The organism is Psychroflexus tropicus DSM 15496, assembly GCF_000378765.1.
Lineage (GTDB): Bacteria > Bacteroidota > Bacteroidia > Flavobacteriales > Flavobacteriaceae > Psychroflexus > Psychroflexus tropicus.
Genome location: NZ_KB905343.1, coordinates 4,914 through 62,584 on the forward strand (window position 1 = coordinate 4,914; position 57,671 = coordinate 62,584).

54 protein-coding genes, 1 tRNA gene and 1 pseudogene (1 of these 56 only partly in view) are annotated in these 57,671 nt (G+C 37.7%); 35 read left to right on the plus strand and 21 right to left on the minus strand.

Annotated elements, in window-relative coordinates:
• The first annotated feature begins 231 nt into the window (after positions 1–231).
• Positions 232–1,923 carry a lysine--tRNA ligase gene (gene lysS / locus F598_RS0104680; protein WP_019037866.1) on the plus strand — a complete coding sequence of 564 codons (1,692 nt, stop codon included), beginning with the start codon at positions 232–234 and terminating at the stop codon, positions 1,921–1,923.
• Between the two features lie 91 nt (positions 1,924–2,014).
• Here the strand turns inward: lysS and F598_RS0104685 are convergent, their stop codons facing one another.
• Both F598_RS0104685 and F598_RS0104690 read right to left on the minus strand, forming a co-directional pair.
• A complete protein-coding gene (locus F598_RS0104685) occupies positions 2,015–2,632 on the minus strand; it encodes a polysaccharide deacetylase family protein (protein WP_019037867.1) in 618 nt (205 codons plus the stop codon).
• A gap of 6 nt (positions 2,633–2,638) precedes the next feature.
• Positions 2,639–5,956, minus strand: a complete 3,318-nt coding sequence (locus F598_RS0104690; protein WP_019037868.1) for a glycosyltransferase family 117 protein — start codon at positions 5,954–5,956, stop codon at positions 2,639–2,641.
• 162 nt (positions 5,957–6,118) lie between these two features.
• Here F598_RS0104690 and F598_RS0104695 point away from each other — a divergent pair.
• Positions 6,119–6,191, plus strand: a tRNA-Gln gene (locus F598_RS0104695).
• 521 nt (positions 6,192–6,712) lie between these two features.
• On the opposite strand, the gene infB is transcribed toward F598_RS0104695, so the two are convergent.
• From infB to rimP, 3 genes are read right to left on the minus strand one after another with little or no spacing between them, the layout of a single operon-like run.
• Positions 6,713–9,487, minus strand: a complete 2,775-nt coding sequence (infB, locus tag F598_RS0104705) for a translation initiation factor IF-2 (protein ID WP_019037870.1) — start codon at positions 9,485–9,487, stop codon at positions 6,713–6,715.
• A gap of 55 nt (positions 9,488–9,542) precedes the next feature.
• On the minus strand, positions 9,543–10,778 hold the full coding sequence (gene nusA / locus F598_RS0104710) for a transcription termination factor NusA (protein WP_019037871.1): 1,236 nt from the start codon (positions 10,776–10,778) through the stop codon (positions 9,543–9,545).
• A gap of 7 nt (positions 10,779–10,785) precedes the next feature.
• Positions 10,786–11,259 carry a ribosome assembly cofactor RimP gene (rimP, locus tag F598_RS0104715; protein WP_019037872.1) on the minus strand — a complete coding sequence of 158 codons (474 nt, stop codon included), beginning with the start codon at positions 11,257–11,259 and terminating at the stop codon, positions 10,786–10,788.
• A gap of 138 nt (positions 11,260–11,397) precedes the next feature.
• Between rimP and F598_RS0104720 the strand changes: the two genes are divergently transcribed.
• Positions 11,398–12,234 carry a universal stress protein gene (locus tag F598_RS0104720; RefSeq protein WP_019037873.1) on the plus strand — a complete coding sequence of 279 codons (837 nt, stop codon included), beginning with the start codon at positions 11,398–11,400 and terminating at the stop codon, positions 12,232–12,234.
• Between the two features lie 9 nt (positions 12,235–12,243).
• On the opposite strand, the gene F598_RS0104725 is transcribed toward F598_RS0104720, so the two are convergent.
• The 5 genes from F598_RS0104725 to F598_RS0104745 form a co-directional block, all read right to left on the minus strand.
• The gene (locus F598_RS0104725) at positions 12,244–13,698 is read right to left on the minus strand and encodes a hypothetical protein (RefSeq protein ID WP_026302519.1); all 1,455 of its coding nucleotides are present in this window, start codon (positions 13,696–13,698) and stop codon (positions 12,244–12,246) included.
• Between the two features lie 46 nt (positions 13,699–13,744).
• Positions 13,745–14,539 (minus strand): universal stress protein, encoded by a 795-nt coding sequence (locus F598_RS0104730; RefSeq protein WP_019037875.1) that lies wholly within the window; start codon positions 14,537–14,539, stop codon positions 13,745–13,747.
• 82 nt (positions 14,540–14,621) lie between these two features.
• Entirely contained in the window at positions 14,622–15,659 is a 1,038-nt protein-coding gene (locus F598_RS0104735) for a response regulator (RefSeq protein ID WP_019037876.1), read from the minus strand.
• The gene (locus F598_RS0104740) at positions 15,652–16,908 is read right to left on the minus strand and encodes a PAS domain-containing sensor histidine kinase (protein WP_019037877.1); all 1,257 of its coding nucleotides are present in this window, start codon (positions 16,906–16,908) and stop codon (positions 15,652–15,654) included. Before F598_RS0104740 ends, F598_RS0104735 begins: the two co-directional genes overlap by 8 nt.
• A gap of 15 nt (positions 16,909–16,923) precedes the next feature.
• Positions 16,924–17,463 (minus strand): hypothetical protein, encoded by a 540-nt coding sequence (locus tag F598_RS0104745; RefSeq protein ID WP_026302520.1) that lies wholly within the window; start codon positions 17,461–17,463, stop codon positions 16,924–16,926.
• A gap of 76 nt (positions 17,464–17,539) precedes the next feature.
• Between F598_RS0104745 and era the strand changes: the two genes are divergently transcribed.
• Complete coding sequence (gene era / locus F598_RS0104750) at positions 17,540–18,454, plus strand: GTPase Era (protein WP_019037879.1); 915 nt, start codon at positions 17,540–17,542, stop codon at positions 18,452–18,454.
• Here era and F598_RS0104755 read toward each other — a convergent pair.
• Both F598_RS0104755 and F598_RS0104760 read right to left on the minus strand, forming a co-directional pair.
• Positions 18,451–18,960 (minus strand): hypothetical protein, encoded by a 510-nt coding sequence (locus tag F598_RS0104755; RefSeq protein ID WP_019037880.1) that lies wholly within the window; start codon positions 18,958–18,960, stop codon positions 18,451–18,453. The two genes, era and F598_RS0104755, sit on opposite strands and share 4 nt — an antisense overlap.
• 34 nt (positions 18,961–18,994) lie before the next feature.
• A complete protein-coding gene (locus tag F598_RS0104760; protein ID WP_019037881.1) occupies positions 18,995–19,726 on the minus strand; it encodes an SIMPL domain-containing protein in 732 nt (243 codons plus the stop codon).
• 141 nt (positions 19,727–19,867) lie between these two features.
• On the opposite strand from F598_RS0104760, the gene der reads away from it, so the two are divergent.
• Positions 19,868–21,172 carry a ribosome biogenesis GTPase Der gene (gene der, locus F598_RS0104765; protein ID WP_019037882.1) on the plus strand — a complete coding sequence of 435 codons (1,305 nt, stop codon included), beginning with the start codon at positions 19,868–19,870 and terminating at the stop codon, positions 21,170–21,172.
• Between the two features lie 207 nt (positions 21,173–21,379).
• Here the strand turns inward: der and F598_RS0104770 are convergent, their stop codons facing one another.
• From F598_RS0104770 to F598_RS0104790, 5 genes are read right to left on the minus strand one after another with little or no spacing between them, the layout of a single operon-like run.
• Complete coding sequence (locus F598_RS0104770) at positions 21,380–22,183, minus strand: TPM domain-containing protein (RefSeq protein ID WP_019037883.1); 804 nt, start codon at positions 22,181–22,183, stop codon at positions 21,380–21,382.
• A gap of 3 nt (positions 22,184–22,186) precedes the next feature.
• Positions 22,187–22,621: a TPM domain-containing protein gene (locus F598_RS0104775; protein WP_019037884.1), complete on the minus strand. Its 435-nt coding sequence runs from the start codon at positions 22,619–22,621 to the stop codon at positions 22,187–22,189.
• Positions 22,622–22,633: 12 nt separating this feature from the next.
• Positions 22,634–23,233 (minus strand): LemA family protein, encoded by a 600-nt coding sequence (locus F598_RS0104780; protein ID WP_019037885.1) that lies wholly within the window; start codon positions 23,231–23,233, stop codon positions 22,634–22,636.
• Positions 23,234–23,245: 12 nt separating this feature from the next.
• A complete protein-coding gene (locus F598_RS0104785; protein ID WP_019037886.1) occupies positions 23,246–23,575 on the minus strand; it encodes a MerR family transcriptional regulator in 330 nt (109 codons plus the stop codon).
• A complete protein-coding gene (locus F598_RS0104790; protein WP_019037887.1) occupies positions 23,575–24,549 on the minus strand; it encodes a M23 family metallopeptidase in 975 nt (324 codons plus the stop codon). Before F598_RS0104790 ends, F598_RS0104785 begins: the two co-directional genes overlap by 1 nt.
• A 109-nt stretch (positions 24,550–24,658) precedes the next feature.
• Between F598_RS0104790 and alaS the strand changes: the two genes are divergently transcribed.
• From alaS to F598_RS0104940, 28 genes and pseudogenes are all read left to right on the plus strand, one after another.
• Positions 24,659–27,289 (plus strand): alanine--tRNA ligase, encoded by a 2,631-nt coding sequence (alaS, locus tag F598_RS0104795; protein ID WP_019037888.1) that lies wholly within the window; start codon positions 24,659–24,661, stop codon positions 27,287–27,289.
• A gap of 1 nt (position 27,290) precedes the next feature.
• Positions 27,291–28,247: a GSCFA domain-containing protein gene (locus F598_RS0104800; RefSeq protein WP_019037889.1), complete on the plus strand. Its 957-nt coding sequence runs from the start codon at positions 27,291–27,293 to the stop codon at positions 28,245–28,247.
• Positions 28,244–28,807, plus strand: a complete 564-nt coding sequence (locus F598_RS0104805; RefSeq protein WP_019037890.1) for a TetR/AcrR family transcriptional regulator — start codon at positions 28,244–28,246, stop codon at positions 28,805–28,807. Before F598_RS0104800 ends, F598_RS0104805 begins: the two co-directional genes overlap by 4 nt.
• A gap of 40 nt (positions 28,808–28,847) precedes the next feature.
• Entirely contained in the window at positions 28,848–31,286 is a 2,439-nt protein-coding gene (locus tag F598_RS0104810) for a T9SS type A sorting domain-containing protein (RefSeq protein ID WP_019037891.1), read from the plus strand.
• A gap of 84 nt (positions 31,287–31,370) precedes the next feature.
• The gene (locus F598_RS0104815) at positions 31,371–31,937 is read left to right on the plus strand and encodes a sugar transferase (protein WP_019037892.1); all 567 of its coding nucleotides are present in this window, start codon (positions 31,371–31,373) and stop codon (positions 31,935–31,937) included.
• 9 nt (positions 31,938–31,946) lie between these two features.
• Positions 31,947–33,095, plus strand: coding sequence for a DegT/DnrJ/EryC1/StrS family aminotransferase (locus F598_RS0104820; RefSeq protein WP_019037893.1), 1,149 nt, complete (start codon positions 31,947–31,949; stop codon positions 33,093–33,095).
• 4 nt (positions 33,096–33,099) lie between these two features.
• Complete coding sequence (locus tag F598_RS0104825) at positions 33,100–33,660, plus strand: nitroreductase family protein (RefSeq protein ID WP_019037894.1); 561 nt, start codon at positions 33,100–33,102, stop codon at positions 33,658–33,660.
• A gap of 94 nt (positions 33,661–33,754) precedes the next feature.
• Positions 33,755–34,828 (plus strand): 2Fe-2S iron-sulfur cluster-binding protein, encoded by a 1,074-nt coding sequence (locus F598_RS0104830; RefSeq protein WP_019037895.1) that lies wholly within the window; start codon positions 33,755–33,757, stop codon positions 34,826–34,828.
• 40 nt (positions 34,829–34,868) lie between these two features.
• A complete protein-coding gene (gene paaA, locus F598_RS0104835) occupies positions 34,869–35,831 on the plus strand; it encodes a 1,2-phenylacetyl-CoA epoxidase subunit PaaA (RefSeq protein ID WP_211209322.1) in 963 nt (320 codons plus the stop codon).
• Between the two features lie 59 nt (positions 35,832–35,890).
• Positions 35,891–36,190: a four helix bundle protein gene (locus tag F598_RS14760; protein ID WP_019037897.1), complete on the plus strand. Its 300-nt coding sequence runs from the start codon at positions 35,891–35,893 to the stop codon at positions 36,188–36,190.
• 102 nt (positions 36,191–36,292) lie between these two features.
• Complete coding sequence (gene paaB / locus F598_RS0104845) at positions 36,293–36,583, plus strand: 1,2-phenylacetyl-CoA epoxidase subunit PaaB (RefSeq protein ID WP_019037898.1); 291 nt, start codon at positions 36,293–36,295, stop codon at positions 36,581–36,583.
• Between the two features lie 38 nt (positions 36,584–36,621).
• Positions 36,622–37,377, plus strand: coding sequence for a 1,2-phenylacetyl-CoA epoxidase subunit PaaC (gene paaC / locus F598_RS0104850; RefSeq protein WP_019037899.1), 756 nt, complete (start codon positions 36,622–36,624; stop codon positions 37,375–37,377).
• Positions 37,378–37,461: 84 nt separating this feature from the next.
• Positions 37,462–37,962 (plus strand): 1,2-phenylacetyl-CoA epoxidase subunit PaaD, encoded by a 501-nt coding sequence (gene paaD, locus F598_RS0104855; protein WP_019037900.1) that lies wholly within the window; start codon positions 37,462–37,464, stop codon positions 37,960–37,962.
• 251 nt (positions 37,963–38,213) lie between these two features.
• Positions 38,214–38,996: an enoyl-CoA hydratase-related protein gene (locus F598_RS0104865; RefSeq protein WP_019037902.1), complete on the plus strand. Its 783-nt coding sequence runs from the start codon at positions 38,214–38,216 to the stop codon at positions 38,994–38,996.
• A 56-nt stretch (positions 38,997–39,052) separates the two neighbouring features.
• Positions 39,053–39,418: pseudogene (locus tag F598_RS15585) on the plus strand (four helix bundle protein).
• Positions 39,419–39,691: 273 nt separating this feature from the next.
• The gene (locus F598_RS0104880) at positions 39,692–40,864 is read left to right on the plus strand and encodes a 3-hydroxyacyl-CoA dehydrogenase NAD-binding domain-containing protein (protein ID WP_019037905.1); all 1,173 of its coding nucleotides are present in this window, start codon (positions 39,692–39,694) and stop codon (positions 40,862–40,864) included.
• A 52-nt stretch (positions 40,865–40,916) separates the two neighbouring features.
• Entirely contained in the window at positions 40,917–41,303 is a 387-nt protein-coding gene (locus F598_RS0104885) for a four helix bundle protein (RefSeq protein WP_019037906.1), read from the plus strand.
• The gene (locus tag F598_RS0104890; protein WP_019037907.1) at positions 41,293–41,739 is read left to right on the plus strand and encodes a PaaI family thioesterase; all 447 of its coding nucleotides are present in this window, start codon (positions 41,293–41,295) and stop codon (positions 41,737–41,739) included. Before F598_RS0104885 ends, F598_RS0104890 begins: the two co-directional genes overlap by 11 nt.
• A gap of 192 nt (positions 41,740–41,931) precedes the next feature.
• Positions 41,932–43,140: a 3-oxoadipyl-CoA thiolase gene (gene pcaF / locus F598_RS0104895; protein ID WP_019037908.1), complete on the plus strand. Its 1,209-nt coding sequence runs from the start codon at positions 41,932–41,934 to the stop codon at positions 43,138–43,140.
• Between the two features lie 58 nt (positions 43,141–43,198).
• Positions 43,199–43,444 carry a ribbon-helix-helix domain-containing protein gene (locus tag F598_RS0104900; RefSeq protein WP_019037909.1) on the plus strand — a complete coding sequence of 82 codons (246 nt, stop codon included), beginning with the start codon at positions 43,199–43,201 and terminating at the stop codon, positions 43,442–43,444.
• Positions 43,441–43,773, plus strand: coding sequence for a type II toxin-antitoxin system PemK/MazF family toxin (locus F598_RS0104905; RefSeq protein ID WP_019037910.1), 333 nt, complete (start codon positions 43,441–43,443; stop codon positions 43,771–43,773). The genes F598_RS0104900 and F598_RS0104905 overlap by 4 nt, the downstream gene beginning before the upstream one ends.
• A 16-nt stretch (positions 43,774–43,789) precedes the next feature.
• The gene (gene paaZ, locus F598_RS0104910) at positions 43,790–46,300 is read left to right on the plus strand and encodes a phenylacetic acid degradation bifunctional protein PaaZ (protein WP_019037911.1); all 2,511 of its coding nucleotides are present in this window, start codon (positions 43,790–43,792) and stop codon (positions 46,298–46,300) included.
• Between the two features lie 88 nt (positions 46,301–46,388).
• Complete coding sequence (locus F598_RS0104915) at positions 46,389–47,141, plus strand: enoyl-CoA hydratase/isomerase family protein (RefSeq protein WP_019037912.1); 753 nt, start codon at positions 46,389–46,391, stop codon at positions 47,139–47,141.
• 27 nt (positions 47,142–47,168) lie between these two features.
• On the plus strand, positions 47,169–47,522 hold the full coding sequence (locus F598_RS0104920; protein WP_019037913.1) for a GIY-YIG nuclease family protein: 354 nt from the start codon (positions 47,169–47,171) through the stop codon (positions 47,520–47,522).
• A 43-nt stretch (positions 47,523–47,565) separates the two neighbouring features.
• Positions 47,566–48,165: an acyltransferase gene (locus F598_RS0104925; protein ID WP_019037914.1), complete on the plus strand. Its 600-nt coding sequence runs from the start codon at positions 47,566–47,568 to the stop codon at positions 48,163–48,165.
• A 43-nt stretch (positions 48,166–48,208) separates the two neighbouring features.
• Positions 48,209–49,534, plus strand: a complete 1,326-nt coding sequence (locus F598_RS0104930; protein WP_019037915.1) for a dihydrolipoamide acetyltransferase family protein — start codon at positions 48,209–48,211, stop codon at positions 49,532–49,534.
• Between the two features lie 138 nt (positions 49,535–49,672).
• Positions 49,673–50,050 carry a GxxExxY protein gene (locus F598_RS0104935; protein ID WP_019037916.1) on the plus strand — a complete coding sequence of 126 codons (378 nt, stop codon included), beginning with the start codon at positions 49,673–49,675 and terminating at the stop codon, positions 50,048–50,050.
• 67 nt (positions 50,051–50,117) lie between these two features.
• Entirely contained in the window at positions 50,118–52,172 is a 2,055-nt protein-coding gene (locus F598_RS0104940; protein ID WP_019037917.1) for an alpha-ketoacid dehydrogenase subunit alpha/beta, read from the plus strand.
• 282 nt (positions 52,173–52,454) lie between these two features.
• Here F598_RS0104940 and F598_RS0104945 read toward each other — a convergent pair whose 3' ends face one another.
• Together F598_RS0104945 and F598_RS0104950 are read right to left on the minus strand one after the other, a co-directional pair.
• Positions 52,455–53,267, minus strand: coding sequence for a sterol desaturase family protein (locus F598_RS0104945; protein ID WP_019037918.1), 813 nt, complete (start codon positions 53,265–53,267; stop codon positions 52,455–52,457).
• A 107-nt stretch (positions 53,268–53,374) separates the two neighbouring features.
• Positions 53,375–54,040, minus strand: a complete 666-nt coding sequence (locus tag F598_RS0104950) for a ferredoxin reductase domain-containing protein (protein ID WP_019037919.1) — start codon at positions 54,038–54,040, stop codon at positions 53,375–53,377.
• A gap of 147 nt (positions 54,041–54,187) precedes the next feature.
• Between F598_RS0104950 and F598_RS0104955 the strand changes: the two genes are divergently transcribed.
• Entirely contained in the window at positions 54,188–55,036 is an 849-nt protein-coding gene (locus F598_RS0104955; protein ID WP_019037920.1) for a mechanosensitive ion channel family protein, read from the plus strand.
• On the opposite strand, the gene F598_RS0104960 is transcribed toward F598_RS0104955, so the two are convergent.
• Positions 55,033–56,217: a pyridoxal phosphate-dependent aminotransferase gene (locus F598_RS0104960; protein WP_019037921.1), complete on the minus strand. Its 1,185-nt coding sequence runs from the start codon at positions 56,215–56,217 to the stop codon at positions 55,033–55,035. The two genes, F598_RS0104955 and F598_RS0104960, sit on opposite strands and share 4 nt — an antisense overlap.
• A 10-nt stretch (positions 56,218–56,227) precedes the next feature.
• Complete coding sequence (locus tag F598_RS0104965; RefSeq protein ID WP_019037922.1) at positions 56,228–57,322, minus strand: fatty acid desaturase family protein; 1,095 nt, start codon at positions 57,320–57,322, stop codon at positions 56,228–56,230.
• A 186-nt stretch (positions 57,323–57,508) separates the two neighbouring features.
• On the opposite strand from F598_RS0104965, the gene rsmG reads away from it, so the two are divergent.
• Positions 57,509–57,671: the start of a 16S rRNA (guanine(527)-N(7))-methyltransferase RsmG gene (gene rsmG / locus F598_RS0104970; protein ID WP_019037923.1), read on the plus strand. Its footprint extends 467 nt past the window's final position; 163 of the gene's 630 nt are visible here — the first part of the coding sequence; it begins with the start codon at positions 57,509–57,511; its stop codon lies beyond the right edge, outside the window.

Below are 57,671 nucleotides of genomic sequence, written 5' to 3' on the forward strand. Positions count from 1 at the left end.
ACAGCCAAATCTTCTCACCAAAGACATAAAATCAGGTCAGTTGTAAACATAAAGCTAAGTATCTCAAACATTAAGTCAACTTAAATGAAAACCTAACTGCCTGATGCAGTCAGGCAGATTAGAAGAAAAAACAGACCAGAACATTTCTTAAAATTTACGAGCTTAAATCTTAGGATTATAAAAGAAATTGTTGGATTGTCTTTATCTTTGCGGCTTTAAAATTATAGACTCATGCAATTATCAGAACAGGAACGCGTTAGGCGAGATAAACTGGCTACCCTCAGGGAAATGGGGATTAATCCCTATCCCGCTGCTCAATTTGATTATTCTCATACCTCCAAACAGGTGAAGGAGAACTTCAAAGAGGGGGAGAAGGTCGTGGTTGCTGGTCGTCTGGTCTCCCGAAGAATTCAAGGGAAAGCGTCTTTTGCGGAGTTGCAGGACGGCGAAGGTCGTATTCAGGTGTATTTCAACAGAGATGAAATCTGTACTGGAGAGGATAAAACCCTATACAACGAAGTCTATAAAAAATTGCTAGATATCGGTGATTTTATTGGGATGGAAGGGGAGTTGTTTACTACTATGGTGGGCGAGAAAACTATCAAAGTATTAGATTTTCAACTCTTGAGCAAGTCATTAAAACCATTGCCGCTGCCTAAAAAAGACAGAGAGGGGAATGAGTATGACGGCTTTCATGATGCGGAGCAGCGCTACAGACAGCGTTACGCTGATTTAGCGGTGAACCCAGAGGTGAAGGAAATCTTCAAAAAACGTTCGGCTTTGTTTACAGCTATGCGAGATTTCTTCAACGCGCAAGGCTATATGGAGGTGGAGACGCCCATTTTGCAATCCATCCCAGGTGGGGCAGCGGCCCGTCCATTTATCACCCACCACAATGCTTTGGATATTCCGTTGTATTTGAGAATTGCGAATGAATTGTACCTGAAACGTCTGATTGTTGGTGGGTTTGATGGCGTATATGAGTTTTCTAAAAACTTTAGAAACGAAGGTATGGACAGAACCCACAATCCAGAGTTTACAGCAATGGAAATCTATGTGTCTTACAAAGACTACAACTGGATGATGGAGTTTACCGAGAACTTATTGGAGCATTGTGCGATGCAGGTGAACGGTACAACCAAAGCTAAATTTAAGGAGCATCACGTCGATTTTAAAGCGCCTTATAAGCGAGTGACGATGACCGATGCTATTATAGAATTCACCGGTTTCGATATTACAGGTAAGTCAGAAGAGGAGCTGAGGAAAGCAGCTTTGGACATGGGCTTGGAAGTGGATGAAACCATGGGCAAAGGCAAGCTGATTGACGAGATTTTTGGAGAAAAATGCGAAGGCAACTATATAGAGCCCACATTTATAACCGACTATCCTAAAGAGATGAGCCCGTTATGTAAAGAACACCGGGATAATCCAGACTTGACCGAGCGTTTCGAACTGATGGTCTGTGGTAAAGAAATCGCCAATGCGTATTCAGAATTAAATGACCCCATAGATCAGCGTGAGCGTTTTGAAGAGCAGCTTAAATTGGCTAAGAAAGGCGATGATGAGGCGACTGAGTTTATCGATTACGATTTCTTAAGAGCTCTGGAATACGGGATGCCGCCCACCTCTGGTTTGGGTATAGGCATGGATAGATTAATCATGTTTTTAACCGATAATCCATCGATACAGGAAGTATTGTTCTTCCCACAAATGCGACCTGAAAAGAAAAAAGTAGAACTCACCGAAGAAGAAAAAGTGGTGTTGGAGTTATTGAAAAAAGAATCTCCTCAGGTTTTGGATACTATTAAAGCAAACTCAGAATTGAGCAATAAAAAGTGGGATAAAGCCATTAAAGGCCTAAGAAGTAAAGACCAAGCCACAGTCGACAAAACCGATGAAGGTTTGTTTGTGAAGTTGGTATAAGCATAATTTAGCTTTGTGGTCTTGGTGTCTCCGTGGTAAAGTTTGTATCACGGAGGCACGGAGAACACTGAGAGTTTAACCGAATAATTTTCTATAGCTCAATCTTTTTAAACTCATAATCTTTATACGTTTCCAGCGTTTTCTCCAAAGCAAATTTCATGTTAGTCTCCGCTTTTAAACTGTCATGAAATACGACAATGCTTCCTGGTTGCGCCTGACTTTTAATTCTTTGGTAACATTGTTCTTTAGACAAACCAGCCTTATAATCTTTACTGATGATGCTCCACATTATGATCTCCTGATTCTGCTCTAAGATCGCTTTGGCCTGAGCTGAGGTGCACTTTCCGTAGGGAGGCCTAAAAAGATTGGATTCCGTATACTTAGATTTTATAACCTCCTGACAGCGCTTCACGTCTTTTATGTAGCTCTTGGTTGAAGATTTCCAGCCATTACTGTGATGAAATGTGTGGTTACCTATGGCATGGCCCTCTGCAATGATTTGTTTAAACAACTCAGGGTGCTTTCTGATGTTATCTCCTATGCAGAAAAAAGTGGCTTTGGCTTTATGATTTCTTAAGGTTTCCAGGACCCAGGGAGTGACTTCCGGAATTGGACCATCATCAAAAGTGAGGAACAGTTCTTTTTTTTCAGTGGAAATGTTCCACACCCTTTTTGGAAAGATCCACTTTATAAATGCATTGGAGTTCAATTTGGTTTAAGGATTAGGAATTTGATCGGGTGAGAGTAAATCTTCTACCGTGTCTTTTTCAGTTTTTTGTAGTTCTTCTTCTCCAAGCTCGTCCAACAACTCCTGGTCAACACGATCGGCATCCGAATCCTGATAGAAATGGCTGAATTTCTCCAGATAAGTATTGAATTCTGATGCCTTTTCTTTCACCAATTCGTTATCCTGATGTATGATCAAAATATCGACCAGACTTCTGTATTTTTCGATTTCGGTAAAAATTTCATCAGCATTGTCGATTTGCTCTTCATAGGACATACCAGCATAATAGGTAAGCCATTCCTGATAATTGGTAGCCAGTTGATTCCAAATGGTTCTGGCTTTTTCATCTTTACCAATTTGATAATATCCAGTGACAAATGGTTCTACTAATTGATAATACTTGTAATGTTTCACTGGGATATGTTTCATACCTAAATCAAGCACATCTTCAGCCTTTTTAAACTTATTGGATTTAATCAGCTTATCAGCCAACCGAGCCAAATTGCTTCTGTAAGTGATGGCATTCTTTCTGGTTTCAGGATCATGATAAATATCATCGCTCCCGCTATTGCCCCATTCCCAGTTCATCACGATATCATACATTTTATCTTCATTTATTCGACCCATATCGAAAGGATTCTTAGGGTCAACAGGAGTTTTAATGGGCACCAGTTTATAAGTGACGCCTTCTAGCTGTAAGTAATCTTTCATCCAGAGGTAATCCTCATCTCTAAAGCTACCACCTGTGAAGTAAATTGGTCGTTCCCAATCGTTATTCGCCAGCAGGTCTAACATCATCAGATTAGGTTTATACACCAGATTGTCTTCTAGGGTGATGTAGATGTTGTCTTCGATGAGATCTGCAAGTTCAGCTTCTAGAATACCGTTGTTTAAAACTTTTTGCTTATCAACCGGAACTTTTAAGTTTTTTGTTGGAAAGGTATTGACGACCTGACCGCTTTGAAGTTCAGCTTTGGTGGTCTCGTTATCACTTTTTATATACTGGATGAATTTACCTATTTCTAGAGTATCAGATATTCTTGGATCTTTCTGAAACCATACAGCATCATTCGTTCCATACTTATAATCGTCGTGAACCAGAGTCGTTTTAATAGGTTCACTTTCGTAAGCCTTACGTCTCATCTGGTCGATGTACCAGTCGGTGGCAAATAAACTCGTGTTGATGGTTCTTACATCGGTTCTATAGCCTTCAATTTCCTGCGCGTACCAAAGCGCAAAAGTGTCATTATCACCAATAGTGAACAGGATAGCGTTTTCGTCTACCGAGTCTAGATACTTTTTGGCCATAGCTAGCGTCGTGTACTTGCCAGATCGGTCATGATCGTCCCAGTTTTCTGAGGCCATTAGTGTTGGAACTGCTAGTAAGCAGGCTATACCAACCACAGGCGCAACAATTTTAGGACTTAAGTAGGCCTTTAGGTAATGAAATAAGGCATAAACACCCAGCCCAATCCAAATGGCAAAAACATAAAAAGAGCCTACCAAAGCATAATCACGTTCTCTGGGTTCGAATGGTCGTTCGTTGAGGTATATCTTTAAGGCGATACCTGTGAATAAGAAAAACACGGTAAGCACCCAAAAGCGCTTTACATCTTTAGAAGCATGAAAAAATAAACCAATGAGGCCTAAAATGAGAGGTAGAAAATAATAAGTGTTTCTTGCTTTATTTTCAGCTAAATCTGACGGTAGAATGTCCTGAGAGCCCAATCGATTTTCGTCTACGAAATCAATTCCACTCAACCAATTGCCTTCAAAGGTTCCGTATTTACCCTGCTCATCGTTTTGGCGACCAACGAAATTCCACATAAAGTACCTCCAATACATATAGCCCATCTGAAACTCAAACAGATAATTGATATTGGAAGCGGTTGAGGGTTTTTGTATGTCCAGGTATTGGTTAAATCGCTTTAGGAAGCTAATGTAGCCGTCTGAAGAGACTTCACCCTGACTATAATCGGATCTAAAGGTATTCACGATAGAGACCAGTTCCTGTTCGCCTCGGTATTCGGGTTTGATAGAAAATTCAAGAGGTCCTGTAAACATCATGTAGTTGGAGGCGTGTTGCGTACTCCACATTCTGGGCAGAAATGTTTTATGTTTAGCGTCAGAATTCTGTTTCGCGTTTTTATAATCGTTGATGATCACGTATTCCCCTTTTTCTTCATCCTTTTCGTAGATAGGATCTTCATCCAGGTAAGGATTATCTGGGTCTAAACCAGCAAATAGCTCGGTAAACTGAGGGCCATAAAACAAATGAGTTTCTGGGTATTGATCCCTATTATAGTAGGCCAGCAGTTGCTGCGCACTACTAGGGTTATTTTCATTGATGACCGTGCCTGCATTGGCTCGAATAGGTAGCATGATCCAACTGGAAAAACCGATAAAGACGAAAAGAACACAAAGCAAAACCGTGTTGATGTGGATATAATTTTTCTTTCGCGTATAACGCAGTCCAAAGTAAAAGATAGCAATTGCAACCAGACCTGCTATGATGGTTCCAGAATTGAATGGCAAGCCAATACTGTTGACAAAAAACACTTCCATTTTCGCAAAAAAGGTAAGCGAGTAGGGGAGTAACAGTTTGAATATAAAGAGTAGAATACCAACTACAATAAGATTGGCTGCAATAAAATTTTTAACGGTAATGGTCTTATAGTTTTTGAAATAATAGAGGAAGCCAATAGCTGGTATTGTTAGCAATCCCATAAAATGCACGCCAAAGGAGAGTCCAACAATAAGAGAAATAAGAATCAACCTGCGATTACCTCTAGGTTTGTGCATATCTCGTTCCCAGAGCAGTCCTACATAAAACATGGCAGCCATAATACAAGCAGCCATAGCATAAACCTCTGCTTCTACAGCACTAAACCAAAAACTATCGGTAAAGGTGAAGGTGAGTGCCCCTACCAAGCTGCTGGCGAGTATAGCCATGTCTGAAGCTTTGGATTTCACTTCTATAGTCTTCGTTAGTTTTTTGAGCAATAAGGTGATAGACCAAAACATAAATAAAATGGCGAAAGCACTGGATACGCCAGACATCAAATTCACCATAAAAGCAATCTGACTTTCATCGGAAGCAAACATAGAGAAAAAAGCACCAAAGATTTGATAAAAAGGAGCGCCAGGGGGGTGGCCTACCTGAAGTTTTGCAGAGGTAGCGATATACTCTCCTGCATCCCAAAAACTCGCTGTTGGCTCAGCTGTGAGATAGTATGTGATGAAGGCTACTAAAAAGGCAAACCAGCCTATTAGTTTATTCCAAAGAGAAAAGACGTGCTTAGACATTAAAAAAATTTTGAACGAAAATAAACAATTATCAAATCTTACAAACGATCAGTTTTGATTAATATTGGAGCGTTTTTTCCAAAGAAGAATTTTATAAAATAATTTTTTAAAAAGGGTTTGCTCATATAAAAGTTAGTTTTATATTTGCACTCCAATAATTATTGGCCTATGGTGTAACTGGCAACACGTCTGGTTTTGGTCCAGAAGAGTCTAGGTTCGAGCCCTAGTAGGCCAACTTTATTCTAATCCGATTTCTTAATTGAAATCGGATTTTTTTATTTTTATTATAGTGTTTTATGGGCGAGAACCTGCCCGTCCGTTTAGGTGTGGTTTATCCTGAGTCTCGAAAATTGTCGGGATCGAAGTGAGCCCTATCTGCCAAACCGTTTTCATAGTTTGGGTAAGCTATTTAATTTAATGGGTTTTGATCGAAATTAACTTTTAGAGATGATATCATCTTTCATTTAGTGTCATGAAAATGTACAACTCAGTTATTCATTCTGACTTTATAGGAGATTTTGAATTTAAAGATTTGAGGAAATATGATATCACAAATAAAAAGCTGACCTACAAGATCAGCTTTTTTTGTGTTTGACTATTCAAACTTAGGATGAAAAGCATAATAGATAATATTTTTATGCCATTTGTCAAAATTACTTCAAATCCTTCGCTCAGTCAATACCTGCTATTAGGTACTAAAACAAAAAAAAGCTCCATAAAAATTATGGAGCTTATAGTGTTGGTATTGATCAAGTCTTATTTTAACTTTTTCTTGACTTCTACTTCCTGGAATGCTTCTAAGATGTCACCTTCCTTGATATCATTGTAGTTTTTCAACTGCATACCGCAGTCATAACCTTTCGAAACTTCTTTCACATCGTCTTTAAATCGTTTTAAAGAGGTTAGTGCCCCTGTGTGAATTACAATTCCGTCTCGAATCAATCGAATTCCTGAATTCCTGTAGATTTTACCTGTCAATACCATACAACCAGCAATGGTTCCAATTTTAGAAATCTTGAAGGTTTCACGTATTTCTGCAGTACCAGTGATTTCTTCCTTCAGCTCAGGAGATAACATGCCTTCCATCGCGTCTTTGATATCGTTAATCGCATCGTAGATAATGGAGTACATTCTGATATCGATTTCTTCATTATCTGCTAATGTTCTAGCATTTCCAGCTGGACGGACATTAAATCCGATGATAACAGCTTCGGATGCTGAGGCAAGTAGCACATCACTTTCTGTAATTGCTCCAACACCCCTGTGTATGATATTTACCTGAATTTCTTCGGTAGATAATTTTTGTAAACTGTCGGTTAAGGCTTCTACAGAACCATCCACATCCGCTTTAAGAATAATATTGAGTTCTTTAAAGTCTCCTAAGGCAATACGTCTTCCAATTTCATCAAGTGTAATGTGTTTCTGTGTTCTCACACTTTGTTCACGCTGCAACTGATTTCTTTTGGAGGCAATATCTTTAGCTTCACGCTCATCCTGCATGACCTGGAAGGTGTCACCTGCCTGTGGTGCTCCGTCTAAACCTAAGATAGATACCGGAGTAGAAGGACCAGCTTCTTTAATTTTATTGCCACGCTCATCCTGCATAGCTTTTATCTTACCACTGGTTGTTCCGGCTAAGACGTAATCACCAATCTTTAAAGTACCTGTTTGTACTAAAATTGTAGAGACATAACCACGGCCTTTATCTAAGTAGGCTTCTACAACGCTACCTTTAGCCAATCGATCTGGATTAGCCTGTAGATCCAATAATTCTGCTTCCAGCAGTACTTTTTCTAGCAATTCTGGTACACCTGTACCATTTTTGGCTGAGATTTCCTGAGATTGAACTTTACCACCCCAATCTTCAACTAGAAGATTCATATTGGCTAAGGATTCTTTGATTTTATCCACATTGGCAGTAGGTAAATCTACTTTATTGATAGCGAATACAATCGGAACCCCTGCAGCCTGAGCATGAGAAATTGCTTCTTTAGTTTGTGGCATTACATCGTCATCTGCAGCGATAACAATAATGGCAATGTCAGTCACCTGAGCTCCTCTGGCTCTCATCGCCGTAAAGGCTTCGTGACCAGGAGTATCCAGGAATGAGATAGTTTCACCTGTTCCTATCTTAACACTATAAGCACCAATGTGCTGAGTAATTCCTCCAGATTCCCCGGCTATAACGTTCTCCTCTCTAATATGGTCAAGTAAAGAGGTTTTACCATGATCGACGTGTCCCATAACGGTTACGATAGGCGCACGTGGTTTAAGATCTTCAGGATTATCCTGAATCTCTTCTTTTTCATCTTCGACCTCTGCACTTACGAATTCCACATCATAACCAAATTCTTCTGCAACAACACTTAAGGTTTCTGCATCTAGTCTTTGGTTCATAGTAACCATCATGCCAAGAGACATACAGGCTGAGATAATTTTGGTCACAGGTACATCCATCATTGTAGCGACTTCACTTACACTAACGAATTCCGTAACCTTTAAAGTTTTACTTTCTCTTTCTTGCTGATCAAGATCTTCCTGAGAACGTTGTTTATGTTGATCTCTTTTATCTCTTCTGTACTTGGCACCTTTCTTACCTGAAGATCGACCTTGAAGTTTTTCTAAGGTCTCTCTCACTTGTTTTTGTACTTCTTCTGGAGTTGGCTCTTCTTTTTGAACCGGCTTGGCACCTCGTCTTGAAGACTTTTGACCTCCGCGTTTTGCGCCAGACTTATTGCCTCCAGAGGAAGTGTTGGTCTTGGAAATACGCTTACGCTTACGTCTACGAGAAGCGGCTTCTTTTTCCTTTTCTTTCTCTTTTTCCTTTTTGGTAGGTGTTTTTTTGAATTGATTTAAATCAATTTTTTCACCGGTGAAGTTAGGTCCAGAGAGCTTGGTATATTGTGTCTCATGCTTAACTTCTTCTTCAGTTTTTTCGTCCTCTTCTTTTTCTTTTGGCTTGCTTTCTGTTGCCTTGGAAGTTTCTTTTGAAGTAGGAGTAGCTGGTTTTGAAGACTTTTCAGGTTGCTCGGATGCTTTTTTGCTTTCTTTTTTCTTCTTTTTCTTGTCATCCTCAAGCTCAATCTTCCCAACTTGTTTTAAGCCAGAAATCTTGGACTTTGTCCTAACAGTTTCTTCTTGTTGTTCTGCAGCTTTCTGTGATTCTTCAGCCTTTTTCTCCTTTTCCTGAGCTTTAGCTTTTTCTGCTTCAGCTTTCTTTTTATTTTCCTCGGCTTCGCGTTCTTTTCTGGCCTCCTCTTCTTTTTTCTTTTCAAGCTCCTGCTCCCTAGCAAGACGCAACTCTTCCTTCTCTTTCTTGCGCTCTTCACTTACTTCTTTAGAAGCTACTTTTTTACTTTTATCAGTTTCAAATTTATCTGATAAAACCTCGTAAACTTCAGAAGAAATCTTAGTGGTAGGTCTTGCTTCAATCTCGTAGCCTTGAGAATTTAAATATTCCACGGCACGATCCAGCGAAATATTAAATTCTCTCAGTACTTTATTTAATCTTGTTTGTTTTGATTCAGCCATAAATTGCCTTAAATATTACCTCTTATATATTGTTACAAAGATGAGTTTAATTAATCTATTCTTCAAACTCTTCTTTTAAAATTTTAATCACGTTCAAAATTGTTTCTTCTTCAAGATCAGTCCTTCTTACGAGATCATTTACTTCTAATTCTAAAATGCTTTTTGCTGTATCTAGTCCTATTCGACTAAATTCTTTGATCACCCAATCTTCAATCTCATCTGTAAATTCGGTTAATTCTACATCCTCCTCTTCAATACCGTCTCTGAAGACTTCTATACTGAACCCAGTGAGTTGACCCGCTAGTCTGATGTTATGTCCACCACGACCAATGGCTTTAGAAACTTCCTCTGGTTTGAGTGTGACTTCAGCATATTTCTTTTCTTCGTCCAGCTTTATATTAACTATTTTGGCAGGACTTAGAGCTCTTTGGATATAGAGTTGTGGATTGTTGGTATAATTGATTACATCAATATTTTCATTACCAAGTTCTCTTACAATGCCGTGGATTCTTGAACCTTTCATCCCTACACAGGCACCTACAGGATCAATTCTGTCGTCGTAAGTGTCTACAGCTACCTTAGCTTTTTCACCTGGAATTCTTACAGCGTTTTTGACTGTAATTAAGCCGTCAAAAACTTCTGGGATTTCCTGTTCAAACAGTTTCTCAAGGAAGACCGGTGAGGTTCTGGACAGAATGATCATTGGCTTATTGCCTTTCAATTCCACTTTATCAATCACTCCTCTTACGCTATCTCCTTTTCTATAGAAATCAGCAGGAATTTGATGTTCTTTTGGTATGATGAGCTCATTTCCATCGTCATCAAGAAGTATAACAACGTTATGTCTTACGTGATGAACTTCAGCTGTATAGATTTCACCTATTAAATCTTGAAAATACTTAAAGGTGTTAGTACTATCATGCTCATGAATTTTGGAAATCAGATTTTGTCTTAGGGCCAAGATAGCTCTTCGACCTAACTGAAAAAGTTTTACTTCTTCAGACACGTCTTCACCAACTTCAAAGTCAGGCTCAATCTTTCTAGCATCTGTCAATGAGATTTCTGCATTATCATCCTCAACTTCTCCGTCATTAACAACTATTCTATTTCTCCAAATTTCTAAATCTCCTTTATCAGGATTGATAATAATATCAAAATTGTCATCTTGACCAAACTTCTTTTTTAAAGCATTTCTGAAAACGTCTTCCAGGATTGCCATTAAGGTTACTCGATCAATTAATTTGTCATCTTTAAATTCTGAAAACGAGTTGATCAAATCGATATTTTCCATAATATCTTTATTTGTTAAAATTGATTATAACTTGAGCTTTCTTGATATCCTTGAAAGCTATTTTCTCTTCTTTGTGTACTTTATGCTTACCTTTTCCCACCGGTTTAGGCTCTCTGGTAGACCATTTTAAATGAATCTGTTCATCATCTGCAGCTACCAAATCTGCTTCTATGTCTTGATCTTCTGTTTTGACCGATAACTTTCTACCTACATTTTTTTTGTACTGTCGAGGAAAAGCTAAAGGCTCGGTAGCACCACAGGAGGCTACTTCCAACGAAAAATCTTCAATCTCTCTATCCAGATTGTGTTCTATTGCTCTGCTAATATTCACACAATCTGAAATAGATAAATCCCGATCGCCATCAATTATCACCTTGATGCTATTATCTCCGGAAATTTGTAAATCGATAAGAAATAGACTTTCATCTTCTTGAAGACCCTGTTCTACCAAAGTCATAATTTGCTCTCTTACTAAAGCCATCCTATACTTATAAAAAGAGGGGACTAAATTGTCCCCTCATATTCAAAACTTTGCAAATATAATAATAATTTACCAGTTATAAAAGGTAGTGATTTTTAAAAGTTTGAAGTAATTTTAAGTAACTTTTAATTAGATCTCATGAAAAGAATCCTAGTCCCTACAGATTTTTCTCAACGTGCTAATAATGCCTTAAAAGTAGCTGCACAAATAGCAAAAAAATACGATAGTGAAATTTATTTGCTTCATCTTCTAGAGCTCCCTCTGCAACTCATCGATCCTCATAATGAAGGTGTTGGAGAAGACTTGCCAGAATCACTGTTCTTTATGAAACTGGCTCACAAAAAATTTACAGAAACCTTCGATAAGATGAGTTACTATCTGGAAGGCATCAATGTCCACGAAACTGTAGAGTTTAACGAAGCCTTTGATGGGATCATGGATATTACTAAAAAATATAACTGTGATTTGGTTATCATGGGTTCCAATGGGGCTGAAGGTCTTGAAGAGATTTTCATAGGTTCTAACACAGAAAAAGTAGTCCGCTTTTCAAAAGTACCTGTGCTAGTGATTAAAGAAGAAATCCCTATTTTCAAAATTGATTCTTTTGTTTTCGTTTCCAACTTATCACTCCCTAATCGGAAAGCATTTAAGGCTGCACTAAATTTCTCAAAAGCCTTCGATGTCGAATTACAATTGATTTATATAAATACCCCTCATAAATTTAAAACCACTATTCAACTTGATAAGATGTTCGATGAGTTTACAAAAGGTATTCAATTTTCAGCGTCACAATTTCACGTCTATGATGATAGGACTGTAGAAAGGGGGATCCGTCATGCATCATCAAAGTTGAATGCAGATTTAATTGGTATTGGCACTCACGGCAGAAAAGGAATTTCTCACTTTATGAGTGGAAGTCTTGCAGAGGATATAGTCAATCACGTCGAAAAGCCTGTAGTGACTTTCAGGATTTAAAATATATAACTAAAGCAGAGCTCTTCTTAGGCCTTTAGAATGGAAGGTCCAAATGTAATTCCAAAAAGATTTTGAGCGGTCTCTTTCTATATGCTTTAGTTCAAAACTATGATTCACGTTATTATTTTGAACTAGAGCATTGCTTAACAAACTTGCAAAATTATTTTTTGATCCATCTTTTTCAAGCACATTGAGTTTAAGTTTTTTGTAGGCCATTGTGAAGGATCCATTAAGCTCAGTATTATTACCTTGAAATGAAGCTTCTATTTTGTCAATAGTTCCATCGAGCTCCATCTGCATTGCAGGTGCAAAAAAACCATTGATAGATCGGTCTTCAACTTTAGTGATTAAAGTATTTACTTCAAAATTATCGCTATCTGCTAGCAATTTCAGCTTAAAATGAATGTCGGATTGGTCAGTAAATTTCGCTTTAAAATTAGCGAAAATCATGGAATCCTTGCGTTTTGTAATATTATGAAGATTTGTGATTTGACCATGTATAGCGTTAAAGGTAATTTTCCCTGGCTTATGATTTTTTTGCAATAATTCTTGATAGGTGAGATTTAATTTTGAAATAGAAATGGAATCAATTTCTAGAAGGAAATCAAGATCTCTTAAGGCTCTACTGTAAAGAGGTTTTACAGAGGTGTCGTCCCTAATCGTTTTATCTCTGAATATGCTAAAGTCTGAATTTTCAATCTGAATATGCTTTGAAAGAATGTGTTTTAAGCTGTCTTTGGATTGAAAACTAAACTTGTTAATTTTTATAGCTTTGGCTTTAAAGTTCATTAAATCTTTTTCTTTGCTAATGTGATTTACGTATTCAGATGTTGTGTATTTAGGGTTTATTTCAAAATCTGAAAATGCTAAGCTTTCACCCTTAAATGAAAAAGCTTCAGATTTCATGATATGCAAGTCATCAAGATCGTAAAACAAGGTTGAAGCCCTTATGTCTAGACTTTTATTGTTGAGCCATTTATAGTTTTGATCTAAAGGCCAAGTGAGATCTTCAGCGTTTATGTTTGCTTTAGATGCTTTAAATAGTACTTTATCATTCTTTCTGAGAATAAGATCTATGTTGCTCAGTTCAATTTTTTTAATAGAAGTGATATCAAACTCAGCTTTTTTAGCTGTAGAGTTTTTAGATGAAGATAAATCTACATCAATTGAGAGGTTTTCTGCAGTAACTACATCTATTTTTATGTCTTTTTGAAATAGATAATGAATAAGATCTACATTCAAGTCTATCTGATTAATGTTGATTTTCTTACCTTCTGTTTTATATTCAAAGTCCCTTACATTCAGATTGCCAATAAGGCTATTCACCTTAAGGCTGCTGTAAGCTATTGAATTTTCCTCTTCTAGCAGGCTTTCTATTTTGTTAGCGATTATAAAATTTGAAATAAAGTAACCAGCGATGAGGATGAAAATTATGGCAATAACGTAGCGATACAAAGATTTCATAAGCATAAGATTGGTTTATGAAATTAAAGAAAAATTCTAAATAAAGCTAAGCTAAAGCTAGTTTTGAGTCGTGTAAGAAAAGTATAGGGGCTTCAGGGTAACAATTGCTATCTGTAGAAACGCTGAAAAGATCTTTAAAAATGCTTAAGTTTTTGGCAACCACTAATATAAAATCAAAACCGTTTATACATTGAAACTCGTTATCAGGATGACTTTCACTTACACTCTTAAAGTCCAGGGAATGAACCAGGCTATAAATTTGATCTTTTGAAGAAATCGTATTGGCAATAGTGCTTTCTTTCTTTTTGGAGAGGAGTGAGAGATCGATTTGATTAATGAAATCCATCGAGTTCAAGCTGTTGAAGATACTCTGGTCAAGCGTGATGGAATAATCGGTTGGAAGTAAAGCAGTCTTGGGAAGCTGGAGTTGGGCTTGTTCTGGAATCAGGATAACAGAGCATTTTACTTTCGTTATGATTTCCAGTGTTTTTCTGTCAAAAAATAAATTATGACTTACGCTGCTTTTCTTAGAGTTACCAAGCATTATAAGGTCGATCTTTTCTTCCTTAATAAAACTTCTAATGCTTTCGATGTAAGCGCCTTCTATGAATTTTGTATTTACTTTAGACTTTTTTGGTATCGCAGCTTGTAAAGATTTTTGTTCTTTATTTAGCTTTTGGCTAAAAATCACTCCACATTTTCCACTGCAGCTTTCTCCTTTACAAGGTGCTTTTATATGCAAAATGGTGAAATTGATAGGTTGATCCTGAAAAAGCATAGCTGCGTAATCTTGCATATGCAAAGCAGCTTGAGAAAAATCTGAAAGCAAAACAACATTCATACTACATAATCTATATGCTGCAAATGTAGTTTGAGTTCGATCTTGAAAATATGACAAAAATCAGCAGAGCTTTTCTTTCTGCTTAAAGAATATTCTCTAAAGCTTCAAAGTCATTAATTTTAATATTTCTTCCCTCAACTTCAATAATGCCCTCTTTCTTGAATGTAGATAAAGTTCGGATGAGGCTTTCTGAGGCTATCCCGGCTACAGCAGCCAGATCTGCCCTTGAAATTCGAATCTGACTCAGTTTGTTTTTCTTAAGCCTTTCGGAAAAGAGTAATATGCTCTGAGCAGTCTTTCTCTTTACCGAGCTATAAGCCATGTCCATGAGTTGGTCTTTTGTATCGCTTAAATGTTCTCCCAGCTGATCTATGAATTCAAACATGATTTGAGGATTCTCATAGAACAATTGTTTTACTTTATCTTTAGTTACTTCATAGACCATTGTGTCTTCCATAGCTGAAGCATATTCGGTAAGCGTATGATCTTTAGTAAAACTTAGGTTACCAAAAACATCATTTACTTTATGAATGGCCGTGATGAGTTCTTTACCGTTCTCATCTAGTTTGTAAGTTTTGACTACTCCTTTTTCGATAAGGTAAATTGAACTAGAGTTCTGCCCACTTTTAAATATATAGTCCTCCTTAGCAAATGTTTTCAGAGTTTCTTTTCTGAAAATTTGTTTCAGCGCTTCAAAGGATTCGAGACTTGAGTGATTGGCAGGTCTGTGATTTAGAGTACTTAAAATATCAGCCTTTGCCAACCTGCTCTCTATAGCATCGATTAATTCTTCCTCTTCGAAAGGTTTTGTGAGGTAATCATCCGCACCAAGATTCATACCCTTTCTCACATCCTTATGGTCTGTCTTAGCCGATAAAAATATAAATGGTATCCTCGCTAAAGATTCAGTGTTCGATAATTTGTCCAGTACCTGATACCCATCCATTTCTGGCATCATAATATCACATACAATAATATCCGGGAGGAAAACAGGGGCTTTTTGGATGCCTATCTTTCCGTTAGAAGCGGTTTCCACCTCATAATCTGATAGCTCCAGCAATTCTGCTGTATTTTCTCTTACGGTTTTATCATCTTCTATTAACAGTACTTTCTTACTCATAACTAATGGGGATTTCTATAAAAAAGGTAGTGCCTTCATTGTGTTTGGATTGAAAACTAATCGATCCGTTCAGATTCTCCAAATGAACTTTAGCAATGTTGAGCCCAATACCCGTACCTTGATTGGTCAGTGCATTTTCTGCCCTGAAATAGCGTTCAAAAATATGCTTTTGATCCTTTTCGGGAATACCGATGCCCTCATCTTTAATGCTGAATTTAAGAATTTTTCCATCAATAAGTTCAGCATCAAAATAAATGGTTGAGCCTTCGGAGGAGTATTTGATCGCATTGCTCAATAAATTGGAGAGTATAAGTTCCAGTATCTGTTTGTCTTGGTTTAGAATGGTTTCCGGTAGATCTTTTGGATAGATGATATCCTGTCCATCCTTAAGTGTAACATTAGCATTGTAAATCACCTCATTTACTAAAGTAACCAAGCTAAACTCTTCAAACTTGTAGGTGACTTTTCCAGACTCCAGGCGCTCTATAGATAAAAAATCATTCAAGATGCCTGTGAGATAGTGAACCTTATTTTTAATCGTATTTAAATGCCTTTCGCGCTTATCCTGCTGCTCGCTTTTTGTGTATTTTTTGGCTAAAGTGGAAGAGGTAAGAATGCCGCTTAGAGGGGTTTTGAATTCGTGAGAGACCAGCGACAAAAATTTTGTTTTCAGTTCGTTCAGTTCAATTTCTTTTTTTAAAGCCTTCTTAGTCTTAGCTTCAGCCTGTTTCCTTTTTTTGATCTCACTTTCCAGTTTCGAATTAAGGTTTTTTAATTCACTAATGGTTAATCTCAATTCTTCTGTACGTAAGTCGATTTTTCGTTCTAGACCTCTATTGAGTTTCTCAATTTCCAGACTTTGATTTTGTCGTTCAGTAATATCGGTTACCAAGGACATGACATAGCGTTGTCCCTCAAACTGAAATGGATTTAGTCCAGCTTCTACAGGGAAAATCTCTCCGTTTTTTTTGAGTCCGTGAAGAACTCTGCCCTGTCCCATCCTCCGTTTTTCAGCTTTATCTATAAACTTATCGACGTGTTTATTATGGTTAGACCTGTAATTTTTTGGAATGAGTACATCCAAATGCTTAGCAACTAGTTCATCTTTTGTATATCCAAACATGGCTTCTGCTGCAGAGTTAACCTCAACAATATGCTGGCTTCCATCTACAACAATAATACCTTCTGAAATTCCTTCAAAAAGTAGACTGAAAATCTTAGAATTTTTTTGAAAATCTGTTTGGCTCAAAGGTCTTTCAGTGTTTTAAAATCTATATCCTACATTAAGTCCGGCCCTCAGGATAAAATCGAAGTTGCGTTCAGAATTAAATTCGCTAAAAAGATTACGGCCACCTCCTGCGAACACTTCTAAGACTACACCGCCATTTGAGACAAGTTTATAACCAGCAGCTATACCTAAGGCCAGATCCGTTATATCTTTATCTCTTCTTTGTACTGGGTTAGATCCTTCAATATTAATTCTATCTTCTACATTATTTAAGTTGGCAAAGGCCTCTCCAAAAAATCCGTCAGCGCGTTTATCTCCAAAGTAAAATCTGTAATAACCAGTAAGGTTGTAATTGATATTCCACTCAATGTAATCGTCAAAAGGTACCATAAGGTTGACACCAACACCAGACTCTTCACTCAGAAGGTATTCATAAGTGACGTCAAAGTTGCCTAGAATCAAGTAGCCAAGATTGATCTTTGGTTCATGAAATTCTGTATAAGAAAATCCAGAATCGGATTGAGCAAAGGTGTTGATTGAACAAAATAATATGGTCGCAATAAGTAATCTCTTCATAAAAACTATTTTAAGCAAATATATAATATCATGCGAAGTTAAAGGGCATGTCTTAAGGCTGAATTGCTTATTTTTGTTGAAATCAAAATTAGACATTATCGAAACTAAAACACATAAAGCAGGATTTGTCAATATCATTGGAAATCCAAACGTCGGTAAATCGACTTTGATGAATGCCTTTGTAGGCGAAAAGCTCTCTATTATCACCAATAAGGCACAAACAACACGGCATAGAATTCTCGGTATTGTGAGCGGGGAGGACTTTCAAATGGTATTTAGCGACACTCCAGGTATTTTGAAGCCAGCTTACGGACTTCAGAGTTCAATGATGGATTTTGTAAAATCTGCCTTTCAGGATGCAGATGTGATACTTTATCTTGTTGAATTGGGTGAAACAGCGCTTAAGGATGAAGCATTCTTTAAGAAACTTCAACATGCTGAGGTTCCAGTCTTGCTTCTGCTGAATAAAATTGATAAAGGAAATGAAGAGCTGTTGCTAGAGCAGCAAGCGCATTGGAAAGAACAATTGCCTAATGCTGAAATCTTTGCAATATCAGCACTCGAAAATTTTGGAGTGGCAGAAGTGTTTGATCGCATCTTGGAATTATTGCCAGAATCTCCAGCCTTCTATCCTAAAGATCAGCTCACCGATAAACCTGAGCGATTCTTCGTGAACGAAAAGATTCGCGAGAAAATATTAATGCACTACAAGAAAGAAATTCCCTATAGCGTCGAGGTCGAAACTGAAAGTTTTGAAGAGTCAGACTCTATCATTCATATTCGTTCTGTGATCATGGTAGAGCGTGAGTCCCAAAAAGCAATACTTCTAGGGCATAAAGGTTCTGCGATTAAGCGAGTGGGAACGGAAGCCAGAAAGGACTTAGAAAAGTTTTTTGATAAAAAAATTCACTTGGAAACTTATGTCAAGGTGAGTAAAAATTGGAGAAACGACAAAAGCCAGTTAAAACGTTTTGGCTACGATCGTTCTTAAGTTAGAAGTCGCTTCAAAGCGCTTAATAGTCGCTGAGATTGTGGAGTAGCTTTTTTTCTATTGATTCTGGCAAAGACGTAAAGTCCTATCCATATTAGAATTACGCTTATTCCAGAAATGTAAACTAATACATTCGGTTTTTCTAAAACCATATTCGAATATCCCCAAATAAATAAGCCAATAAAAAGCAATCCCAGGAAAAAGTGAATAAACATGAATAATGTCCATACATTTGGCTCTGGACCAAAGGTGCAATGCAATATTAAGTCTTCATTCTCCTCAATTTCTACATGTAGTCTAGGTGAGAAATATTCTTTTTCAGATTCGATAATCGAAAACCAAATATGCTCATCCAATTGTTTGAGTACGACTCCCTGAAATTGCAAATCCTCTTGCTTTGTAAATTTTAGATTTTGATAAAATGTTTGCTTCTCAGCCCTTACCTTAAAGCTTGGCTTTAATTGAACTTGACGATTTATGTCATTTATGGCAATAAATTCTGGCATAGTTTAGGGTGAAATTAGTAAGCGTAATTTTGAGTTAGTTTACCTGATAATCCAACTTCATCGTGATTGAAGCTGTTTTATGTTTTGAAGAAGTATTGTAGGTGCCACCCCAGGAATAGTCTTCATTTGAATTTTGACCGGTGATTTGAAATACACCCATATTGGCTGTCACAAGCTTGCCGAGTTCTGCTCCAGAATTATCAGCAATCTTTTGAGCTCTCGCATAAGCATCCTGCGTAGCTTTTGAGATCATTTCAATTTTAAGATCGGCTAATTTAGTATAGTAATATCTCGGTGGTTGAGAGTAAAATTGAATCCCTTTATTTAGCAGTTCAGTGACTTCGCGAGAAATTTTCTCAATCATATCTACATCTTTAGAATCGATTTGAAGGGACTGAGAAAGTTGAAATCCAATAAATTCTTCACCCGCATACTTTCCCTCTTCAGTATATCTGGGTTTGGTATTTTTACGAGTTGTGACGGCTTTGAATACAAGCTCTTCTTCTGCAATTCCTTTCTCGATAAGGTAAGTCGTAATAGTTTGTTTATCTGCTTCTAGCTGTTGGTAAGCTTGTTTCAAATCCATACTTTCTCTGGAGAAGGAGCCCTCCCAAACAATAAGGTCTGAAGTAAAATCTGCATTTCCTAAACCTGTGACTGAAATATGACCTTCAGAAGAGTTTCGGTTGATAAAGGCATAGCCAAGAACTAATGAGGAAATGACGATTGCTAAACCGAAGACTATAGCTGGTGCAAATTTTTTCATTTTTGTTATGATTTGTCAAGGCATAAATATAAAACGAAATTATTGAAGTCCCTCATGGCCTATAATTTTTTAATCGTACAACCTCATTATAGAAATGCTAATTAATAAGTTGTAACTTTGCAAATTATTTAAATTACAGTAATGAATAGCATTGTAGCCGTTGTTGGACGACCAAACGTAGGAAAATCTACACTTTTCAATAGAATGATTAAGCGCAGAGAAGCTATCGTTGATTCTGTGAGTGGTGTTACACGAGATAGACATTACGGGAAATCAGATTGGAATGGTCGTGAATTTACATTAATCGATACCGGAGGATATGTGGTTGGTAGTGACGATGTATTTGAAAAAGAAATTGATAAACAGGTAGAGTTGGCTATCGATGAGGCAGATGTTATTGTTTTTGTGGTCGATGTTGTTACCGGTATAACTCCAATGGATGAAGATGTGGCTAAATTACTTAGGCGAGTCAATAAACCTGTAGTACTTTGTGTCAATAAAGTAGATTCTAATAAGAACAGAACCGACGCCCTTGAATTTTATAACCTTGGTTTAGGGGATTATTATACTATTTCAGCAACCAGTGGTGGCGGAACTGGTGAATTACTTGATGCTATTGTAGAAAAGTTGCCAGAACGTGAAATAGAAGAGGATGATGATCTTCCAAAATTTGCAGTCGTTGGCCGTCCTAATGCTGGAAAATCTTCTTTCATAAATGCTTTGATAGGGGAGGATCGTAACATCGTTACTGATATTGCAGGAACAACTAGAGATTCTATAGATACGCGCTACACTAGATTTGGATTCGACTTTAAACTCGTAGATACCGCAGGGATAAGAAGAAAAGCTAAAGTTAAGGAAGATCTTGAGTTTTATTCAGTAATGCGAAGTGTGAGAGCTATTGAAAACGCTGATGTCTGTCTGATTGTTCTTGATGCCTCTAGAGGTTTTGAAGGACAGGACCAAAGTATATTTTGGCTGGCCGAGAAAAATAGAAAAGGGATTGTAATTTTAGTGAATAAATGGGATCTGGTAGAAAAAGAAACCAACACCATGAAAGAATTTGAAGCTAAAATCAGACAAGAGATTTCACCTTTTGTAGATGTTCCTATCGTGTTCATTTCAGTATTGAATAAGCAAAGAATCTATAAAGCCATAGAAACGGCCGTTGAGGTTTATAAGTGCAGAAGTAAAAAAATTAAAACCAGAGAGCTCAATGACATAATGCTGCCAATTATCGCAGAAAATCCACCACCAGCTCTCAAAGGCAAATACGTAAAAATCAAGTTTATTACTCAATTGCCAACTCCTCAACCTCAGTTTGCATTTTTTTGTAATTTACCTCAATACGTTAGAGATCCCTACAAGCGATTTTTGGAAAACAAACTTAGAGATCATTTTGACTTCAAAGGCGTGCCGATATCCATTTACATGCGGAAGAAGTAGCATTGACACTTTTCTAATTAATTTTATATAGAGGAGTTATCAATTATAGCTTTAATTCAATTGAAAATCGGCTGCAATATTAAATCCTATTTACGGAGCTTGAAGGAGTGAATATTAAAGAAAAGAGGTTAAGATTTTAATCTCTTTTCTTTAATATGGTTCATTAAAATTTCACTAGTACTACTTCGAAAATTAATTTTTTAGACTTTACCAGCTTCCACCGGCACCACCACCGCCAAAGCCACCGCCGCCGAAACCTCCACTGAAGCCTCCGCCGCCAAAGCCACCTCCAGAAGAGCCACCAAAACTACCGCCCCCCATACTTCTGCCCATGCTTCCTAAAATGAGGAAGTCAAGTAAATCTGGACCCCGACTACTGTGACCACTTCCAGGTCCATTACCCTTGTTTTTTCTTCTCACAAGGATTAAAATAACAATGAAGATAAGTATTGGGAAAAGGGCAAAAGGCCAGGTGCTTTGTTCTTCTGCCTTTTTGAGTCCAGAGGCATCGAATCTTCCAGCTAAAACTTCAAAAATTGCTGAAGTTCCCTGGTTTAATCCTTCGTAGTAATCGCCTTTGCGAAATTCAGGTAAAATGATATTTTCAATGATGGTTTTTGATGTGGCATCTGTCAAATACTCTTCAAGACCATAACCAGTAGTGATCCAAATTTTACTATCAGTTTTTGAAATTAAAATCAGTAGTCCGTTGTCTTTTTCTTTTTGTCCTATACCCCATTTCTGACCCCATTCTGCAGCATAAGTGCCAATATATTCTCCATTAAGTGATTTGATAGTTGCTACCACTATTTGGGTTGAAGTGGTATCGGCGTACGTTTCTAGTTTCTTTCTTAACTGGAGCTCCTCATTATCCTTCAATAGATCGGCTCCATCGTAAACAGCCATTTCTTTTGAGGGCTTCTCTGGAATTTCAATCTGAGAGAATCCATCAGGAATGAAACAAATTAAAGCTAGTATTGTATATAAAAATAGTCGTTGTAAAGACTTCATGACTTAACCTTTAGAAATTTCGTTGTCCAGTTCATCAGTGTCATCAGATTGATAAGGGAAGTGCTGTTTTAGCTGTTTTCCAGCCTCCAATATACCATTGATTAGACCTTGCTTGTAATGTCCCTTTTTAAATTGACTTATGATCTCATCTTTTGTACTTTCCCAGAAGTCTTTTGGAACTACATCGTTGATACCTTTATCACCTATAATTGCTAACTGATGATCGTCAATAGAAACATAGATTAAAACACCGTTAGAAAGCTCGGTTTTGTGCATCTCTAATTGCTCAAATATTTCTAGGGCATGATCTAATCTGTCACCTGTACAGGTATGTTCGATATGTAAGCGTATTTCCCCAGAGGTGTTGAGCTCTGCCTCTTTTATGGCTTCTACAATCTCTTTTTCATCTTCTGGAGTTATAAATTCAGATACTTTCATCTGTTTTAATCTTTAATTAAAGTCGAATTCTACTTCTTTAGCATTTTCTGAGCCTTCGTCTGCAGAATATCTGGACATGTCTTCAAAACCAAACCAGCCTGCAAATATGGAGTTTGGAAAGACTTTAATATGAGTATTGTATTCGCCGACCTTAGAATTATATCGGTTGCGTTCTACGTTGATTCTGTTCTCAGTACCCTCTAGCTGAGTTTGAAGATTCATGAAGTTTTGATTAGATTTTAAATCTGGATAACGTTCAACACTTACCAATAACCTGGATAAGGCAGAATTAAGTCCACCTTGAGCCTGTTGAAATTGCTTAATGCTTTGTTCATTTAGGTTATCTGCGCTAATATTGACTGAGGTGGCTTTAGACCTGGCTTCTATCACCTCTGTAAGGGTGTTTCTTTCAAAATCTGCAGCACCTTGTACGGTCTTTACGAGATTACCAATAAGATCATTTCTTCGCTGATAAGCGCTTTCTACATTACTCCATGCTGTTTTTGCTTCTTCCTGAAGGGTGACCGCTGTGTTATTGAATCCTTTTGTCCAGCTGTAAAGTCCAAAGCCTACAACTGCAATAATAATAACAGGTATTAACCATTTTTTCATTTCTTCTCAGATTTAAAGTTGATTTTTGATTGAGATCAATTCAGATTTGATAGTTTTTAATTTGCTAATTAATTCAAATTTTGAAAGGGCTTCTTTTTTGTTTTCTCTTAAGTGTATTTTGGCGCCTTCGAGAGTGAATCCTCGCTCTTTCACCAAGTGATAGATGAGATCTATGGTTTTGAGATCCTCTCTGGTAAATTTTCGATTGCCTTTTGCATTTTTTTTTGGCTGAATTTCTTCAAATTCTTTTTCCCAAAACCTAATCAATGATGGATTGACTTCAAAAGCCCTGGCAACTTCACCCATAGAATAATAAAGTTTATCACCAAGTTGATGTCTCATCAGTCTAAAGATTGATTTTCCAGAGTAGATTGATTAAGCATAATGTCATACTCTTCTGCAGTTAAGTCGCCATGGTAAAAATTAATTGGGTTGACAACTTTACCATTTTTATGCACTTCATAATGGAGATGGGGTGCAGTAGAAAGACCAGTGTTGCCTACATATCCTATTATTTCTCCTCGCTTAACTTTTTGTCCACGCCTTACATTAAATTCATTCAAGTGGGCATAATAAGTCTCATACCCAAACCCATGGTCTAAAACAATTAGATTACCAAAACCACTAGTTCTTCTGGCTTTTTTAACTGTAGCATTACCTGTGGCGAAAACTTCTGTACTGGTTGGTGCAGAAAAGTCCATTCCATTATGCATCTTTCTGTATTTTAAAATAGGATGCATACGTATACCATAACCTGAAGCCATACGTTTTAAATCATCGTTTTTTACTGGTTGTATTGCTGGGATGGAAGCTAATAAAGCTTCTTTATTCTTGGCAAGCGCTGCTATTTCGTCAAGAGATTTGGATTGAATCACAAGACGTTTAGATAACTTATCTATATTTTTAGTTGTCTCCTTAATGATTTCGGAATTCTCGTAACCTTCAAGGTTTTTGTATCGGTTTATTCCTCCAAAACCAGATCGCCTTTGCTCATCAGAGATGGGGTTGGCTTCGAAGTAAACCCTGTAAATGTTGTTATCTCGTTCCTCTACATTTTCAAGAACTTGGACGACGTCTTGCATTCGTTTATTCAAAAGTTCATATTGAAATTTCATGTTTTCAATTTCCCTTTTGTACGCTTTCTCTTTAGGAGTTTCAACATTTGGGATATTTAGATAAACAAGCGCTAATACAAAACTAGTAGCAATAATCCCTAATAGAAATAGAGTGGCCAGCGCAAAACTTTTACCTTTTTTGGGTTCAATTTTACGATAGGATAAGGTTTCGCTGTCGTAGTAATATTTTACTTTACTCATTCTTTAATTTTATAGTATTTTTGCATCCATCAGGACCTTAACACCATATTGTAACCTACAAATATAGCCTAAAATTAAAACACATAAAAATAAATCTACTTTAGACTTTATGAAATCAATCGTTCTTAGACGTCAATTTTTAGAATTTTTTGAGTCCAAATCTCATACCAAAGTTAATTCTGCACCCATAGTTTTAAAAGACGATCCTACCTTAATGTTTACTAATGCTGGGATGAATCAATTTAAATCTTATTTTTTAGGCAATGTAGATCCTGAGTCTACAAGGCTTACTAATTCTCAAAAGTGTTTACGGGTTAGCGGAAAGCATAACGACTTGGAAGAAGTTGGTAAGGACACTTATCACCATACCATGTTTGAGATGTTAGGAAACTGGAGTTTTGGAGACTACTTTAAGAAGGAAGCCATAGAATGGGCCTGGGAATTTTTAACCGAAGTACTTAAAATTGACAAGGACAGCCTTTATGTGACCATTTTTGAAGGCGATAAGGCGGATGGAACAGAAAAAGATCAGGAAGCTTTCGACATCTGGAAAAATTTAGTAGAAGAGGATAAGATCTTACTAGGCAACAAAAAAGACAACTTCTGGGAAATGGGTGATCAGGGACCTTGTGGTCCAGCTTCAGAAATTCATGTGGATCTAAGAAGTGATAAAGAGAAGCAAAATACCCCTGGAAAAGACCTGGTCAACCAGGATCACCCCCAAGTGGTAGAAATTTGGAACTTGGTTTTCATTCAGTATAATCGAAAAGCTAATGGGAGTTTGGAGGCATTGCCTTCTAAACATATCGATACCGGAATGGGCTTCGAACGCTTATGCATGGTTATGCAAGGGAAGACTTCCAATTATGATACAGATGTATTTACACCGCTTATCGGTGCGATTGAAAAATTAACCCAAACTACTTACGGCAAATCTGAAGAAGTAGATATCGCCATAAGGGTAGTGGCAGACCATGTAAGGGCTGTAGCCTTTGCTATTGCAGATGGTCAATTGCCTAGTAGTACTGGAGCAGGCTATGTGATACGTAGAATTTTAAGACGGGCCATTCGTTATGGTTTTACATTTTTGAATGCTAAATCTGCTTTTATATATCACCTGGTTGAGGTGCTGTCTCAACAAATGGGAGAAGCCTTTCCTGAAATCAACACACAGAAAGAACTCTGTAAAAATGTTATTCGGGAAGAAGAAAAATCTTTTCTGAAGACCTTAGAACAAGGACTTGGTTTGCTTGATAACTTGATGCAGGAATCCAATTCTAAAACCATTAGTGGCGAAAAAGCCTTCGAACTTTACGATACGTTTGGATTTCCGATAGATTTGACTAGCTTAATTCTTGAGGAAAAGGGATTTAATCTTGACATAGATGCTTTCCAAAGAGAACTAAAAAAACAAAAACAACGCTCCAAAGATGCTGCTCAGTCAAGTTCAGAAGATTGGGAAGAATTACTTCAAATAAATAGCAGTGAATTTATAGGCTATGATCATCTTGAGTCTAGTATTAAATTAGTAAAATATAGAAAAATCACCTCAAAAAAGGATGGAAAACGTTACCAGTTGGTTTTTGACAAGACTCCATTTTATCCTGAAGGTGGTGGTCAGGTTGGTGATAGAGGATATCTTGAGACTAAAAGCGGAGATAAAACTTATATACTTGACACTAAAAGGGAAAACAACCAAATCATTCATTTTAGCAAAACCCTACCAGATCTTAACCAAGAAAAATTTTATGCAGTTGTCGATACTGAAAACAGACTAAAAACAGCTTGTAATCATACCGCAACTCACTTACTTCATCAGGCCCTACGAGAAGTCCTAGGAACTCACGTAGAGCAAAAAGGTTCCATGGTTCAAGCTGATTACTTAAGATTTGATTTTTCTCATTTTTCAAAAATGACTTCAGAGGAACTCACTGCTGTTGAATATTTGGTGAATGCCAGAATCGAAGAAGGGATAGCTTTTGAAGAACAAAGGTCAATACCTTATGATGATGCAATTGAGGAAGGTGCTTTAGCCTTGTTTGGTGAAAAGTACGGAGATAAAGTTAGAATGGTAAAATTTGGGAACTCAGTAGAATTATGCGGTGGAACTCACGTGAAAAACACCTCAAAACTTTGGCATTTTATCATAAAAAATGAAACTTCGGTTGCTTCTGGTATTAGACGAATTGAAGCAATTACCTCTGAAGCAGCAAGAACCTTTCTTACAAATGAATCTGAGTTATTACATTCAGTAAAATCTATACTGAATCAACCACAAGATGTATTAAAATCAGTAGAATCTTTACAGGAAGAAAATCAAAAACTAAAGCGAGAAGTCGAGCAGCTCAATCAGCTAAAGTTGAATCAACTGAAAGATCAACTGAAATCCAAAATTAAGAATATTGAAGGAGTTCAGTTTGTAGCTTATCAAGTAGACTTGAACGCAGCAGCCATGAAAGATTTAGCTTTTCAAATTGGAGGTGAACTTGAAAACGTATTCATAGTACTAGGTTCTGCTTTAAATGAAAAAGCCCTTTTGGCTTGCTATATTTCTAAATCATTAGTAGAAACTGATGGCTGGAATGCCGGGAAAATCATCAAGTCTCTGGGAAAACACATCCAAGGAGGGGGAGGAGGACAGGCCTTCTTTGCGACCGCTGGAGGTAAAAACCCTAATGGAATTTCTAAAGCTTTAGAGGAAGCTAAACACATAGTTCAGAACAAGCGAGTAAACGGATAATATGAAATTATCGACTGAAGTTTCTATAGCAAAAGCATCTAACCCCCTAACATACGACTCCAAAGTTTTGTGTTTAGGTTCTTGTTTTGCTGAACATATCAGTGATAAGCTTAATTATTTTAAATTTCAGGTGACGAGTAATCCATTCGGAATTTTATTTCACCCAGAAGCGATTCTGAATGTGGTTGAAAAGGCTGTCAATGACCAAGAATTTACTTCAGAGGATGTGTTTCAGCATAACGATATGTGGCATTCGTTTTTCTCGCATTCAAGGTTGAGCAGGAGTTCTTCAGCAGAAACTTTAGCAGAATTAAATTCAGCAAAAAATAAATTAACACAAGCTATCGCTGAATCCTCTCATATTATTTTGACGCTAGGGACTTCATTTATATATCGACAAAAATCAACCAGGCAAGGGGTGGCCAACTGTCATAAAGTTCCGCAGGATCAATTTGAAAAAAAATTATCTACAATTGATGAATTACAGCGAACCTTAAATCAGCTAATTTCAAAGGCTAAAGAGCTGAACCCTGATGTAAATTTCATTTTCACGATTTCCCCAGTACGTCATACTAAAGATGGCATTGTTGAAAACCAAAGAAGCAAAGCTCATCTTATTTCAGCTTTACATCAGGTATTAGAGAAACAGTCTAATGCTGATTATTTCCCTTCTTATGAATTGATGTTGGATGAATTTAGAGATTACAGATTCTACAATAGAGATCTTATTCATCCAAATGAACTGGCCATAGATTTAATATGGGAAAAGTTTAAATTGAATTATATTGAGGATAATTTAAAAAAAGACATGGCAAAAGTCGATAAACTTCAGAAATCTATTGCACATCGACCAATTGCAGTTTCTGGGATTGAGTTTCAAAAACTAAAAGCTTATCAGCATAATTTAAAAGAAGAGCTACAGAGCAACTATCCTTTTATGAATTTCCAAACCTTATGACAAGACGACAAGAAATTTTAGCTTGTGCTAAGACACTTTTTAGAGAACATGGTTATAAATCAGTAAGCATGAGGGATATGGCTCAACAGATGAATTTAAAGGCTGCGAGCTTATATAATCATATTGCTTCTAAGGAAGAAATTTTAGCCGAAATTACTCTTAATTTAGCTCATAAATTTACTGATGAAATGTCCATGGTGAAGAAAATTCAAGCTGATTCTATAACTAAGCTTGAGGCGGTGATCAATCATCATGTGGATATTACCCTAAAAGATCCAGAAGCCATTGCGATCGTCAATAATGACTGGGTCCACCTCAAAGGGGCTAATTTTGATGAATTTATAAAACTTAGAGATGGTTATGAACAAGATTTACGAGCTATTATATCAGCTGGCGTAAAATCTGGAGAGTTAAAAGCTAAAAGTGAAGAAGTTATTTTATTTGCCATGTTATCTACCCTGAGGACGCTACATTCCTGGTATAGAAAGCGTAGCGGAATTGAGGGCCAACAATTAAAAAACGATATTACTGAAATACTTTTGAAAGGTGTAACTAAATAGATTAATTTTGTAGAACTTGTACTACAAAATTAATTGAACTATGAAAACACTTTTACCTAAAGTCATTTTTGCTTCGTTGATGCTAGCGCTTAGTTTTAAAGCCCAAAGTCAGATGGGTTGGCAAATTGATCAAACCGATACTCCTTTTTTGATTGATTTTGATAATACTGTCGTGGGGGTAAATAATGGGCGGCTAAATGGGTCAGGCTTTAGTAACTTACCAAGTGCTGGCGAGATAGATTCAGATGCTATCATTGTTACTGGCATGAGCGATGGTGATTTAAGTTTTGGAGTTTTAGGAACTACAGGTGATTTTGCTAGAGGAACTAGCACTGGAGGGGTCACCACAGGTGGAGTATATGGGTTCGAAGTGTCTACCAATAATTTTGCTTTGGGGGTTCAGCCTGGTGGTTCCGATTTTACGCCTGGAGATATTATTTTAAGATTTCAAAACTCAACCTTAGAAACCATTACAGAGCTGACTTTAGCTTACGATATTTTGGTTTTTAACGATAAGCCAAGATCAAATTCTTTTAATTTAAGTTACTCCTCAGATAACATCAACTACACTAATATTTCTAGTTTAGATTTTGCAACTATAGAGCCCGAAGATGCATCACCCGCCTGGAAAACAAGTGAAAAATCAACGATAATTTCTGGTCTTAGCTTACTTCCCAATGCTGTTATGTATCTGAAATGGACCTCAGACGATGTTTCGGGAAGTTCTAACAGAGATGAAATTGCGATTGATAACATCCAGCTAGTTCTTAACCCATCCCCAATCAATTATACTTATAATAATTCATGGACTCCGCAGGACCCTACTGGGATATCGCGTCTGGTCGATAATATTGTCATATCGGAAGGAAATGCAGTGATCTCAGGAGATACTCAAGCCAAAAATGTTGACATACAGTCTTCATCAAGTCTGGAAGTTGGTGCCAACTCGAGGCTAAGAATATCTGGAGACTTAACGATAGATGGTGATCTTGTTTTTAAAAGCGATGCTACTGGAAGTGGGCAATTGATTCAGGCTTTGACCTCTTTAATTACAGGCGATATTACAGTTGAGCGTTACATTCCTGCAAAAAGAGCTTTTCGTTTTCTAACCTCCCCGGTGGGAGGACAAACTTTTGCAGATTCATGGCAACTGGGAACTCATATTACAGGTGCTGACGGCGCGACTAATGGTTTTGACGAAACGACCACCAATAATCCATCTTTATTTACTTACGATAACCAAATTGCAGACCCTTCAAATGGAGCTGGGTGGACTGCAGTGACAAGCACCAACGATGTTTTAGTAGCAGGAAAACCCTACAGGCTTTTTGTAAGAGGAGATAGAACAACCGATTTAACTAATAATGACGCAGCACCTTCTCCAACAACTTTAATTTCAAAAGGTAGTTTGTTGACAGGTGAGCTTATTTCTGGGGTTAATTTACCACCTTTATCTGAGGATCCAGATCATTTTAGTTTCGTCGCGAATCCTTATCAGGCAGTCCTGGATTTTTCTCAGGTCATTAGAAATGGAGTAACTGATTTCCTTTACGTATGGGATGCTAAAATTGCTGGAGATAATGGGAATGGAGGTTATGTCACCATCGACTTAAATTCTACTGTGCCTAGTCCTTCTACTTCTGAAGCCAATCGATACTTGATACCTGGACAGGGGTTTTTTGTTCAAAATCAATCGTCCATTACCATTCCACCAACTTTAGTATTTGCACCTTCAGCAATTGCCTCGGATGAGGTACAGCCAGAAATACTTTCAAAATCAGATGTAGCTTTTTTAAATATGAGACTTTACAAAAAGCAAGACTTTGAAAACGGTAAAATGGAAGCTGATGCTGCTGGAATTCGATTTTCTGAAAATTTCACAACACCTCCATCTGATGAAGATGCTGGAAAGCTATTCAATTCTGGAGAAGCCTTAGTCATTTATAACGAAAACCTTTTATCAATTGATAAACGAAAGTTTCCTGATGCTGGAAAGTCAATTCAATTGCTCTTAGGTAATTATAAGCAAAGTGAATACACCTTGGATTTTGATGTTGATCTTTTATCTAATGACAAGCAATTGATTCTTATTGACAACTATTTAAATAAAGAAATTGACGTTGCTGATGGTTCATTTTATAATTTTTCTGTTGATACCTCTGTAGAGGAAAGTGTTGCAGAGGATAGGTTTGAATTGAAAATAAAACCTGTAACATTGAATTTAGATAATTTTAATCTCACAGAATCTGTGAGGCTGTACCCTATTCCTGCAGGGCCACAACTCCAAATAGAAACTAAAACATCTAATTCTATAAAAAGTATTGAACTGTATTCTATGCTTGGGCAAGAAATTGACTCAGATTATAAGGTAAATGAAAAAGGCATTCAATTAGACGTTTCCTTCTTAAGTGAAGGAGTTTATTTAGTAAAAATTGAGACTGATTATGGAACGACAACCAAGCGATTCATAAAAAAATAAATGTATAGTTTACGGATTGAAGGGGTTTCAGTTTTAAATTGAAACCTCTTTCTGTTTATTAAACGCTTTGTTTATTTTAGTCCGATGTATTTGAAGTTAGGTAAGCCTTTATTGGATTTTGTACTGAGCCTGATTGGACTGGTCTTATTAGCTCCATTTCTTATCCTGATCTGGATCTTATTGTTTTTCATTCATAAATCTAACCCCGTTTTTTTTCAAACAAGAGTGGGGCAGCATGGAACATATTTTACGGTTTATAAATTCAAGACCATTAAAGGCAATGATTCGCCTCAGAATTTACTAAAACTTCTTCGCAAAACGAAAGTTGATGAATTTCCTCAACTTTTCAATATCCTTAAAGGAGAAATGAGCCTGGTAGGACCAAGACCAGACATTCCAGGATACTATGATCTTTTAGAGGGAGGAGATCGAAAGTTACTAAAATTAAAGCCAGGTTTAACAGGATATGCTTCGCTCAAATTTTCTAATGAAGAGAAGCTTTTAAAGCAGCAAGAAGAGCCACTCGCCTATAATGATCAGGTTATATTTCCTGAAAAAGTGAAATTAAACTTATACTATTACGAAAACGTTTCACTTCTGTTAGATCTTAAAATTCTATTGAAAACGGTACTTTTGCCTTTCAGAACTTAATCATCTTTTATGCACTCAGAACTATCAAAAATCTGGCTATCCTCACCTCATATGGGTGGTCACGAAGAGAAATTCGTAGCTAAAGCTTTCGAAGAAAACTGGATAGCACCTCTAGGGCCCAACGTTAATGGATTTGAGTCAGATCTTGAAAATTACTTAGGTCAACAGAAGCATGTGGCTGTAGTGAGTAGTGGAACAGCAGCGATACATTTGGCTTTAGTTCAGTTAAGCGTGACGCATGGCGATGAGGTCATTTGTCAGAGTTTTACTTTTTGTGGTTCTGCTAATCCTATCATGTATCAAGGAGCTATACCGATTTTTGTGGACAGCGAGCCTTCCACCTGGAATATGTGTCCCAGAGCTTTAGAAACTGCAATTCTAGATAGAATAGCCAAAGGAAAAACACCAAAGGCTATTATTCCTGTTCATCTTTATGGCATGCCTTACCTGGTAGATGAAGTTGCAGCTGTGGCTGAAAAATATGACATCCCGATCATCGAAGATGCAGCCGAATCTCTAGGGTCTACCTATAAGTCCCAAAATTGTGGAACTTTTGGGCAGTTTGCAGCTTTGTCTTTCAATGGCAATAAAATTATAACTACGTCCGGAGGAGGTGCTTTGGTTTGTGAATCAAAAGCAGCCAAAGACAAAGCAGTTTTTTACTCAACTCAAGCCAGGGATCAGGCTCCACACTATCAGCATTCTGAAATCGGATTCAATTACCGGATGAGCAACATCTCAGCTGGCATAGGTCGCGGACAAATGTTGGTTTTAGATGAGCATGTTAAGCTTAGGAGAAAGATGCATCAGTTTTATAAAAATTTATTTCAAAATATTGAGGGAGTAGAGGTATTGACTGAGCCTTCAGAAGACTTTTTTAGCAATCATTGGCTGTCAGCCATTCTGGTAGATCCAGACCAAACTAGTGGTGTAGATAGGGAGCAAATTCGCTTGCATCTTGGAACTTACAATATTGAAAGTCGCCCGCTGTGGAAGCCGATGCACATGCAGCCTGTGTTTAAAGATATGCCTTACTACGGAGGTAAGGTGGCACAAGAATTGTTCAAAAATGGACTCTGTTTGCCATCTGGATCAAATTTGACAGAAGATGATAGAGATAGAATAAAGACAGCCATCTTAAAAATTTTTAAAAAATAACATTATGGACGCATTAAAAGCAATAGAAAATAGAAGATCAGTTTTCCCTAAACAATACAATGAAGAACCTATTTCAAAAGAAGAATTAGGTAAAATTCTTTTTGCGGCCAACTGGGCACCTAATCATAAGCACACCGAGCCTTGGAGATTCAAAGTGCTTCAGGGAAAGAGCCGATTGGAATTTGCAGAATTTTTAGTTAATAAAAATGCTGAAATTGAAGGAAAACCCTCTTCTTTTAAACGAAAAAAAATCGTTTCAAAATTTCAGCAGTCTCACACGGTTATTGCCATTTGTATGCAGAAAAGCCCTAAAGGTAAACCACCAGAATGGGAGGAAATATCTGCAGTGGCTATGGCAGTCCAAAATATGTGGTTAGCATGTACAGCATTAAGTATTGGAGCTTACTGGAGTTCACCTTCGCTTAAAGATCTAGTAGGAGGTTATTTTGACCTACAAGAAGGTGAATCCTGCCTTGGATTTTTCTACATGGGTAAATACGATGGTGAACTTGAACCAGGGAAACGCAAGTCAGAGATAGACTCTAAAGTCCAGTATTTCTCCTAAGCCCTGAGTAGCGGCTAAACCCATAAATATTTTAACACTGATTTTTCTATTTTTAAACTAACAATTGTTAGTTTTGTTATCAAATTGAGAATAAATGCCAAGTTTTTTTCCGATAAAAGTAAAGGATGTTCATAAAGAGACAGAAGATTGTTCTGTAGTTACTTTTGATATTCCAGAAGAGTTGAAATCTGACTTTAGTTATCATCAAGGTCAGCATTTAACTTTAAAAAAAGATATAAATGGTGAAGATGTTAGGCGGTCTTACTCCTTATGTTCGAGTCCAGTGGATGATGAATGGAAAGTAGCTGTAAAGCAAATTTTTGAAGGGAAATTTTCAACCTATGTCAACCAAGAGTTGAAAGTTAACGATGTCTTAGAAGTCATGCCTCCAAGTGGAGAATTTGGAGTTGATATTCAACAAGAGGTCGAGAAAACTTACTTATTTTTTGCTGCAGGAAGTGGAATCACTCCCATTTTATCCATGATCAAGACACATTTAGCAAAAGAGCCGAAATCAACTTGTAAGCTATTTTACTTGAATAAGAATGCTAAATCCATTATCTTTAAGGAAGAAATCGAGCAAATTCGCAACAAGTACTTTGGTAGGTTGGAAATTTTTTATTTCCTCACCCGCGAACAGCGAGACATTGAATTATTGAATGGACGCTTTACGCCAGAGAAAATTCAAACGCTTTCTAAAACGGTGTTTGATATTGAAGAAGTAAGTGATGTGTTTATTTGTGGTCCGGAACAAATGATTTTTATGATTCGTGATGAGCTGACTGAACTTGGCTTAAGCAAAAACAGCATTCACTACGAATTATTTGTTTCTGGTTTATCTGAAGAAGATAAGAAGAGAGCTGAGGCAGCTATGGCTAAGCGAAAAGACGGAACTCAAATCACTATTTTAGATGGAGGGAAAGAGTTTCACTTTGCCATGACTAAAGAATATGATAATATCCTGGATGCCGCTCTGGCTGCAGGAGCAGATTTACCTTTCGCCTGCAAAGGTGGAGTCTGTAGCACTTGTAAGTGTGAAGTAAAGGAGGGGAATGTTGAAATGAAGTTGAATTACGCTTTAGAAAAAGAAGAAGTTGCTCAAAATCTGGTGCTTAGCTGTCAGGCTGTACCAACAACAGACCAAGTGACTGTCGATTTTGATGTATAATATAAGTTGAATAATTTAAGCTATGAATACTATGGAAACTATGAAGAATACAAATGAACAAACGAAAAGCTTAGAAGATATTTTTGAAGCTAAGATCGCTCGTGATGAAAAAATTGAGCCTAAAGATTGGATGCCAGAAAAGTATAGAAAAACCCATATACGTCAGATTTCGCAGCATGCGCACTCTGAGATTGTCGGTATGCTTCCTGAAGGCAACTGGATCACTAGAGCGCCTTCTTTGAGACGTAAAGTAGCACTTCTAGCTAAAGTTCAGGATGAAGCCGGTCATGGTCTTTATTTATATTCAGCTTGTGAAACACTAGGTGTATCTAGAGAAGAATTATACGAGCAGTTACATTCTGGTAAAGCTAAATATTCTAGCATATTTAATTATCCAACTCTGACTTGGGCAGATATTGGCGCCATTGGTTGGTTAGTGGACGGTGCTGCGATTATTAATCAGGTTCCGCTTTGTAGCACCTCTTTTGGACCTTACGCCAGAGCAATGGTACGCGTATGTAAAGAGGAGAGTTTCCACCAAAGACAGGGCTATGAAATTATGATGACCCTATGTAATGGTACTCAGGAGCAGAAAGACATGGCTCAAGACGCCCTTAATAGATGGTGGTGGCCTGCATTAATGATGTTAGGACCAACCGATGATGCTTCCACGCATACAGAACAGTCCATGAAATGGAAATTAAAACGCAAAACTAACGATGAATTGCGTCAGCAATTTATCGATCAAACGGTACCGCAGGCGGATATTTTAGGATTGAAAGTACCAGATGAAGATTTAAAATATAACAATGAAACTGGTCATTATGACTTTGGTGAGATCGACTGGGAGGAATTCTGGCAAGTCGTAAAAGGTCACGGCATGTGTAATAAAGAACGAATCTCAGCTAGAAAAAATGCCTGGGATAATGGTGAATGGGTAAGAGATGCTGCTGTTGCTTACGCTGAAAAGCAAGCCGATAAAGAAGTTAAAGAAGCTGTATAGACTGAAATCGAACTTGAAGTTGAAGTCGAACTCAGAAATTTAGTAGTAAATCGGATACTATGAATTATGATTTAAGTGATCGATTAGAAAATTTTGCTGCTAATATTATTTTACTTTACGATAAGAAACCTTCAAGTTATGCAGGCGACTATCTAGCTAAACAACTTATAAGACCATTGTGCTCATCAGCATTAAATTATGGTGAAGTCCTTGGAGCTCAATCTGAGAAAGATAAACTATTCAAATTGAGTATTTGTTTAAAAGAACTTAGAGAGTGTTTGCGAAATCTAAATATTCAAATGAAAGCAGGGTTGTTTGAAAATGAAAAATTGGAAACTTTAAAAGGTGAGAATGATTAGTTAATTAGAATAATTGTAACTCGAATTAAAAATATTAAGAAGTTATAATGAAGTTTCGATTTCAATTTCTACTTCAGTTTCAATAACTAAGAATATTAAAATATGAAAAACAAGAAAAACTGGCCACTCTGGGAAGTGTTTGTAAGAAGTAAAAATGGTTTAGAACATCGTCACTTTGGGAGTTTACACGCTCCGGATGCTGATATGGCGCTAAAAAACGCCAGAGATGTATACACCCGAAGAAGTGAAGGGGTAAGTATTTGGGTGGTAGAGTCTAAGAATATCAAAGCTTCCAATCCAGATGATAATGGGGAAATGTTTGAGCCCGCGGCCGATAAAGCTTATCGTCATCCTACATTTTACGAGCTGCCAGACGATATCGAGCACATGTAGCAAATTAGACCTTTTTGTTCCCTAAAAGACAATTCAAAATGACAAATGAAAATTTAATTGAATACATCTACGGCATCGCCGATAACTCCCTGATTTTAGGTCAGCGGATTTCAGAACTTTGTGGACACGGTCCCACTCTGGAGACTGATATTGCGATGACCAACATCGCTTTGGACTTGTTAGGTCAAACGAGAAGCTATTATCAGTATGTAGCTGAATTGTCCAAATCTGATATTACCGAAGACGATGTGGCGTTTTTGAGAACTGAGCGAGAATACAAAAATGTACTGCTAGTCGAGCAGCCTAATACAGATTTTGCTTATGTCATCACCAGACAATATTTTTTTGACGTCTTTCATTTTATGTTGCTCAAAGAATTGGAAAATTCAAAAAATGTCAACTTCCAAGCGATCGCCAAAAAGAGTTTAAAGGAAGTCTCTTACCATAAACGCTTTTCTGGGGATTGGCTCAAGCGTCTTGGAGATGGGACTGAAGAAAGTAAAAATAAAGCTCAAAAGGCAGTTAATGATTTGTGGGTATATACCAACGAATTATTTCAAATGACCTCTAACGATAAAATAATAGCAGAGGCTGGATACGGTGTCAACACTGAAGATTTGAAAGCCGAGTATTATAACGCTATTAAAGCATTACTTAAAGAAGCTACTTTGGATATCCCTGAGGTAGAATACTTCCAAAAAGGAGGAAAGGATGGAATTCATACTGAACATATGGGTTATATTTTGTCCGATATGCAATATATGCAACGCACCTATCCGGACATGAAATGGTAAATCTCAGACATTAGAGTTTAGATCATAGATTTTAGAATCTAAATCCAAAATTTTTAATTAATAATTAAAAATTCTTTTTATCACATGACTGATCAAGCAGACATAGCTACAGAACTTTACGATATTTTAAAATCGGTTCCCGATCCGGAAATCCCTGTGTTGTCCATCATCGACCTGGGGGTGGTTCGCTCAGCTAAACTTCTTGAAAATAAGGTTGCGAAAGTAGATATCACCCCAACTTACAGTGGATGTCCCGCTATGGATGTGATTGGTGATGATATTAAAACAGAGCTTCAAAAACACGGCTATACACCTCAAGTTAAACTTATACTTTCTCCGGCCTGGACTACAGACTGGATGACAGAAGAAGGTAAACAAGCCCTTAAAGAATACGGTATTGCCCCGCCCATGGATGCGACATCAGATAAGGATGCCCTGCTAGGTAATAAGCGTGTAATTCCTTGTCCACAATGCGATTCCAAAAATACAAGACTCGTGAGTCAGTTCGCTTCTACAGCTTGCAAAGCCATGTTTAAGTGTGAAGATTGTGAGGAAACCTTCGATTACTTTAAATGTTTAATTTAATAAGCCTTTGGCGGTTGCCCCTCACCATTACATTGGTGAATGGCCGGGCTTTCGGCAGTCGCTTTCCCGTTAAAAAACGGGAAGAGCTTCAACATATACCTCTATCCCTAACCGGGGCTCGTCCCAAAAGTTCAATGATTAAAATTTTCATTAGGCTTATGTCAAGATGGATTCTATTGACTCAATTTCCAAAGGGTTCACAAACCAATTTCGTAACTTTTCCATCTAAAAATCACTAAAACTCTAAATTTATGGATACCAGTATATTACTCAATATTCAAGATCAAGTGGCCTACATCACATTCAACAGGCCCAACAAATTCAACAGTTTTAATCGGGAAATGGCCTTTTTGCTTCAGAAAACCTTAGATGATTGCATTCGCAACGACGAGGTGAGAGCGATTGTATTAACCGGAGAGGGAAAGGCCTTTTGCGCCGGTCAGGATATTCAGGAAATCACCGATCCGGATCAACATCCGGGATTTAAACAAATACTCGACGATCATTACAATCCTATCATTACCAGAATCAGAAACGTAGAAAAACCAGTTGTTGCTGCAGTTAATGGTGTAGCGGCCGGTGCAGGTGCTAATATCGCTTTAGCCTGCGATATCGTGGTTGCTCACGAACAGGCCAGCTTTATACAGGCCTTTTCTAAAATCGGATTGATACCCGATTCTGCTGGGACTTTCTTTTTGCCTAGACTTGTAGGGTTTCAAAGAGCTTCAGCCTTAGCCATGCTTGGTGATAAAGTAGGTGCTGTAGAGGCAGAGCGCATGGGGATGATTTATAAGTACTTTTCTCCCGAGACGTACGAGGACGAAGTAAAAACAATGGCAGAAAAACTCGCTAAAATGCCTACCAAAGCGCTGGCTTACACTAAGAAGGCCTTAAACAAATCTTTCAACAATTCACTGGAAGAGCAGTTGGCTCTAGAATCGGAGTACCAAATCGCCTCTGCTTCCACTGAAGATTATGAAGAAGGCGTCAGTGCCTTTATGGAAAAGAGAGAAGCGAAGTTTAAAGGCAAATAAATAAATAATTTCAAAATGCAAATTTGTTATTTATCATTTCAAATTAGAGATTAGCAATGACAGCTTCAGAACTTGAAAATAGATTAATAGATTTTGCTGTAGCTTGTATTAAAATTGCAAGCAAAGCGAATAAATCTTTTGCTACAGAGCATTTGAATAGTCAATTGATTAGATCATCCACAAGTATTGCTCTTAACTATTCTGAAGCTCTTGGAGGTTCTTCATTCAGAGACTACATTTATTAAATGCAGATTTGTTTAAAAGAACTTAAAGAATCCAAAACCAATTTACGTATCCAATGTAGATCTAATTTTTATGAGGATGATGAATTAATCCAGACGTTAATCAAGGAGGTTGAGGAACTCATTAAGATTTTTTCAAAAAGCATAGCAACTTCGAAAAAGAAAAATGGATTGAAGTGAGCCTGTTCTTCTTAGTTAAGTCAAAAATTTGAAATAAGAATTTTGAAATGATGATTATAAAATTAATGAACATAGCAATTTTGACACTTTAAAGTAGATCTGAATCCAATGAGGATAATCATTAAATTCAGGCTTTTGATTGATAAAGCAGAGGAATTTATCAAGATTTTCCGAAGAGTATTGCAACCTCGAAAAAGCAAACGGATTGAAATAAGTTTATTTAAGCCTTAAAATTTGAAATAAGAATTTTGAAATGATAAATATAAAATATATATGATTACAGCAATAATAGGAAGCGGAACTATGGGAAGCGGTATTGCGCAGGTTGCTGCCACCGCTGGATGCCAGGTGAAGCTCTACGATACCAAAACAGAAGCACTGGATAAAGCCGAAAGCGCTTTAGAGAAGATATTACGTCGACTCATCGAAAAAGGGCGCATAGACGAAAAAGAAAAACAAAGGATACAGTCTAATATTAGTTATGTAGAAAGCTTGAAAGACCTCTCCGACGCCCACTTGACCATCGAAGCCATAGTAGAAAACCTGGAAGTCAAACAAAAAGTCTTTAGAGAACTGGAAAGCTATCAAAGCAAAGAGGCGATCATTGCCAGTAATACGTCCTCTTTGTCTATTGCCTCTATAGCTTCAGCTCTAGAACAACCTGAGCGCTGTATTGGGGTTCACTTTTTCAATCCGGCTCCGCTAATGCCCTTGGTGGAGATTGTACCCGCAGTACAGACCTCAGAAGAGGTTTTTGAAAAAGTATTTTCCACGATTAAAGATTGGAAAAAAGTGCCTGTTAAAGCGCAGGATACACCAGGCTTCATTGTAAATCGAGTCGCACGCCCGTTTTATGGTGAAGCGCTGAGAGTTTATGAAGAACGCTTTGCAGGAGTGCCTGAAGGCGAAGCTGGATTTGCCACGATTGATTGGGCCATGAAAGAGTTTGGTGGGTTTAAAATGGGGCCTTTTCAGTTGATGGATTTTATTGGTAATGATGTGAATTATACCGTCACTGAAACCGTTTTTGAAGCCTTCTATTACGACCCACGTTATAAACCTTCCTTTACACAAAAACGCTTTGCAGAAGCAGGCTATTTAGGCCGAAAGTCAGGCAAAGGCTTTTATGATTACATTGAAGGCACTAAGAAAGTGGCCCCTCTAAAAGATCAGAAAATGGGACAGAAAATCTTTGATCGGGTCCTGGTGATGTTGATCAATGAAGCTGCTGATGCTTTGTTTCTGAACATCGCCACCGCTAAAGATATTGATTTGGCTATGACCAAGGGAGTGAATTATCCTAAAGGTCTCTTAGAATGGGCCAACGAAAAAGGAATTAGCTGGTGTGTTGAGCAGATGGATCAGCTTTATGATACTTACCGTGAAGATCGGTATAGGTGTAGTCCAATACTAAGGAAGATGATGAGAGAAGGTAGTAGATTTTAGGCCTTAGGTCTTAAGAAATGGGTGTTAGAGATTAGGAAAAAATAGCTAAGAAATGAAAAAGTCTAAGTTTCATTTTAAGTTCGAAGATTTGAAAGTTTATCAAAAAGCGATGAGCTTTGGTGAAATTATTCATGAACAAACTCAACATTTCCCTAAAGAGGAGCGATTTGAACTGACTTCACAATTTAAAAGGGCTAGTGATTCTATTGCTTTGAATATTGCAGAAGGTTCTGCTGGAACCGACAAGCAATTCCATAATTACTTGGGTAATGCATATTATAGTTTACACGAATGTGTCTCTTGTAGTTCAAAAGCTTTTAACAGAAATTACCTTAGTCGAGAAGAAAATGAAAAAAACAGAGAGCACTTAGTTGAACTGGCAAAAATGATTAGTAGCCTACGTGTATTAATTTCTAAACAAATTAAAAATGGTCAATGATAAAAAAAATCTAGAACCCATAGCCTACCACCTAATACCTAAAAGGATGCTCTCCCAAGATCCCTTCAGCACCTGGCTGGGGATTGAAATTTTAGAGGTGAGTCTTGGGAAGTGTAAGGTAGGTATGACTATAAGACCTGAAATGCTCAATTCTATGCAGAAAGCTCACGGTGGGATTTCTTATGCCTTGGCAGATACGGCATTTGGTTTTGCAGCGAATACTTATGGTAAATATGCAGTATCCATAGAGACCTCAATCAATCATATTGAAGCTTTAGAAGTCAACGATTACATTACCGCAGAATCTAAAGTGGATGTGACTAAAAACAGACTAGGATTTCACTACGTAGAAGTCAAACGAGGAGATGAAGTTGTAGCGCTTTTTAAAGGCGTAGTGTTTAGGACTTCTAAGAAATGGAAATTAAATGGGAATTAAATTTTATAAATTGAAAACGAATTTGCGTTAGGGATTGTAGTGGAAAGCCCGAAAGGCTAGTGATGAGCTGAAACAGCTTTGAGCATAGCGACTAAAAGAAGCTCATGCTCTATGCTTGTGAAAGCCAACACTAGACTAAGTACTTGAAGCGAAGAGCCCGTCAACGCCCAACAAAATAACAAACTATAAGATATGGATGCATATATAATCGATGGAATACGAACACCGATAGGTAATTATAAAGGAACATTGTCACCAGTAAGAGCAGACGATTTGGGGGCTTTAGTCATCAAAGAATTAATAATCAGAAATGCTTCCATCCCCAAAGAAGCTTACGATGATGTGATATTAGGCTGCGCCAATCAGGCAGGAGAAGACAACCGCAACGTAGCTCGCATGTGTTCACTCCTGGCTGGATTACCGCATTCGGTTCCTGGGGAAACAGTCAACCGCCTTTGCAGTAGCGGACTCTCGGCCATCATCCACGCCAATCGGGCCATAAAAGCCGGGGACGGAGATTTGTTTATTGCCGGAGGCGTAGAGCATATGACGCGAGGGCCCTACGCTATAGCTAAGCCCTCATCTGCCTATGGTAATGATGCTAAAATGTACGATACCAGTTTTGGATGGCGGTTTGTTAACCCTAAAATGCATGAAATGTATGGCACCGACGGCATGGGAGTAACCGCTGAAAATTTGGTAGATATCCATAAGATTTCTCGAGAAGATCAGGATGCGTTTGCTTATCATTCACAAATGAAAGCTGCTAAAGCCCAAGAGACCGGTCGACTGGCAAAAGAAATTGTAGCTGTAAGTATCCCCAGAAGAAAACAAGACGACTTGGTGTTTGCTCAGGACGAATTCATTAAACCTCAAACCAAACTTGAAGTACTTGGTAAATTAAGACCTGCCTTTAGAAAAGACGGTAGTGTGACTGCTGGTAACTCTTCAGGACTTAATGATGGATCTGCGGCAACGCTTATTGCTTCCCAAAAGGCAGTAGATACTTACGGCTTGAAACCTATGGCTAAAATTCTAAGTTCTGCAGTTGTAGGTGTGGAGCCAAGAATAATGGGCATCGGTCCTGTTGAGGCTTCCAACAAGGCTTTAGCTAAAGCCGGGTTGACTATGGATGACATGGATATCATTGAGCTTAATGAAGCCTTTGCAGCGCAGTCTCTGGCTTGTATTCGGGCCTGGGGACTTAAGGATGATGATCCCCGAATTAATCCAAATGGAGGAGCGATTGCCATTGGTCATCCATTGGGCGTGACTGGAGCAAGACTGGCCCACACAGCGGCCCTTCAGCTTCAACTGACTGATAAAAAATATGCTTTAGTTACCATGTGTGTAGGCGTTGGGCAGGGCTATGCCGCAGTTATAGAGAACCTAAGTAAATAATTCTCACATTAATAAATACAAAATATAAATATGTTTTATATTTACTAAAAATAAAGACATGACAACGTTTACCTCTTCACTTCCAGATGATTTGCTAGATAAATTAGCCAAAGCTTCTTCCAAATTAAAAATGCCTAAGAATAAGATTATAGAAAGAGCATTGGACATTTATTTGGAACAACTCGATAGGGCAGCTTATGAAAAATCCTATAAAAGAATGGCTAAAGATCCAGATATGATTGCCATGGCTGAAGAAGGAATGGCAGATTATTTTGAGCTCTTAAAGGAATTTGACCAAAAATGAAAAAAGGAGAAATTTGGGAAGTATTCCTCGATCCTACCATTGGAAGCGAACAAAGTGGACGACGTCCTGCGGTAGTTATTTCTGGTGATCTAGCTAATAAACATTTAAATACAATTATAATTTGCCCTTTAACTTCAAAACTTAAGAATTATCACGGTAATTTAATTGTTAGCCCAAATTCAAAAAATGGTTTGAAAAGAAAATCTGAGGTAATGTCAGTACATGTAAGATCTATTTCCAAAGAAAGGTTCAAGAAAAAACTAGGTCACTTCAATCATAATGAAATGGAAGTTGTTATCGAAAACCTTGAGAAAATTATTAAATATTGATTTTAAATATTAAAACATGCAAACCACACAAAGTTATATAAAAGGACAATGGACACAAGGAAAAGGAGAGGGTCATCCGATTTATGATTCCATCACTGGAGAACAGTTCACCAATGTGAATGTCGAAGGATTCGATATTCCTGAAGTTCTAGCTTATGGAAGAGAAAAAGGAGAGGCCTTGCGACAAATGACCTTTCAGGAGCGCGGAAATATGCTGAAGTCTTTAGCCTTTTACCTTCAAAAAAGAAAAAAAGCATTTTACGAATTGAGCTACCGCACTGGGGCTACCAAAATGGACTCCTGGTTTGATATAGACGGGGGATTTGGTAATCTGTTTGCCAATGCCTCATTAAGAAAATTGTTTCCCAATCAGCCGTTTGATGTAGAAGGGGATCCTATAGATTTATCCAGAGGCGGACGCTTTATGGCTCATCATATTTTGGTGCCTAAAGAAGGGGTGGCCGTTCATATCAATGCGTTTAACTTTCCGGTGTGGGGAATGCTGGAAAAATGTGCTGTCAACTGGATGGCCGGAGTGCCGGCTGTGGTTTTGCCAGCTCCTCAATCTGCTTACTTAACTGAAGCCGTGGTTAAAGAAATTATTGCCTCAGGTATTTTACCTGAAGGGGCTCTACAATTAATTTCTGGTACTGAAAAAACAATCCTGGAGAGTGTAGAGTCTCAGGATATTGTGACGTTTACCGGTTCTGCAGCTACGGGGAGATTATTAAAGAATCACCCAAGATTACTAGAAGAATCAGTACCATTTACTATGGAGGCAGATTCTCTAAACGCCTGTATTCTTGGAGAAGACGCCGTCCCAGGAACTCCAGAGTTTGATCTGTTCATCAGAGAAGTTCGAAATGAAATGACGGTGAAATGCGGACAGAAATGTACAGCGATTCGTCGAGCTATTGTACCAGAATCCCTGATTGAGGACGTTCAGATTGCCTTAGGTAAAGCTTTAGATAAGGTTACTTTGGGTGATCCTAGATTGAAAGAGGTAAGAATGGGAAGCTTAATCGACAAAAAACAGGTAGAAGCCGTTAAAAACGCAGTCAATGAAATTTCTAAAACAGCTGAAGTAGTTTACGGGGGCTTTAATTCGGCTGAGACTATTAACGCCGATTTTGAAAAAGGAGCTTTCATCAAACCAATTTTGATGAGAGAGGATCAGCCTTTTAAAAATGAAGCCGCTCACATTACCGAAGCTTTCGGTCCGGTGAGTACATTAATGCCTTATAAAAGTCTGGAAGAAGCGATTCAACTTTCAAAAAAAGGAAAGGGTTCGTTGGTGAGTTCTATTTTTACCAACGATGATGCTATTGCTCGTGATTATACCCTTCAGGCGGCTTCTCATCACGGTCGGATCATGTCAATAAACAGAGAATCGGCCAAGCAAAGCACAGGACATGGTTCGCCGCTACCAAACCTTATTCACGGTGGCCCAGGTCGCGCCGGAGGAGGTGAAGAGATGGGAGGTAAGCGAGGCATTAAACACTTTATGCAACGCTGTGCCATCCAGGGCAGTCCAACAACTTTAACTGAAATCACAGGAATTTATCAGCCTAAAGCAGATTATAAAGAGGCTGAAAGGCATCCATTTGCTTACCATTGGGAGGATATTCAGCCCGGGATGTCACTTAAAACCCACAACCGAACATTAACCGATACCGATATCATCAACTTTGGTAACCTAACCTGGGATCATTTTTATGCGCATACCGATATCACGTCTTTGGAAGGAAGCATATTTGAACAGCGTACTGCTCACGGCTATTTCATTATTTCTGCTGCTGCTGGATTATTCGTCTATCCCAATAAAGGCCCGGTTGCTGCGAATTACGGTTTAGAAGAGATTAGATTCTTAAGACCGCTGTATCATAACGATACGATTAATGTGCGTTTGACCTGTAAAGAAAAAGTGGATCGCGACCCCAAAGGAAAAGAATTGCCTAGTGGTATTGTAAAGTGGTACGTGGAGGTTTTCGATGTCGAAGCCGTGGAAGAAGAGGATAAATTGGTGGCTATAGCTACGATATTGACGATGGTTCAGAAAAAACAGGAGACTTTTCACGAAGTAGATAAAGGGTTCATTGAAAATAAATTGAAATCGCTTTCAGCAGATGATAAAGCTAAGTGGGGTAAAATGACACCACAGCATATGCTTGAGCACTTGGAAATGACTCTTCGTATCGCTACTGGCGAAATTTCAAACTTTAAGGTGGTCACTCTAGAAGAGCATATTGAGAAAGTACAGGAAACTCTCTATACTTATGAGAAGATGCCTCGAGGCTACAAGTTTCCTTTAATTAAGGAGGATGAGTTAGAAGCGCTGAAGCATGAAAATATCGAAGAGGCGAAAAAGTCTCTACTTCAGGCTTATGAAGCTTATGAAGCTTTCTTTAGAGAACATCCAGAGGTAACGACCAAAAATGCGGTATTTGGAGAACTCAACGCTTTTGAATGGAAACTTTTAAATCGAAAACATTTCAATCATCACTTTGAACAGTTTGGATTGATTTAGTATAAACTAAAGCTAATTCAATTGTAAAGCATACGAACAATCATTAGTTTTGAAGATAATTCGAAAACGATTGAGAAAACTATAAACCATGACGAAACCTTACGTTAAAAAAGACATACAAGACAAAATTGCAACCATAGAATTTTTTCATCCTGCTCACAATTCATTACCAAGTGATATACTGGCTCAACTTGCAGAAACCATTACAGAAGTTGGGAGTAATGATGAAGTATTAGTTATTATTTTAAAGTCAGGAGGTGACCGAACGTTTTGCGCGGGTGCAAGTTTTAAAGAGTTGATTTCTATAGAAGACGAAAAAACCGGGGAACAATTTTTTAGTGGCTTTGCCAATGTCATCAATGCGATGCGAAAATGTCCAAAGTTTATTATTGGTAGAGTACAGGGTAAAACCGTAGGAGGGGGAGTAGGTTTAGCTTCCTCTATGGATTATTGCATGGCGACTAAGTATGCTTCTATCAAATTGAGCGAATTGAATCTAGGTATTGGTCCTTTTGTTGTAGGACCTGCTGTGGAGCGTAAGCTAGGGGTGAGTGGTATGTCACAAATCGCTATAGATGCCAATACTTTTTATACGGCTGAATGGGCTAAAGACAAAGGTTTATTTGCTAATGTGTACGACACCACTGAGGACTTAGATATCGCTGTATCAGAGTTTGCTAAAAATTTATGTGAATATAACCCCGAAGCGGTTAAACATATGAAACAAATGTTCTGGAGAGGCACAGAAGATTGGGATGAACTGTTACAAGAACGTGCTAAAATAAGTGGAAAATTAGTCTTGAGTTCTTTTACCAAAGAGAAGCTGAAGAGGTTTAAGTAATAAACATCCGTGAAAACGGATGTCTTAATGCACAAAGAATTATGCGATAAATCAAACCTTTATATGTCTTATTATGTTTACGTAATGACGAATAAATCTAATTCGTTAATATATATTGGAGTAACTGATAATTTAGACGAGCGAGTGAAAGAGCACAAATTGAAAGTCCATCCGAACTCTTTCACTTCACGCTATAATTGTAATAAACTAGTCTATTTTGAAGAGTTTGAGAACGATTCAGATGCAAGCCTAAGAGAAAGAAGATTTAAAAAATGGAATAGGGCTTGGAAAGTTGATTTAATTGAAGAAATGAATCCAAATTGGTCTGATTTAACTGATAATTGGAATTTAGATTTATCTAACACTCGGCTCTCAAAATAGAATGAATTAGGCGGAAAGAGATTTCCGCAAAAGCGGAAATAAAATGATCTATAAATTCAAAAATCATATACCAGTAATCCACCCCTCCAGCTTTGTGCACCCCCAAGCCGCTATTACTGGCAATGTGATCATCGGGAAAGATTGCTACATCGGTCCAGGGGCCGCCATTCGAGGTGATTGGGGGGAGATCATTTTAGAAGATGGTGTGAATGTCCAGGAAAATTGCACGGTACATATGTTCCCAGGGAAAAGCATTACTCTAAAAACCGGAGCACACGTAGGCCACGGGGCTATTATTCATGGAGCCAATCTTGGAGAAAATTGTTTGATTGGTATGAATGCGGTGATCATGGATGATGCTGACATCGGAGCTGAGTCGATTATCGGTGCTTTAGCCTTTGTAAAAGCTGAAACAAAGATTCCAAAACGAAGTTTAGTTGTAGGAAATCCGGCTAAAATCATCAAAGAAGTATCAGATGAAATGATCGCCTGGAAAACAGCGGGAACTCGTTTATATCAGCAGTTACCAGCCGACTGTCATGAGAGTCTGCAAGTAGTTGAACCCTTAAGAGAAATACCCAAAAACAGGCCTGTGCAAGAAGATTTTTATAAAACATTGCAGGAATTTAAGAGCGGTAAATAATTAAAATGTAAAGGATCCAAATTAGAAGTAAGAATCAAAAATTATGAGTAATAAAACCACAGAATTTAAACTTCCAAAGATGGGAGAAAGCATCACAGAAGGTACCATTCTGAATTGGGTAGTGAATGTTGGGGATAGCTTTCAGGAAGGAGATATTTTGGTAGAAGTGGGAACTGATAAGGTCGATAATGAAGTTCCAGCACCTTCTGCTGGAACTTTAAAAGAAATTAAATTTGAAACTAATGATGTCGTAAAGGTCGGTGAGGTGATAGCTATTCTCGAAGCTTCAAATCAGGGAGACTCTTCATCAAAGGAAAAGAAAGTCTCTACCGAAGATAAAGAGCCAAAGGCAAAGTCAGAAAAACCCAGTCCTCAACAACTCAAGAAAAAACATAAAGAACCAACTAAGGCACCGGCGTCAACGGCATGGAAGTCAAGTTCTAGAGACAATCACTTTTATTCGCCCCTGGTTGAAAAAATAGCTAAAGACTATCATATTAGTTACGAAGAGTTAGCTAGAATACCGGCTACTGGAGTTCAAGATAGACTTAAAAAATCAGACATATTTAAATACATCGAACAGGGGAGGCCTGCTCAATTTGCCCAGCCTGAGCAAGTGGATACTCCTACAGGATTTCAGGTACCTGATTTAAAATTTGACAAAGGTAAAGGTAAGCCTGTAGAGATGGATAGGATGCGTCAAATGATAGCCGATCATATGGTGTTTTCCAAACATACCTCTCCACATGTTACGGCTTATGTGGAAGCTGACATGACCAACCTGGTCAATTGGAGAAATGAAAATAAGAGTAAATTCAAAGAAGAGACTGGTGAGAAACTCACATTTACCCCTCTGTTTATTCAAGCGGTGACTAAAGCTATTCAGGATTTCCCCATGATCAATTCATCATTGGATGGTAATCAAATCATCGTAAAAGACGATATCAATATTGGTATGGCTACTGCCTTACCAAGTGGTAATCTGATTGTACCGGTAGTAAAAAATGCAGACAAAAAAAACTTAGAAGAATTAGCTGGAGAAGTAAATGCTCTTGTCGCTAAGGCTAGAGATAACCAATTAAGCAGCGATGAAACCAAAGGCAGCACTTTTACCATATCTAATGTGGGGACCTTTGGCAGCTTGATGGGAACGCCAATTATTAATCAGCCGGAAGCAGCTATTTTAGCCACTGGAATTATCAAAAAACGTGCTGAGGTGATTGAATATGAAGATGGTGATAAAATCGAAATTAGACCGATGATGTACCTGTCCCTTTCTTTTGATCATCGTATTGTTGATGGGTATTTGGCTGGAAGTTTTTTAAGAAGAATTGCGGATTACTTTGAAAATTTGAATACCGACAATTAGAAACACGACGTATCGAGACAGGACATAACTTAGAATGATGAGACGACATAACTTTAAGAAGTTGTTAATTCGGAGAATTCGAAATTGAAATCACTTAAAGGCGCTAGGCCGCAAAAAAGAATGTAAATTTAGAAGCAAATGGATGAGAATCAACTTTCAAAAGTTATAGTAAATACAGCATATCAAATCCATAATAAGTTAGGTCCAGGTCTTCTTGAATCGGTTTATGAAGAAATTATGTATTTCGAACTTAGAAAGCAAAATTTAAATGTCGAGAGGCAAAAAACAATTCCTGTCATTTGGGATGATTTAAAAATGCAATTGGGTTTCAGGGCAGATATAATAGTAAACAATAAAGTAATTATCGAATTGAAATCTGTTGAAAATATCGCGCCTGTTCATCCAAAACAAGTATTGACTTACTTAAGATTAACAGAGCTAAAGTTAGGTTTACTTATCAATTTTAATGAATCATTAATTAAGAACGGAATCACAAGAATCGTTAATAATTTATAAACATTTTGAACTTCGCGTCTTTGCGACTTTGCGAGAGTTTTGACATAATTAAAAATATAAAATCATTATGATTTCAAAAGACATATTCAAAAAAGCTTTCACCAATCTAGTTACTGCTAAAGCTTTGGCAGAATTATACGAAGAGAATTTTAAAGTGGTATCAAAATATGTACATGCCACCTCTCGTGGTCATGAGGTGATTCAGACCGCAGTAGGCATGCAGCTAAAACCGCAGGATTATGTTTATCCATATTATAGAGATGATTCTGTTTTGCTGGCTATTGGCATGCAACCTAAGGATTTAATGCTTCAGCTATTGGCCAAAAAAGCGGATCCGTTTTCTGCAGGTAGGACCTACTATTCGCATCCTAGTTTAAATGATGCTGATAAACCTAAAATTCCGCACCAAAGTTCGGCAACAGGAATGCAAGCAATTCCAGCTACAGGGGCAGCTTTAGGATTTTCTTACAAAGAACACGAAAAGTCTGGTTTTGATAATGAAAATGAACTTCCGGTAGTCGTCTGCTCGCTTGGAGATGCTTCAGTCACCGAAGGTGAAATTGCAGAGGCTTTCCAAATGGCAGCCTTAAAGCAATTACCTATCATTTACGTCATTCAGGACAACGATTGGGATATTTCAGCTAACGCTGAAGAAACCAGAGCACAGAACGCTTTTGAATATGCTAAAGGCTTTCATGGTTTAGAAGCTATTAGTATTGACGGAACTGATTTTGTAGAGTCGTATACTGAATTTAAAAAAGTACTGGAGACCGTCAGAAAGGAGCGAAGACCTTTTCTGGTTCATGCTCAATGTCCCTTGCTGAATCACCATACTTCTGGTGTGCGTATGGAGTTTTATAGAGATGATTTGGAAGAGTCCAAAACCAGAGATCCCTACCCAAAACTAAGACAACAACTGCTGGACAGCGATTTTGCAGAAGATGAGCTCGATGCGATAGAAAAAGCAGCAAAAGCAGTGGTGGCTAAAGAATACCAGGAAGCCCTTCAGGCAGAAGATCCTAAACCAGAAGACCTATTTACTCATGATTTTGCACCAACACCGGTCACTGAAGAAAAAGGGGAACGCTCTCCGCAGGGAGCTGAGAAAGTCGTGATGGTGGATTGCGCCCTTTTTGCTATTGAAGAGCTGATGACCCAAAATAAAGAATGCTTACTTTACGGACAAGATGTAGGCGGACGATTGGGAGGCGTGTTTAGAGAGGCAGCCACTCTAGCGCAAAAATTCGGTGACCATCGCGTGTTCAATACACCGATTCAGGAGGCTTTTATAGTAGGGTCTACTGTGGGGATGTCGGCTGTTGGTCTAAAGCCAATTGTTGAAGTTCAGTTTGCAGATTACATCTGGCCAGGTCTTAATCAGTTGTTTACTGAGGTGAGCCGAAGCTGTTATTTATCCAACGGGAAATGGCCAGTGTCTATGATCTTGCGAGTGCCTATTGGTGCTTACGGAAGTGGAGGTCCATACCATTCTTCTTCGGTAGAAAGTGTGGTGTCAAACATCCGCGGACTTAAAATTGCTTACCCAAGTAATGGAGCCGATCTCAAAGGTTTAATGAAAGCCGCCTATCATGATCCCAATCCAGTGGTGATTTTTGAACACAAAGGCTTGTACTGGAGTAAAGTTCCAGGAACCAAAGGGGCGACAAGCATCGAGCCGGCAGAAGATTATGTACTACCTTTCGGAAAAGCATGGGTCTTACAGGAAATCTGGCCTCAGGATGATAAAGAAACGCTAAGCATCATCACCTACGGCATGGGTGTGCACTGGGCGATGAATGCTTCAGAGGAATTAGGTTTACAGGATCAGATCGAAATTGTTGATTTGAGAACATTACATCCCCTTGATGAAGAAACAATCATGAAATCAGTTAAAAAATGCAAGAAATGCTTAGTCGTTACTGAAGAACCTTCAGATAATACGTTTGCCAGAGCACTTAGTGGAAAAATTCAGGAACACTGTTTTCAAGATTTGGACGCTCCGGTAATGACGATAGGTTCAGAAAATATGCCAGCTATTCCGCTGAATTCAGTCCTGGAAGAAACCATGATTCCGAGCACACAAAAGGTTAAAGAAAAAATTCAGGAGTTACTGGACTATTAGTCTGATAAGTCGTCTTAAAATTTTGTTTTAGGGGACGAAACACTTTTGAGTATATTTTTAGTAACCTTAATCTAATTGTTTTTATAAAGCGCCAGCCTGGCATAAGGATAGAACGGAAAGCACGCAAAAAACAAAACTTTAGATCATGCGAAATCAAAAAGCGACTATTAGAAGCTCTTTTGATGAATTAATGATGCGCTTTTGTTTTGCGGACTTGGAGAGATAGCCTGGTCATGCCCCTATAAAAGCACAAAGGTTGAAAGCACTTTTTAGGAATCTAGATTATTTGGTCTTGATGTTTCGGTTGAAAGGGATTTTTAATTGAAACCAGACGTCTTCATCTTTGGAATCTTCCACGATGTCTAAGCCATATTGTATTTTGTTCTGATCCTCATAAAGGTAGGTGCCGAAAAGTCTATCCCAAATTGAAAACATATTTCCGTAGTTGGTATCAGTCCAGGGTAAATCCCTGTGGTGATGAAATTTATGCATTATTGGGGTCACGAACACATAACTTAGATACTTATCTATTCTACCAAGATTGATGTTGGCATGCGTAAAATAGGTAAAAAATACACTTAGAATCCGATAAAATAGATAATAGGAAATCGGCATTCCCATGATTATTACGGCAATTAAAGCAAAGGTTTCTCTTACCGTAAAATCCAATGGATGGTGTCTGGTTCCTGTGGTGACATCCACCTTGGTGTCACTATGATGAATGATATGCAGTCGCCACATCCACTTGACTTTATGTAATAGGAAATGAACGCCATATTGTGCGATAAAATCTAAAGCTAGCAAGGCTAAGAGTAATTCTACGGCTACCGGCAAGTCGATGAGATTCAACAATCCAAACTGGCTGGCTTCGATCCAGTAAAATACACCGAGCGTAAGTGCACCAAAACCAACGTTTATAATCATCGTAAATAGGAGGAAAATAAAATTTACTCCTGCATGTTTGGCTTTTTTGTATTTTAAGAAGGTCAAAGAATAGTAGCCTTCCAAAATCCAAAACACCGTCAAAACACCCACCACCCAGGCTAACTTCATCCAAATGGGCATTTCTTCGAAAAAAGCAAGAAATCCTGACATAATTTTAATTGTTTTTTTAAAAATACGTAAATCTGTTCATTTCTTGCTCTTAAAATTAAAAAGCCTCATATCGATGAGGCTTTTTATGTAGCTGAAAATGAGAATAATTACTCTTCAATAATGATATGCTCTTCTTTTACACCTAATTCTTTTAAATCATTAACCACGCTTTCTATCATTGGCTCTGGTCCGCAGACATAGAACTTTTGTTGTAAATTAAGGATGTGTTTTTTAAGGAAAGTTTGATCGATATGACCATGAGCATATTGATCCGTTTTTTCATCAGACAGGATGTTTATGAAGTTAGCGCCCAGCATGTCTTCCAACTCATCTTTAAGGATGATGTCTTTTTCCGACTTATTTGCAAAAATCAATTTGTTATTCTCGTTTTGGTCGCCATGTTTATGTCGGTTTCTCAAAATAGCGATTAATGGAGTAAGACCAGCCCCACCAGCTATAAAGGTACCTTCTTCTCTAAAATAGATATTACCAAAAATATCGGTTTGTAGAAATTCATCCCCTTCTTTTAAATCGAGTAACTGTTCCGTGACCCCGTTATGATCGGGATAGGTTTTGATGACAAATTCCAGATGGTCATCTTCTGGTAAACTCGTAAAGGTAAATGGTCGGCCTTCTTCTTTCCAGCCTTCTTTATTGATAAAAAGCTCTGTAGCTTGTCCCGGTTTAAAATCTAAATCTGATGGCTTTGTGGTTCGGATTTGAAGCACATCTGGTGTAATTTTTTGGATGGATTTAATCTGTAAAGTATTCATTTTTTATTTTTAAAAATACGAAAGCTAAAGCCCGTGTTTATAGTGATTAAGAAATTAAGCTCTCTTTTTTAACAGTATTGATTATGTCAGCAATATTTCTATGTTTGATAATTAATACTTACCTTTTAGATTATTATTTAAAAATTTATGGATACATCATTTATTGAAACTATCAAAGCCTATGTATTGGACCTGTTGAAGTATATAGGACCCAAATTACTCTACGCTTTAATTAGTATTATCATTGGTGTAATAGTCATTAGGCTCTTGATGAGGCTATTGAAAGCAACCTTAAGAAAATCCAGGGTTGAATTATCACTGAAGACCTTTGTAGAAAGCTTGTCTATTTTTGTTCTTTACGGGCTTTTATTCACTTTGGTAGGCTCTCTTCTTGGGGTCAAGGCCACTTCGTTTTTAGCTATTTTTGGAGCTGCGGGTATAGCAGTTGGCTTAGCCTTACAAGGAAGTTTAGCGAATTTTGCAGGTGGAGTGTTGATTTTGGTATTTAAACCTTTTAAGGTGGGAGATTTAATTGAGGTTAGTACCAATTTAGGGCATGTCATTAAGATTGATATTTTATACACGCGAATTGAAACCTTCGACGGTAGAATTATCACTATGCCTAATGGCAATGTCGCCAATAGTGATGTGGATAACCGGACAATGAATCCAATTAGAAGAATAGATCTCAGTTTAAAATTTCCACTGACTGAATCTTTAGACACTCTAAGACCAATTCTAGTAAAGGCTATGGAACAAAATCCAAATATTGAATCTACTCCAGCTCCAGATGTTTGGTTAGATCAAATCGGTGAATCTGAACTCCAGATTACTGCCAGATCCTGGGTGGAATCACCACTGTATTGGCCTACATACTGGGAACAGCTAGAAGCTGTAAAGAAAGCATTAGACCAGAACAATATTGAAATGCACGTTCCGAGAAGGATTGTTTACCAGGGTGGTGAACATAAACCTTCTGTAAAAAATGACAATTAACTCAAAGATTTACTGATTCTATTCATAGCTTCCTTGATATTATCTTCGCTAGCTGCATAAGAAATCCTAATACAGTTCGGATTGCCAAAAGCCTCACCGGTCACAGTAGCTACATTAGCGACTTCTAGTAAAAACATTGAGAAATCTGTTGCGTTTTCTATTTTTTTACCTCCATAAGTCTTTCCAAAGAAGGAAGAAACATTAGGGAAAATGTAAAAGGCGCCTTTTGGTTCGTTACATTCAAACCCAGGGATGGTTTCAACTAAATCTAATATAAGTTTACGTCTTGATTTAAACTTATCGATCATAAACTGAATCTTACTTACTGGGGCTTCAAGAGCTGTGATAACTGCACGCTGAGCAATACAATTGGCTCCACTAGTCACCTGGCCCTGTAGCTTCTTGCAGGCATTAGCAATTTTTTGTGGAGCTCCAATATATCCAATCCTCCAGCCTGTCATGGCAAAGGCCTTTGACACTCCATTTACAGTCACTGTCCTGTCATACATCTCTGGTATTTCGGCCATCGAAAATCTTTCCTCACCAAAATTGATGTGTTCATAAATCTCATCACTAACGACGATGATGTCTGGAAATTCTTTAAGAACTTCTGCTAGTGCTTTCAATTCATCTTTGGTATAAACAGAACCACTGGGATTACAAGGCGAACTGTACCAAAGCATTTTAGTTTTTGGAGTAATTGCCGACCTAAGCTGTTCAGGTGTCATTTTAAAATCCTGATCGATATCGGTTTCAACTTCAACCGGAACACCTTCGTTTAATTTAACAATATCACTGTAGCTAACCCAGTATGGGCAGGGAAGGATTACTTCATCTCCTGGATTCAACACCACCGATGCGATGTTGTATAAAGATTGTTTGGCGCCAGTTGAGACCACAATCTGGTTTAAGTCGTATTCCAGGTGATTGTCTCTTTTAAACTTAGTCTGTATGGCTTTTTTTAAATCCTCATAACCATCAACAGGTGTATAAGAGTTATAATTATCGTTGATGGCTTGAACAGCAGCTTCTTTGATAAAATCTGGAGTGTTAAAGTCTGGTTCTCCCAAACTTAAACCAATAATATCTTTGCCTTGTGCTTTGAGTTCTCTGGCTTTAGCTGCCATTGCTAAAGTGGCAGATGTTTCGAGTTTTTGGATTTTATCAGAAAGTTGAATCATAAATGTATTGTTATGAGAGTTGAGGTTCACTTCCAAGCATTCTTAAATGTCTAAAGTGAGAGCGAATAGCTTCGCGGGTTGATTCATATTCGTTGTAAGGAAGGTTGAATTCCTTTGCAGTCTCTTTTACGATCTTACTGATCTTGTCGTAGTGGATATGACTGATATTTGGGAAAATGTGATGCTCAACCTGATGATTTAAACCACCACTGAACCAGTTGATAATTTTATTATTGGTTGCAAAATTGGTTGTGGTAAATAGCTGGTGAATAGCCCAGGTATTTTTCATTTCTCCTACTTCATTCGGCATGGGCATGTCATTATTTTCTACCATATGCGCTAATTGAAAAATGATGCTCAAGATCAACCCAGCCGTATAGTGCATGATAAAAAAGCCAAGCAACACTTTCCACCAAACAATACCAATTAATATTGGTATCAATATCCAAATGGATAAATATATAAACTTTGTTACTCCAAGTATGCTCCACTGTTTCCATTTAGCTGGCATTTTGCCATAAGAAAGTTGACGTTTCAGATACCTCCTTGTCTGCTTAAAATCTGAAGTTAAGGCCCAGTTGAAAGTTAATAGCCCATAAAGAAAGACAGAATAAATATGTTGAAACTTGTGAAAACGCTTCCATTTGGCATGTTTGGAAAAACGTATAATACCTCCTGCATCAATATCTTCATCATGTCCGTGAATGTTGGTATATGTATGGTGGAGTACATTGTGTTGAACTTGCCAATTGTAAACATTACCTGCCAAGATATAAATGGAACTACCCATAAATTTGTTAACCCATTTTTTTCTTGAATAAGTGCCATGATTTCCATCATGCATCACATTCATTCCTACACCAGCCATTCCAGCTCCCATTAAGACCGTGAATAATAATTTCCACCAGTCTGAAATATCTAAGAACAAAATCAGAAAATAAGGAGTAAGAAACAAAGCAAACATGACTATGGTCTTCAAATGCAGTTTCCAGTTCCCTGTTTTTTTAATATTGTTCTCGTTAAAGTAAGTATTGACTCTTTTATTGAGTGTTTTAAAAAACTTTTGTGGGTCTTTTCTAGAGAATTTAATCGAAGGATTTGTCATCTTATAAATTTAATAAAAGCAAATATAAAAATTTATATATACCAGTGCTTTGGACAATTCCCAATTGTGCTGTTTTTATGGGTGCATTGCTAACGTATAGGGTTATAAAGAAGACTATTCTAGAATTATAGGACTTCGAAAGACCTAAAACAAAACCAGATCTCTTATTTTTGCAGAAAAAAAGCATTGGAAACTATCAAACGCTATTTCCCCGATTTATCTGAAACGCAACTAGGGCAATTTAAAGCTATTGCAGAGGTTTATAAAGACTGGAATCAAAAAATAAATGTGGTTTCTAGAAAAGACATTGATGAAATTTATATACGGCATGTCCTGCATAGCCTAGCCA

What these genes read in the sequence shown, in the direction of transcription:
- lysS (WP_019037866.1), top strand. Translation starts at nt 232, where the DNA reads ATGCAATTATCAGAACAGGAACGCGTTAGGCGAGATAAACTGGCTACC.
- F598_RS0104690 (WP_019037868.1), bottom strand. Translation starts at nt 5,956, where the DNA reads ATGTCTAAGCACGTCTTTTCTCTTTGGAATAAACTAATAGGCTGGTTT.
- infB (WP_019037870.1), bottom strand. Translation starts at nt 9,487, where the DNA reads ATGGCTGAATCAAAACAAACAAGATTAAATAAAGTACTGAGAGAATTT.
- nusA (WP_019037871.1), bottom strand. Translation starts at nt 10,778, where the DNA reads ATGGAAAATATCGATTTGATCAACTCGTTTTCAGAATTTAAAGATGAC.
- rimP (WP_019037872.1), bottom strand. Translation starts at nt 11,259, where the DNA reads ATGGCTTTAGTAAGAGAGCAAATTATGACTTTGGTAGAACAGGGTCTT.
- F598_RS0104720 (WP_019037873.1), top strand. Translation starts at nt 11,398, where the DNA reads ATGAAAAGAATCCTAGTCCCTACAGATTTTTCTCAACGTGCTAATAAT.
- F598_RS0104725 (WP_026302519.1), bottom strand. Translation starts at nt 13,698, where the DNA reads ATGAAATCTTTGTATCGCTACGTTATTGCCATAATTTTCATCCTCATC.
- F598_RS0104730 (WP_019037875.1), bottom strand. Translation starts at nt 14,539, where the DNA reads ATGAATGTTGTTTTGCTTTCAGATTTTTCTCAAGCTGCTTTGCATATG.
- F598_RS0104735 (WP_019037876.1), bottom strand. Translation starts at nt 15,659, where the DNA reads ATGAGTAAGAAAGTACTGTTAATAGAAGATGATAAAACCGTAAGAGAA.
- F598_RS0104745 (WP_026302520.1), bottom strand. Translation starts at nt 17,463, where the DNA reads ATGAAGAGATTACTTATTGCGACCATATTATTTTGTTCAATCAACACC.
- F598_RS0104755 (WP_019037880.1), bottom strand. Translation starts at nt 18,960, where the DNA reads ATGCCAGAATTTATTGCCATAAATGACATAAATCGTCAAGTTCAATTA.
- F598_RS0104760 (WP_019037881.1), bottom strand. Translation starts at nt 19,726, where the DNA reads ATGAAAAAATTTGCACCAGCTATAGTCTTCGGTTTAGCAATCGTCATT.
- der (WP_019037882.1), top strand. Translation starts at nt 19,868, where the DNA reads ATGAATAGCATTGTAGCCGTTGTTGGACGACCAAACGTAGGAAAATCT.
- F598_RS0104770 (WP_019037883.1), bottom strand. Translation starts at nt 22,183, where the DNA reads ATGAAGTCTTTACAACGACTATTTTTATATACAATACTAGCTTTAATT.
- F598_RS0104775 (WP_019037884.1), bottom strand. Translation starts at nt 22,621, where the DNA reads ATGAAAGTATCTGAATTTATAACTCCAGAAGATGAAAAAGAGATTGTA.
- F598_RS0104780 (WP_019037885.1), bottom strand. Translation starts at nt 23,233, where the DNA reads ATGAAAAAATGGTTAATACCTGTTATTATTATTGCAGTTGTAGGCTTT.
- F598_RS0104785 (WP_019037886.1), bottom strand. Translation starts at nt 23,575, where the DNA reads ATGAGACATCAACTTGGTGATAAACTTTATTATTCTATGGGTGAAGTT.
- F598_RS0104790 (WP_019037887.1), bottom strand. Translation starts at nt 24,549, where the DNA reads ATGAGTAAAGTAAAATATTACTACGACAGCGAAACCTTATCCTATCGT.
- alaS (WP_019037888.1), top strand. Translation starts at nt 24,659, where the DNA reads ATGAAATCAATCGTTCTTAGACGTCAATTTTTAGAATTTTTTGAGTCC.
- F598_RS0104800 (WP_019037889.1), top strand. Translation starts at nt 27,291, where the DNA reads ATGAAATTATCGACTGAAGTTTCTATAGCAAAAGCATCTAACCCCCTA.
- F598_RS0104805 (WP_019037890.1), top strand. Translation starts at nt 28,244, where the DNA reads ATGACAAGACGACAAGAAATTTTAGCTTGTGCTAAGACACTTTTTAGA.
- F598_RS0104810 (WP_019037891.1), top strand. Translation starts at nt 28,848, where the DNA reads ATGAAAACACTTTTACCTAAAGTCATTTTTGCTTCGTTGATGCTAGCG.
- F598_RS0104815 (WP_019037892.1), top strand. Translation starts at nt 31,371, where the DNA reads ATGTATTTGAAGTTAGGTAAGCCTTTATTGGATTTTGTACTGAGCCTG.
- F598_RS0104820 (WP_019037893.1), top strand. Translation starts at nt 31,947, where the DNA reads ATGCACTCAGAACTATCAAAAATCTGGCTATCCTCACCTCATATGGGT.
- F598_RS0104825 (WP_019037894.1), top strand. Translation starts at nt 33,100, where the DNA reads ATGGACGCATTAAAAGCAATAGAAAATAGAAGATCAGTTTTCCCTAAA.
- F598_RS0104830 (WP_019037895.1), top strand. Translation starts at nt 33,755, where the DNA reads ATGCCAAGTTTTTTTCCGATAAAAGTAAAGGATGTTCATAAAGAGACA.
- paaA (WP_211209322.1), top strand. Translation starts at nt 34,869, where the DNA reads ATGAAGAATACAAATGAACAAACGAAAAGCTTAGAAGATATTTTTGAA.
- F598_RS14760 (WP_019037897.1), top strand. Translation starts at nt 35,891, where the DNA reads ATGAATTATGATTTAAGTGATCGATTAGAAAATTTTGCTGCTAATATT.
- paaB (WP_019037898.1), top strand. Translation starts at nt 36,293, where the DNA reads ATGAAAAACAAGAAAAACTGGCCACTCTGGGAAGTGTTTGTAAGAAGT.
- paaC (WP_019037899.1), top strand. Translation starts at nt 36,622, where the DNA reads ATGACAAATGAAAATTTAATTGAATACATCTACGGCATCGCCGATAAC.
- paaD (WP_019037900.1), top strand. Translation starts at nt 37,462, where the DNA reads ATGACTGATCAAGCAGACATAGCTACAGAACTTTACGATATTTTAAAA.
- F598_RS0104865 (WP_019037902.1), top strand. Translation starts at nt 38,214, where the DNA reads ATGGATACCAGTATATTACTCAATATTCAAGATCAAGTGGCCTACATC.
- F598_RS0104880 (WP_019037905.1), top strand. Translation starts at nt 39,692, where the DNA reads ATGATTACAGCAATAATAGGAAGCGGAACTATGGGAAGCGGTATTGCG.
- F598_RS0104885 (WP_019037906.1), top strand. Translation starts at nt 40,917, where the DNA reads ATGAAAAAGTCTAAGTTTCATTTTAAGTTCGAAGATTTGAAAGTTTAT.
- F598_RS0104890 (WP_019037907.1), top strand. Translation starts at nt 41,293, where the DNA reads ATGGTCAATGATAAAAAAAATCTAGAACCCATAGCCTACCACCTAATA.
- pcaF (WP_019037908.1), top strand. Translation starts at nt 41,932, where the DNA reads ATGGATGCATATATAATCGATGGAATACGAACACCGATAGGTAATTAT.
- F598_RS0104900 (WP_019037909.1), top strand. Translation starts at nt 43,199, where the DNA reads ATGACAACGTTTACCTCTTCACTTCCAGATGATTTGCTAGATAAATTA.
- F598_RS0104905 (WP_019037910.1), top strand. Translation starts at nt 43,441, where the DNA reads ATGAAAAAAGGAGAAATTTGGGAAGTATTCCTCGATCCTACCATTGGA.
- paaZ (WP_019037911.1), top strand. Translation starts at nt 43,790, where the DNA reads ATGCAAACCACACAAAGTTATATAAAAGGACAATGGACACAAGGAAAA.
- F598_RS0104915 (WP_019037912.1), top strand. Translation starts at nt 46,389, where the DNA reads ATGACGAAACCTTACGTTAAAAAAGACATACAAGACAAAATTGCAACC.
- F598_RS0104920 (WP_019037913.1), top strand. Translation starts at nt 47,169, where the DNA reads ATGCACAAAGAATTATGCGATAAATCAAACCTTTATATGTCTTATTAT.
- F598_RS0104925 (WP_019037914.1), top strand. Translation starts at nt 47,566, where the DNA reads ATGATCTATAAATTCAAAAATCATATACCAGTAATCCACCCCTCCAGC.
- F598_RS0104930 (WP_019037915.1), top strand. Translation starts at nt 48,209, where the DNA reads ATGAGTAATAAAACCACAGAATTTAAACTTCCAAAGATGGGAGAAAGC.
- F598_RS0104935 (WP_019037916.1), top strand. Translation starts at nt 49,673, where the DNA reads ATGGATGAGAATCAACTTTCAAAAGTTATAGTAAATACAGCATATCAA.
- F598_RS0104940 (WP_019037917.1), top strand. Translation starts at nt 50,118, where the DNA reads ATGATTTCAAAAGACATATTCAAAAAAGCTTTCACCAATCTAGTTACT.
- F598_RS0104945 (WP_019037918.1), bottom strand. Translation starts at nt 53,267, where the DNA reads ATGTCAGGATTTCTTGCTTTTTTCGAAGAAATGCCCATTTGGATGAAG.
- F598_RS0104950 (WP_019037919.1), bottom strand. Translation starts at nt 54,040, where the DNA reads ATGAATACTTTACAGATTAAATCCATCCAAAAAATTACACCAGATGTG.
- F598_RS0104955 (WP_019037920.1), top strand. Translation starts at nt 54,188, where the DNA reads ATGGATACATCATTTATTGAAACTATCAAAGCCTATGTATTGGACCTG.
- F598_RS0104960 (WP_019037921.1), bottom strand. Translation starts at nt 56,217, where the DNA reads ATGATTCAACTTTCTGATAAAATCCAAAAACTCGAAACATCTGCCACT.
- F598_RS0104965 (WP_019037922.1), bottom strand. Translation starts at nt 57,322, where the DNA reads ATGACAAATCCTTCGATTAAATTCTCTAGAAAAGACCCACAAAAGTTT.